The organism is Tautonia sp. JC769 (assembly GCF_040717455.1).
Classification (GTDB): Bacteria; Planctomycetota; Planctomycetia; order Isosphaerales; family Isosphaeraceae; genus Tautonia.
On sequence record NZ_JBFEFH010000001.1, the window covers coordinates 344,999 to 401,493 of the forward strand.

Below are 56,495 nucleotides of genomic sequence, written 5' to 3' on the forward strand. Positions count from 1 at the left end.
TTGAGGACAACCATTGCCTCGCGCTGAACAAGCCGAGCGGGATGCCCACGCAGGGGGACGAGTCGGGGGCGGAATCCCTGGTCGACTGGGCGCGGGAGGATCTGCGCGTCCGGTACCAGAAGCCGGGGAACGTGTTCGTCGGCCTGGTGCATCGGCTCGATCGGCCGGTGTCGGGGGTGGTCCTGCTCGGCAAGACGAGCAAGGGGGCGAGCCGCCTCTCGGCCCAGTTCCGCGAGGAGACGGTCGAGAAGGTGTACTGGGCGATCGTCGAGGGGAGCCCGGACGCGGAGGAGGGGACGTGGACCGATCGGCTCGTCAAGGACGAGTCAAGGAACGTCGTGCGGGTGGGGGCAGGCGGGAAGGAAGCGGTGCTGGCCTTCCGCGTGCTGGAGCGCTGGCGGGGTCGATCGTGGCTGGAAGTCAGGCCGGTCAGCGGCAGGAGCCATCAGATCCGGGTGCAACTGGCGTCTCGAAGGCTGCGGATCGTGGGGGATTTGAAGTACGGGGCTTCGGGCCGGATCCCGGCGAGCGACGGCGGGCACCGGATCGCCCTGCATGCGCGGTCGATCGGGTTCAGGCATCCGACGACGGCGGCAGAGACGCGGGTCGTCGCGCCGGTCCCGTCAGACTGGCCCGGACCTTCGTCCTGAAGCCGGTCGGCAGGTTCGAGGAGCCCCAGTAGGCCAGCGGGATGGCCAAAATCGTGAGGAAGAGCGCGGCGTACGGTCCCCAGCTCTTGGGGTCGACGGGGGCCGGCTCAGGCCTGGCGAACGGGTCCTCGAAGACCTCGGCGATCGAGGTCTCGGCGCCCTTGGGGGCGGCCGGTTCGGGTTCGATCGGTGGGTCGGCGGGGTCGGCGGCGGTGGCGATGGCGTGGGTCGAGGCGTCCGCGACGGCGGCGGGGAGGTCGGTTGCGGGAGCGGGATCGGCGATCGCGGGGGAGGGTTCGGTCGGTGACAGCTCGATCTCGACGTCGAAGCCGGTTTCGACCATCAAGGGGGGGATCTCGGGCTCGGGCTGGGCGACGGCGGCGACGGGCTGGCCGTTGAGGAAGGCCTGCGCGGCGATCATCAAGGAAGGGGAGATGGGGGCGATGCGTTCGGCGTCGCGTCGGGCCCGCTCGGAATCGGTGCGGTCGACCTTGATCCGGTGGATGTACCAGAGGGCCGCGGCGGCCGAGCCGTCGGCGTCGCAGAAGAAGAGCGGCCGGGCCGATTCGAGGGCGATTTCCTCCTCGAACCGGCCGACGAGCGTGGAATCGATGATCCCCGGGGTCATGGGCAGGAGGACGTGCCGCAGGCCGAGGCGGTTGCTGGCGGCGAAGTCGGCCGGCCGGATCTGGTCGACCGGACGCAGGTCGAGCACGGTCCGGTAGCCGTGGTCGGCCAGCCAGGCCCACCCCGAATCCTCCGGGATGGACCCGCCGGCGAGCAGCGGGGCGACGCTGTAAAACGCCCGAATCCCCGAGGCCGCGCCGGTGTCCGGCAGCGACTCGGGGATCACCTGGGCCGTCGGCTCGGAGACCGCCGGGGGGTCGGGGGGCGGCCCGATCGGGTCGGTCGGGGTCGGGAGATCCGGCTCGGCGACCGGTGGGGGGGCCGGGTCGGGCAGCGCCTCGGGCTCGGGCCCGTCGGGGACCGGCCCCTCGAACGGCGGGGGCATCGGCTCGACGACGGCCGGGGGCGAGACGTCGTGATCCGCCGGCAAGGGGTCGGCCTCGCCCGCCTCGGCCACGGCGGGAGGACTCTCCGGCTCGGGCTCGGCCGCCGGGACGACGGCCGGAGGGCTCGGATCGGGCATCGGCTCGACCGGGGCCGGCTCGGGCATCGGCTCGACGGCGGGGGCGACCGGGGCCGGCTCGGCGACGACCGCGGGGGGAGGGGGGGCGAGATCCTCCGCGGCCCCCCGATCGATGCTCTCGGGGGCCGGGAGGCGGTCGATCACCCGCAGACTCTCGCTGGAGTCGCCCGGGCGGGTAGTCGAGGGGGAGGGGGCCCGACCCGGCTCGGGAGCCGGGTCGAAGCCGAAGCGAGGCCGGGCCTCATCGCTGCTCCGTCTTGCCATGCGATCGGCGAACGAGTCGCCGGTCGAGGTCGGAGAGGAGGAGGAGGCCCGATCGATCGGACGGCCCCCGATCGTGCGATCCGCGCTGGCCCTCGGATTCGAGGAGCCCTGCGGGGCCCGCCCCGAGGGGGAGGGCTCGGGCAGGGGTTCCAGCTCCAGGGCGTCGTCGGGAGGGCGGACCGACGTGGGGGGTGTCGTCAATGCCGGGTCGGCCGGCACGAGGGTCGAGCCCAGCGGGGGGCTCGAATTGATGATGGCGGGTTCGCCGGGCAGGACCTCGACTCCGGGAGCCGAATCAAGGATGATCGGCGGCTCCTCGTAGACGACCCTCCCGCGATTGCGGTTGAACAGGCCACCGCCGCTGCCGATCCTGCTCAAGGGGCCGCAGCCGACGCAGTTCCGGAACGGGTTGATCGACTGGAGGGACTGGCATCCCTCCACGCTGATCGCCGCCAGGGCCATGAGGATCAGGGCGAGGCGAGGCGACGCCCGGCGGGCGGGCGGGCCCGTCGATGCGCTTCGCACGGTCTTCATCGGGGATTCCTCCAGGGAGTTCGGGACCCGGCCCGTCGCGTGCCCGGACGGCCGTCCCGGGCCGGGACGGCCGGGCGGAGATCCGGGGACCGATTCGGATGCCGGACGACCGGAGTCGTCGGGGTCGAGACGCCGACATCGAAGAGGGGAGTCTCCGGGGCCGACGGCCCCGGCTTGCCGTCGCGCCGCGCATCGAAGGCTCGGGTGGAGGAATGCTCAAGAGGAGGCATGAATTCGCTCGCGGCGGTCGGATCAACGACGGAAGGCGGCAAGAGCCCCGCCAATCGACGAGGCGGCGACGCCCTGCCGATCCCCACCGGGGCCGGGCGGTCGGACCGCCGGGCTCGGTGGCAAATCGGAGCGTCACGGAACCATATCCGATGGCCGCATGGTTGCCAGTCATCTGCACCGATTTCTAAAATGACCCCATCACTACCCCGGGCGCGATCGGTCCGACCGGCGCAATCCCCCTGACCCCATCCCCCGACGCCATGCCTGCCGACGGACCCGATCCCGAGCCGACTCCCCGCCGATCGTCCCGGACCCGCCTCGGATTCCTCGCCGTCGGGCTGTTCGCCCTGGCGAGCTTCGGGTACCGGCTGGCCGACGAGCCGAGCTTCATCGACGAGTGGGCGTATGTCTCCCAGGGCTACTTCGGGCCGCTCTGGTGGGAAGGACGCTGGGACGACCCGGCCTGGCTCGAATACCCGGCGATCGACCTCCCCCCGCTGCCGAAGTACCTGATCGGCGCCATGATCGGGCTGGGGGGCCGGCCGATGCCCGACCGGGCCGATGCCTTCGCCTGGTACAACAACACGGCGACGACGTTCGGCGGGATGGACCTGCTCGTCTGGACCCGGTGGCCGACCGTGGTGCTCGGGGCCGTCGGCTGCGTGGCGTTGGCGGCGATCGGGGCGATGGGCTTCGGCACTCGGGCGGGATTGCTGGCGGGGGTCGTGCTGGCGATCAACCCGCTCTACCGGATGCACGCCCGGCGGGCGATGTCGGACGTGCCCACCGAGGCCTTGATGCTGCTGGCCCTGGCGGTGGCGCTCTGGGCCTGGCGCGAGATGATGGCGGGGGATCGTCGTGGGCGGGCCTTTATAACGATGATCATCGGGGCCGGATGCCTGGCGGGGCTGGCCGCGCTGGCGAAGCTGAGCGGCGGCCTGGCGACGATGACCCTGGTGGCCTGGGCGGCGTTGGCGGTGGCGGTGCCGGGGGTGAGCGTCGGTCGCAAGGGGTTGGTGGTGGGGTCGATCCTCCTGGCGGGCCTGGTCGCCTACGGGACCTTCATCGTCGGCAACCCCGTGTTGACGGCCAGGCCGGAGGTGCCCCGGGGGACGCCCGAGGGGACGGCGAACCTGGCCGCGCGAGGTCTGGTCGGCCGGACCCTGGCGGTGATGGAGCATCGGTCGGACGTCTCGCGGGGGGCGAGGGAGCATCCAGTGTTCAAGGAGCAGGGGTATCCGGTGGACGGCCCCGGGGCGAAGCTCGCCGTGGTCGGCGTGCAGGGGTTCGGGCGCTTCGGGCCGCTCGGGCCGAGGGCGACCGACTCGATCGTGCGGTACGACTGGCGGCAGGACTGGGGGGCCTTGCTCTGGGGGCCCTTGGTCCTGGCGGGGGGATTGTGGTCGATCCGGGCCGGGCGTCGGCAGCTCCGCAAGGGAGACGCGCCGACGGCCTGGGCGGTTTTGGTCCAGTTTGCCGTTGCGTTGGCGACGGTGACGGCGTTCATCCCGATGGCCTGGGATCGCTATATGCTGCCGATCCAGTCGGGGGCGGCCCTGCTGGGGGCGGCGGCGGTGTCGGGGGGGCTGGGGCTGTTCTGGCGAGGCAACCGCTCGGGGGATGAGACGCGTGGCTGATCGCGGCGGATTCCCAGGCTGGTCGGCCCGGGATCGGGTCGTGACGCCGATCGGCGTGGCCCTGATCCTGTTCGCCAGCTTCGCCTTCTTCTGGCAGGCCCGCGACTGGAACAGCGCGAGCCGATTGATGCTGGCCTACGCCCTGGTCGATCAGGGGACGATCCGGCTCGACGACTACCGTGTGCAGACGAACGACATCGCCCGGATCGACGATCGTTACTATACCGACAAGCAGCCGGGTTACTCCCTGGTGGCGACGATCCCCTACGCGATCGCCAAGGTGGCGTTCGGCGTCCCCGACCACCCGATCGGCGGGCCTGCCCTGCGGCACTGGCCGGGGGATTACTGGGCGACCCTCGGCACGGCGGGCCTGGCGACGGCGATCGGCGCGGCGGTGCTGGTGCTGCTGGCCGGTCGGGTCGGGTGCGGCCCGAGGGCGTCGGCGCTGGTGGGGCTCTCCTACGGCCTGGCGACCCCGGCCTATGCGTATGCGACGATGAGCTACGGCCATCAACTGGCGGCGGCCTGCCTGCTGGGGGCGTTGGCCCTGATCGACCGCCCGGGAGCCCGGGGTCCGTCCTGGGGGATGCTCCTGGCGGGCTGCCTGGCGAGTTATGCGTCGGTGGTCGAGCTGTCGGTCGGGCCGATCTCGGCGATCCTCGCCGGGTTCGTGCTGGCGAAAGTGCTGAGCAAGGGCTTGCCGGTGAAGGGCCTCGGGATGTTCGCGGTCGGGGCGGCGGGGCCGACCCTGGTCCTGATGGGATACAACCTGTCGGCGTTCGGGTCCCCGTTCGACATCGGCTACGCCCACCACGCGACCGAGCAGTTCGCGCAGGTGCATTCGGAGGACAACCCGCTCGGCCTGCGGTCGCCCGACTGGAGCCGGGCGGTCCCGTTGCTCTGGGGGCGGTATCGAGGGCTTTTCTTCTACGCCCCCATCCTGCTGCTGGCCGTCCCGGGGTGGTTCGCCCTGATGGCCCGGAAGCGGTGGGGGCTGGGTCTGGTGGCGCTGCTGGCAAGCCTTGCGGTGTTCTTGATCAATGTGAGCTACCCGGAATGGACCGGCGGATGGTCGACCGGGCCGAGGCTGCTGGTGCCGCTCCTGCCGTTCGGGATGATCGGCGTGGCGGGGCTGCTGGCGGCCGGGGGCCGATGGGCCTCGATCCCCGCGGCGCTGCTGGCGACGGCGGGCGGGGTGGTGATCCTTTTGTTCCAGGGGGTCGGGGCGCAGTTGCCGCAGGACGTGACCGATCCGATCACGCAGATCGTCCTGCCGCACTGGCTTGGCGAGCCAGTTGCACCGTGGTGGATCGGCGGGCGCTTCACCCGTACGATCGTCTCGGAAGGGTGGCCGGATTGGGTCGGCCGCCTCGACTCGGGGCGCCAGTGGCTCCAGTTCGTGCCGCTGGTGCTCGGCCAGGTGGTCGCGATTGCGGCCCTGATGGCGGCCCTGGGGCGAGGTGCCCGACGCGGCCCGACGCCCTGAGATCCGCCCCGCAACGGCCGGGAGGGCGGCCGGGGCGATCCTTTCGTTCGCACCCGGCGCCTCCGGTGATCCTCAACCATGCGCTACATTGCCCTTGCCGCCGATTATGACGGGACCCTCGCCGCCCACGGCGCGATCGACGAGCAGACGGAGGCCGCCCTGGTGCGGCTCAAGTCCTCGGGCCGGCGACTGATCATGGTGACGGGCCGGGAGCTGGATGAGCTGCTCCAGGTCTGCCCGCAGGTCGGGCTGTTCGATTGCGTCGTGGCCGAGAACGGGGGGTTGATCTACGACCCGAAGATCCGCGAGATTTCGTTGCTCGCCGACCCGCCGCCGAGGGAATTCGTCGACCGGCTCACGGGGCGAGGCGTCCTGCCGCTGGGGGTCGGCCGGGTGATCGTGGCCACCTGGGAGCCGCATCAGCAGGCGGTCGTCGAGACGATTCGCGAGATGGGCCTGGAACTCCAGGTGATCTTCAACAAGCAGGCCGTGATGATCCTGCCGAGCGGCGTGAACAAGGCCAGCGGCCTGCGCGAGGCGCTCCGCAGGCTCGGCCTCTCGCCGCGCAACGTGGTGTCGGTTGGGGACGCGGAGAACGACCACGCGATGCTCCGCCTGACCGAGTGCGGGGTCGCCGTCGCGAATGCGATCGACTCGCTCAAGGAACATGCCGACTGGACCGCCTCTGCACCCCGGGGGGCGGGGGTCTGCCAGCTCGTCGACCGGCTGCTCGACGACGACCTGGCGAGCCTGGAGCCGATGTTGACGCGGCATCAGATCCCGCTCGGCCGCGACCGGGAGGACGAGGAGGAGACGGTCCGGTTCCCCCCGTTCGGGTTGAACATCCTGATCGCGGGGACCTCGGGCAGCGGCAAGTCGACGCTGGTCACCGGCGTCCTGGAACGCCTCGCCGAGCGGGGGTATCAGGCCTGCATCGTCGACCCGGAGGGGGACTACACCACCTTCCCGGGGGCGATCGTGCTCGGCGGCGCGGAGGCCCCCCCGCCGCTGGACGAGGTGGAGGACGTGCTCGATCACCCCGACGAGACGGTGGTGGTCAACCTGATCGGCCTCTCGATGCCCCATCGGCCGGAATTCTTCGAGGGGTTGATGCCGAGGCTCCAGGAGCTCCGGGCGCGGACGTGCCGGCCGCACTGGGTCGTGATCGACGAGGCGCATCACCTGCTGCCCCGGGAGCGGCACCCGACCACGCTGCCGCTCGACCTCCGGGGGGCCCTGTTCATCACCGTGCATCCGGAGAGTGTCGCCCCGGAGGTCCTGGCGACGGTCGAGGAGGTCTGGGCCGTCGGCGAGGCCCCGGGGGAGACGCTCGCCCGGTTCGCGGCGTCGATCGGGGCGCCCCCGCCGCGATGCGAGGGGGATGAGACGCTCGCCCCGGGCGAGTGCCTGGTCTGGTCGAGGCGTCCCGGGGCGGGGCCTCCTCGCGTCGTGCGGAGCCTGCCGGCGCGCTCCGAGCGTCGTCGCCATTCGCGGAAGTACGCGATCGGGGAGCTGGAACCCCGCCTATGCTTCTACTTCCGAGGCCCTGATGGTCGGCTCAACCTTCGAGCGCAGAACCTCTGGATGTTCCTTCAGATCGGCGAAGGGGTCGATGAGGAGACCTGGCTGCATCACCTGCGCAACGGCGACTATGCCTCCTGGTTCCGGGGCGCGTTGAAGGATCAGGGCCTGGCGGACGAGGCCCGGGCCATCGCCGATCGGGTCGGCTCGGATGCGGCCGAGGGCCGGGCGGCCCTGCGGGCGGCCGTCGCCCGGCATTACATGCTGCCGACCTGAGAGAGGGCCCCCTCGCGAGCCGCCTCGCTCCAGTCGTTCGACAGCAGGCCGAGCGCGACGAGATAGAGGTCCTCGGGGCAGGTGGGCTGGAATTCGAGCCGCAGGCGGAGCTGATCCGGCCGGTCGGGGATCGGCTCTCGGCCGACGACGCGGGCCCTGGCCCCGCCGGAGAGGCTCGGGCCGACGATGCAGAACCAGGCGTCCATCTGCTCGGACGGCCCGTCCGGGCAGATGATGGCGGCCCCGGTGCGGCTGATGTCGAGCAGCAGCGCGCCGAGCGTCTGGAAGACCTCGCCGTCCCACCAGCCGAGCCAGATCCGGTCCTCGACGGCCTCGAACCGCGTGGCCCGGCGCCGGTCCATGCCGCTGTATGGGGCCTCGGGCGTTGATCGGTCGGCGTCCTGGTTCGTCAGCAGGCGAATCCCCATCGTTTCCACCCTTTCTCCTCAGGTCGGTCCCGAGTCACACCATCGTGTCGTGCTCAAAAACAAAGGGGGGGACGCGAGCCGTCGTGTCGACCGGCAGTCCCTCCTGCACTCATCCCAACACTAGGTCGAGGCGGGGGGGACTGCCAGGAAACAACACGAGATATGCTCGCCCGAAGCAACAGCGCGACACGAACGCATGGGTGGGAGCGTAGGGACGTTTTCCGCGGTCAGGGCATGGCGAAGAGGTGGATCAGGCCGTCCGAGGCGGCCACGGCCAGGCGACGGCCGTCGGGGCTGAAGGCCAGGCCGGACGCCCGGGTGTTGGGGGCGACCTCCTGCCGGGACACGGGCCCCTCGGCCTCCGGATCCCAGATGAGAATCTGGCCGCTGTAGCCGACGGAAGCGAGCCGAGCGCCGTCGGGCGACCAGGCCAGCGCGTAGACGTCGTCGGAGTGGCCCTTGAGCACGCGGCGGGCCGATCCGTCCTCGACGTTCCAGAGGCGGATCGTCTTGTCGACCGAGCCGCTGGCCAGGGTCGAGCCGTCGGGGCTGAAGGCGATGCAGTAGACGGCGGCCTCGTGCCCTTCGGCCTTCAAGGGCTCGGCGGCCTCGTCGGAGGTCCAGAACTTGATCAGGTGGTCGTCCCCGGCCGAGGCGAGCAGGTCGGCCGTCGGGTGGAAGGCGACGGCATAGACGATCGCCGCGTGGGCCTCGGCGATGGTCCGGGTCGCCTCTCCCGATTCGACGTCCCAGAGCCGGACGGACTTGTCGGCCCCGGCCGAGGCGAGGCGACGGCCGTCGGGGGCGAAGGCGACGGCGTAGACCTGGCCTTCGTGCCCGGTCATCGTGGCCGAGGGCTCGGCCGGGGGCTCGGCGTCCGGTGCGGGCATCGGCCAGACCTTGGCGAGCTTGTCCTGGCCCCCGGTGGCGACCTTCGAGCCGTCGGGGCTGATGGCGACGCAGAGGACGAGGTCGTCGTGCGCGTCGACCAGCGAGCGTTGTTCGAAGGTTTCGGCGTCCCAGATCCGCAGGGTCTTGTCGAAGCCGACGGACAGCAGGCTCTTGCCGTCCGGGCTCCAGCAGACGGCGTAGGGTTGCTCCTCGTGGCCTTGCAGCGTGCCGGCCGGTTCGGCCTGGCGGCCGAGGGCGGGGCCGGCCGGCGCCAGGGCGATCAGGAGGGGGAGGAGACGGCGGAGGGGTCTCATCATCGTGAGGTTCCGGGATCGGTTCGGGGAGGATCGGTTCGGGGAGGGCCGATCGGGGGGCCGCGCCGGGGCTCCCCGGCCGGAGGGAAACGGGGGGCAGGCGAGGCGGATCGCGCCCGCCCCCGGCCGGTGACGATCGCCCCCGACCGGGTATCCGGACGGCTGTCCGCCCGGGCCGAACATAGACGGGCCGACGCGGCAACGCAACGGATCGCCCCGGCAAGTGGCCGGGAATCGTGGCCTCGCCGCTCGCCCCGGCCGGCGGGGCCGATCGAGATCGTGAAGAGGAATAAAAGGGGAGTCCCCGCAACACCCGGCGCGAACCCGGCTGACGAGGACGCGGCGAGGTGCTAAAATCGACCGTCAACGCAGGGTCTGCCCGGAGACCCTCCATGCCGGGGTTGCTCTCGATCTCCCATCGAACGGGTTCGCCGCTCATGCCCGATTGCGAATCGCTCGACCTGTCCCGCGGGACCCGTGACGCGGCCCATTGGCATCGAGGAGGCCCGGATCTTCCGGCCGAAGGCGCCCGATCGGGCAGGGGGGGCCTTCGGCGCGGCGAGCCGGGCCCCGATGCCGCGCGACCCCCCGAGGGGACGAAGGTGGCCCGGGCCCGAGGGGTGGCCGCATCGAGCTACGAGCCGCCCTTGTCGGCGATCGGGCCGCTTTTCCTGCGACGCCTGGAGCGGATCCACCCGCCTTCCGTCGATTTCGTGCTCGACATCAACCCGAGGGCGACGGCCAGGGTGCTCGGGGGCTATTACCGCCGCCGCCGCCTGATCCGGATCTACACGCATGACAGGGAGTCGGGGCGGCGATCCCTGGAGGAGTTGTTCGATACGTTCCTGCACGAGGTCGCCCACCACCTCGAATACACCGAGCCCCGGCGCTTCAACGCCTGGGCCTGCGAGCGCGTCCCCGGCACGATGCACAGCGACCTGTTCTGGCGGATCCTCGGCGAGCTGAAGACCCGATGGGCCGAGCTCCAGGCGCGATCGGCCGGGGCGATCTGAGCGAGGCGGCGGGAGATCGACGGGCGAGGCCCGGGGCTCAGCTCCCCGGCGCCGGCTCGATGAAGCAGTCGAGCGGCCCCTTGGAGATGCTCATGCGGGGGTCGGGGCCGTACGAGAGCACCTGATCGCGCTTCAGCTCGGCCAGTTCCTTGTGCGTGGTCAGGACGACCGCGCGGCCGGTCAGGTGGATCCGCCAGGTCAGTTCCTGGGCCCTGGCCAGGGAGTGGCGGAAGATCTTGCAGAGCAGCTCGATGACGTAGTCGAACGTGTGCTCCTCGTCGTTGAGGATGATCACGTTGTAGGGCGGCTGGCGCCGGGTCTCGGTCTCGCCCTCGGCGGCTTTCTGCGGCTTCGGAGCGGTCGTGGTCGTGACGATCGGCTCGGCCACGGACGTGTCGCCCGGGTGTTCGTGGTCGAATTCACTCATCCCTGACGGCTCCGGGAGCACCTGGAAAACACGGAAGGGCGTTTGGACGGATCGAACATGACCTGATTAGAATAGTCTCCGGCAACCGCCCCTGTGTAGCGCAAATTCGCCAACCCGGCCCGCCCGAGCACCTTTGATGGCCCAGAAGATCACCTCCGGCCTCGCCCTCCGACAGCTTCAGCAGGCGCAACAGGCCATGAAGAAGGTCCGCAAAGGACTGGTTCAGATTCGCGAGGCCGACCCGGCCGACCGCCCGCAACTGGCCGAGACCCTCTTGAAGGCCGGCTGGGAAACCCTGAACCGGACCTATCGCGACCTGGCCGCCATCCCTCTCGACGCCGCGACCGAGGAGGTCATGCTGCGGCAGATCGCCGTGCAGCGCTACGCCACCGCCCTGCTCGTCCGGCTGCGCCGCCTCGTCCGCAACGACCTGGAGGGGCTGGGAGGCCCGGACGACGACGAGGAGTGATGGGGCCCCTCGCCGGCCTGTCATGATCAGGATGGGGACCGACCCGGGCCCGCCGCTCGAGGCCGGTTGACGGGGCGGACGACCGAGACGCATTGATCTTCAACGGATGCGAGCGACGATGGCGGACGATCGGGTGAGCGTGGCGGACAATCGGAAACCGATCGCGGCGCCGTCGCGGGCCCTGGAGCCGGAGGCGAACCTGCCGACGGTCCGGGTCCGTTCCCCGGGCCTGCATACGTTCATTTTCAAGAAGATGGTCGTCGGGCCCGAGCCCGGACCGAAGCCGAACGACGGCGACCTCGTCCGGGTGATCGACCGGGACGGCGTCCCGCTCGGGTTCGGCCTCTGGAACGCCCGGTCGCAGATCCCGGTCCGCCTGATCGCCCGGGGGACCACCCCGCCGGATACCGGCTTCTGGGCGGCGAAGATCGCGGAGGCGGTCTCGCTCCGTCGCGACCTGCTCGGGATCGAGGCGATCAGCGATGCCTACCGGGTGGTCCATGCCGAGGGGGACGGGCTCTCGGGCCTGATCGTCGACCGGTTCGCCGACGTGCTCTCGGCCGAGGTCTTCAGCCTGGGGGTCTACCAGCGCATCGGCCCCTTGATGGAGCAACTGCGGTCGGCGACCGGGACGGCGCATTACCGCGTCCACGTCGATCAGCGGATCGCCCAGGCCGAGGCGTTCGCCGGGCGCCCGGTCATCAGCGAGGAGGCCCCGGAGAAGGTCGAGATCCGAGAGAACGGCATCCGCTATCGGGTCAAGTTCGAAGGGGGCCACAAGACCGGCTTCTTCTGCGACCAGCGCGACAACCGCCGCGACCTGACCCGGTTTTGCCGCGACCGGAACGTGCTGGACGTCTGTTGCTACTCGGGGGGCTTCGGCCTCTCGGCGTTGGTCCAGGGCGGGGCGAAAGAAGTGACGGGGGTCGACCTCGACGAGAAGGCCGTCGCGATGGCCCGCGAGAACGCGAACCTCAATCAGGTCCGCATGGGCCTCGTCCATGCCGACGCCTTCGGCTACATGCGGCAGATGGGGCTCAACGGCAAGGACTTCGGCGTGGTCGTGCTCGACCCGCCGAAGCTCATCGGCTCTCGACTCGAAATGGACGAGGGGCGGAAGAAGTACCTCGACCTGAACACCCTGGCCCTCGGGCTCGTCGAGCCGGGCGGCCTGCTGCTGACCTGTTCCTGCTCCGGATTGCTGCCGGCCGAGGAATTCCTGGGCATCCTGCGCTCGGCCGGCCGTCGGGCGGGTCGATCGGCGCGCATTCTGGCCGTGACCGGGGCGTCGGCCGATCATCCGGTCGGGCTGGAGGCGCCGGAAGGGGCGTATCTGAAGGCCGCCTGGCTGCTCGTCGGCGATCGCGCCGAGGAACCGCCCCCGACGCCGACCGAGTCGGCCCCGCCGGGGGACTGAGCCGCGACCGTCGCGGGTTCCGGGCCGCACGGCCTTCACGGATCTCCGGGGGAGAGGGTCGAGTTCGATCCTCGACTCGTGTACGCTTGGGGATCGTCCGGGGATCGAGGGAACACAGGCCGTCGGAAAGGGGCCGGTCGCGTGGCGAGTCTGACCGTCGAGAATTACGTCAAGACGATCTATCTGATCGCCTCCCGGGAGGTCCCCGATCGGATCGTGGCCACGGGAGAGCTGGCGCAGGCGCTCAACGTCTCGCCGGGCACCGTGACGGGCATGCTCAAGACCCTCTCCGAGGCGGGCCTGGCCTCGTACACCCCTTACGAAGGGGTCCGGCTCTCGCCGCAGGGGGAGCGCCTGGCCTTGAAGGTCTTGCGACGCCATCGGTTGCTCGAACTCTTCCTCGTCCAGACCCTGAACATGCACTGGGACGAGGTGCATGAGGAGGCCGAGCACATGGAGCACGCCGTCTCGGAGTCCTTGATCGACCGCATCGACGCCTACCTGAACCACCCCTCCGTCGACCCGCACGGCGACCCGATCCCGAGGGCCGACGGCTCGCTCGACCTGCCGAGCGGCCGGCCGTTGAACGACCTCGACGCCTCGGAGCGGTTCCGGGTCGCCCGGGTGGTCGACCAGGACCCGACCTTCCTCCGCTACCTGACGGATTGCGGCCTCGACCTCGGGGCCGAGGGCGAGGTGGCCGAGAACCGGAGCGAGTCGGGGGCGATGGTCGTGCGGGTCGGGGATCATCGCGTCGCCCTGGGGCGAGACGCGGCGGGGAAGGTGATCGTGACCGGCATCTCATGACATCGGCCGACCCGGCCGGTGGATGCCTGGTCTGGTCGAATGCCGATCGAATTCCCTTTTCAACGACGGAGTGCGGGCGCCATGGCGATGACCGATTGGAGCGGGGCCGAGTCTCGTCAATTCCGTGTCATGCAAGCGGACAAGGTGGTGAGGTCGACCGCGACCACGGCGGGGGTCTTGCCCAGGGCCATCGCCCTGGCGATCGATTACGTCATCCTGCTCGCCGCCTGCGCCGGCCTGAACGGCCTGCTCGAATTGACCCGATGGGAGCCGGTCACGGTCCGGACGGTGGGGGCCTTGCTCTCGTTCGCCCTGATCGTCCTCTACTTCGCGACCCTGGAGAGCGGCAGCCGACAGGCGACGCTGGGGAAGCTCGCCCTGGGCCTGAAGGTGACGACCGATGACGACCGGCGCCTCTCGTTCCCCCGGGCACTCGGGCGATTCTTCGCCAGGCTGCTCTCGCTGCTCCCGTTCGGCGTGGGGTTCGTCATGGCCGCGTTCACCGAGCAACACCGGGCGTTGCACGACCTGATCGCCGGGACGCTCGTGGTCCGATCGCGCTGATCACCGCCGCACCCTCGCCCCCCGCCTTCAGACGCAGGCGGCCAGGCGGCGCTCCGATCGGAAGCTCATGCCGTACTGCCCGCGTCGGGCCGCCCCCACGATCTCCGGGGCACCGACCCACGAGGCGGTATCCTGCGGCCGGGGCCCGGGGACGATCAGCATGGGCAGCCCGATCGCGTTGCGCTGCACCTGCGAGCCGCGGGGGACGTGGACCTCGTACAGCGTCTTGCCGTGCCGGAGCTGGAGGATCATCGTCGACTCCGAGCTGGAAAAGGGCGGGGGGCCGGCCTGCTCCCAGGCCGGCCGAGGGGCTACAATGGGACCGTCGGGTCGAGCGGACCAACGTCGTCCCTCCCGAACCGACCCGAGGCGAACGATCGCGGGCCGGCGGGAGGGCGGACTTCCTCGCCGCCAGGCCCTTGATTCGTTGCATCCATGACAGCTACGCCGGATGCCTTTGGAGCGTGACACCGTGCAGTCGATCACCGCTCGTCGGGAGTACCGGCTCGGATCCTTGACCGAGTCCGAGGTCGATCCCGACCCGATCCGCCAGTTCGCTTCCTGGTTCGGCGACGCCGAGCGCGCCGAGCTGGACGAGCCGTACGCGATGACCCTGGCCACCGCCTCGGCCGAGGGGAGGCCCTCGGCCCGGATCGTGCTGCTCCGGGGGGTCGATGCGCGAGGGTTTCGCTTCTTCACCAACTACCGGAGCCGCAAGGGGCGCGACCTGGAGGCCAATCCGTTCGGGTCGTTGCTCTTCGATTGGCACGAGATCGAGCGGCAGGTCCGGATCGAGGGGCGGGTGGAGCGGCTCGCGGACGAGGAGTCCGACGCCTACTTCCGGCAGCGGCCGACCGAGACGAAGCTCGGGGCCTGGGCCTCGGATCAGAGCGCGGTCGTCAGCGACCGCCGCATCCTCGAGGCGAGGTTCCAGGAGGCCGCCGATCGCTTCGGCGAGGACGTGCCCCGGCCTCCCCACTGGGGGGGGTATCTCCTGGTGCCCGACGAGTTCGAGTTCTGGCAGGGGCGGCCCGGCCGCCTGCACGACCGCATCCGGTACGTCCCGGGCGCACGCGGCTGGACGATCGAGCGGCTCTCTCCCTGAGTCGACCGCCGGGCGGGCCCGATCGCAGGGCCGGGACGGACCGACGGTGATCGGGTCGCGGTGGCGGGTCCCGACGGATCGTCCCCGCGACCCGGACCGGATCAATTCGAGGGAGGAACGATCATGACTTGCCGATGTTCCCCCGCGTCAAGTGGCGGTGGCGGCCCGGCGCAGGGCGACGACCTGAGGGTGGAGTTGGCCGAGCTGGGCGTGAGGGTCAAGGAGCTGAACGAGGAGCTTCGCGAGCTCGTCCTGTCCTTCGAGAAGCTGCGGCATCGGGTCGAGGCCGTTGAACACCGGATCGCCAACCCGGAATGAGCCAGGAGAGGACGCGCCGCCACGGCCAAGGGCCCTGCGAGACGACCGATGGGATCGGTTCGTCCCGCAGGGCCATCGTCGTCGTCCGCGATGAGGGGACCGGGGCCGCGATCGGCCGATGATCGCCGCCGAATCAGCGCACCCGAGCCTTGAACGAGACCGACCCCTCTTCGCCGGGCATGACCGGCTCGGGGAGATCCCAGCGCAGTTCGACCGAGCCGGTCTGGTTCTCGGCGGCCGTGAAGATGGCGCCGTCCGGCCCCCGGGCGCTGTCGGGTTCGTACTCGAAGCGGGGCAGCAGGCTGTCGACGATCGAGACGGAATGGATCGGGACGTTGCCCATGTTCCGCCATCGGATCGTGAAGGTGACGACCTGGCCGGGCTCGGCCACGTCGGTGTCGGTCTCCTTGTTGACCGCCAGGCCGGGCAGGTCGGGCGGGGTCTCGACGCCGGCCAGCTCGCCCGGGCCTCGGGAGACGATCGTCTGGCTGGCCCCCTGGATGACCCCCGTGATGACCGGCCCCTCGGCGGTCTTGATGCCCAGGGGAGGGGTGGCCCGCCGGCTGATCCTCGGCCCCTGCTCGTTCACGGAGACCTGGGGGCCCTGGACCAGTTCCTCCTGGTCGAGGGCCACCACGTCGGTCAGGCCGTTGAGGACCCGGACCTCGATGTGCGTGATCGGAGGGGTCCGGCCTTCCATGGCCGAGGCGCGGCGCCGGTCTCGGACCGCGTTGGCCGACAGGTTCTGGGTCATCCGCGAGGGGGGGCGGACGGTCGCCTCCTGCATCTGGCGGGTCAGGGCCTCGGCCCCCCTCGGCACGGTGATCAGGCGATTCTCGTTGACGCCGATGCTCGTGCGGACCGCGGCGAAGCGGGGGGCGTAGATGCAGACCGTGTTGGTCGGCAGGACGCGGGGCTTCGACCCGGCATTGAACCGGATCATCGCGTCCCTCGGCTCGACGCCGACGACCTGGCCGTCGGCCCCGATCCCGGCCTTGTTCTGGTGGTCGCCGCCGTCGCAGAGGTATTCGTCGCCCGGGAACACGGGATTGGGCGCGAGGCCGAACGAGGCGGGGGGGCAGGTCGGCACGCCGCAGCAGACGCCTTCGGTCGCCTCGAACGGGCAGGGGCCGACGCCCAGGTGGGCCGCGCCGAAGCCGCCGAGCGGCTCTCCCGAGACCGGGGTCCGGCCGCCGAGGCGGACGATCGCCATGACCCGCCCGAGCGCACCGGCGACCCGGAGCGGCTCCTCGCCGGGGCCGAGGGTGGTGACGGGGATCTGATCCTTGGGGATCGACAGGGGGAGGGCCTGGTCGGGGGATTCGAGGTAGACGATCTGCGTGACCAGGCGGCCCGATTCGGCCACGTCGATCAGGTCTTCCTGGCTGAAGATCACCCGGATCGGGAACCGGGTCGGGTCGATGTCGGCCGGGCGGTGCAGGTGGCCGACGACCTCGACGACCGGGAAGACCTCGGCCCCGGGCTGGTTCGGCAGGTTCGTCAGGCGGAGTCGGTAGCCGACGCCGACCTGGAGGCCGACGGTCAGGCCGTGGATGGCGGGGTCGTCGTTCGGGTCGGACAGGACCATCGGCGCGGGTTCGAGCACCTCGATCCCCATGCCCAATGGGCCCGAGAGGCGGACGACCTGGATCTGTGGGGGCAACGTCGGCCCGCCCGGCGCCGGAGCCTCTCCCACGACGGCAACCCCGGCGGTCGGGTCGTCTGGCACGACCTGCCGGGCCTGGGCCGCTCCGACGGCCAGTCCCACCGAGATGGACAGCAGCAGGGCCGCCGTCAACGCCCAGCCGGTCCGTCCTGCTCGCGACATGGGTCTGTCCCTCCCTCATCCTTTTGGGTACGTGAAGCGAAGCGGCGGTGGAGCACTTCGGAAACGGTCATGAGCCTGGTCGGATCGGGAATCGGACCTGAGGCTCACGGGGCCCGACCCGTCCGCAGCGATGCCCTCGCATGGCCGGGCGAACCGGGTGCGACGAGAGTTCAGCCGCATCGGCGAGCGGCCCCCGGGACGCGCCATCACCCCGGCGGGGCCGGACGGCGGCTCCCGCGGGGCTCTGGCGACGGTTGACGACCCGGACGGCTGGTCGACCAGGTCGGCCGGATCGGGTCACCCGATCACGGGAGCTCGGGCAGGCTCCCGGTGAACGGGGACGGCGAGGCCGGCTGCGGCAGGGGAGGGACCGGCATCGAGGCCGGCGACACCGAGGGCTCGGCCACCGGCGGGATGAAGGTCGACGGCGAGGTGCCCTCGATGGGCACTTCCTCGACCGGCGGGGCGATCGCATCCAACGCCGGCGACGGGGGGGCCGGCGGCGGGGTCATCGTGCCGGGCTCCCCGTAGATCACCTCGCCCGGGGCGTACCCGTCGGCGGCCGGGGCCGCGACGCCGCCGGAGCCGCCGGGGGGCATCTCCAGGTCGATCGCCCCGACGCGGATGACCATGAGGATGGTCCCGCGCTTGTCGGCCTCGAGGACCGGATTGACGCCGGGCTCGAGCCGTGTCGAGACGAGGGTCTCGGCACCGTAGAGCCCGGAAATGGCCAGTTCCTGGAACTTCGGATCGGGCAGGTAGACCACCTTGGTCACGAAGTTGCCGGCCCGGACCTGGTCGAAGTCCTCCTGGGTGAACTGGACCGGGATCGGGTTGTGGGTCAGGTAGTCGTCGGTCTGCGGCGACGAGGGGGCGACCTCGATCGTCGGATAGAGCGTCAGGCCGGGGTTGTCGGCAATGTTGGTGAGCTTCAACCGATAGATGAAGCCCTGCCGGAAGTTGTAGCGCGCCGGCACGGTCAGTTGCGGCGGCAGGTAGACCGGCGAGCCGTCCGGCCCGGCGGTCTGCCAGCTGATCTCCATGTTCGCCGGATCGACGAAGAAGACCTGGCTGGTCGTATTGGCGAACATCCGATTGGCCCCGAACCCGGCACCCGAGAGGGCCGGGTCGGCCGGCGGGGCCATGATCGGTCCAGAAGCGGGCGGCGGCCCATGACGGACCACGTGGGGCCGGAACAGGCTCGTCAGGGCGTGCGGTTTCCCGGGCCCGTCGAACATCCCGCCGGTCCCGGTCGCTGCCGCCGCCAACATCAGCACTCCGAGCGTCTTCATCCTGAATTGACCTCCCGCCCCCTCGACGCGATGATACCCTGGGGTCGATCGCCGGCCCGCCCGAACCACGAGGGGGCGGGGCGGTTGATCGGGGTCATCGGACGACGGGGGTGAATGCCTTCCTCCTCGGGCTGACCGCAGACCGACTCGGCCTTTGTTAAGGCCAGGTCGCTCGCCGGTCGCGGCGCGGCCGACGGCCAGGGGACCGCGAGCCAACCGGCCTCGGGCATCCCTGCCTTCGACCGATCGGCCGATACCCGAGCATCGGGCGATCGGCGATCGCCCAATCCTCGAAGTCCCGCGCACGGCCGTCTCCGTCCCTGGAAACGAACCGAGTCGGGGCGATCCCGCCGGACTTGCCGCGTCCGGCGCCTGGCGATAAGATCGGACAGTCCTTTCCTGCCCTTGAGTAAAGAACGGCACGACCCGGCCATGTCCAACTTTCGTCTGCTGCTCCCCCTGCTCCTGGCTGCCCTCTTGCCGCTCCTGAGCCTGGCGCAGGATCCGACGTTCGCCCCGCCCCCGGTGCCTCCGGAACCGCCGACCGAGGCGGAACTGACGCTCGATGAGGCGCTGGCCAAGATCCATTCGCTCGAGAACGTCCGCGCCTCCGTCCGCCAGGAGGTCGACATGCTCGGCCAGGTGTTCACCATCGAGGGGGAATATGCCCGGTCGGGCCCCTACACGTTCAGCCTCGACCTGCAGGTCCAGGGGCTTCCCCAGGCCCAGGGGCGCATGCGGCAGGTGAGCGACGGGAACGTCCTCTGGGACGTCTCCCAGATCCTCGATCAGACCTATTACTACCGCCTCGCGCTGCCGACGATCCTGGAGCGGATCAACCAGGAGCCGTACGAGGCACTCCACCGGAACCACTTCATTCAGCAGCGTTTGGGGCTCTCCGGCCCTCACTGGCTGCTGGATGGATTGCGGCAGTCGGTCCGCTTCGACCGCCGCCTGGAAGGGGAGTGGGACGGCCGGCCCGTCTGGATCCTGCGCGGCAACTGGAAGGATATGAACGCCATGGGCCTGGCCCCCATGGCCTCGGTTCCGGCCTACATCCCGAGTGTCGTGGAACTGCAAATCGACAAGGAAACGGGCTGGCCGTATCAGGTCTTGATGCTCGGCAAGAAGCGGGCGATCGTCCGAGGGGCCAACACCCCGAAGGTCGATCCGGCCACCGGCCGTCCCCTCGGCAACGTGGCGGCGGACGACGAACCGCCGAGCCGTTTCCTGCTCACCTATACCGACGTCGATTTCGACCCGGAGTTCCAGACCGGCGAATTCTCGTTCAACGTGCCCGAGATGGCCCGAGACCGGGTGAGCGACCGCACCGAAGCCCTGATCGCCGAGGCCGAACAGTTCGCCCGGTTGATCGAGGCCGCCAACCTGCAGGCCGGTGGTGAAGGGGCGAGCGACCCGGGGGCGGTGCTGAAGGACGTCTTGCAAATTCCCCCGATCGGGAGCGAGCTGCCGCCCAGCCCTCCCGGTCAGCTCAATCGGCCGACCCCGCCGGGCAACTGAGCTGGGGGCCCCTCGCCTCTCCGAACCCCCAAGGCGACGGGATTCCGGCCTACCGGACTCGGCCCGGGCGTTCAGTCCGGGTCGAGGGGCCGACCGTCGGGCAGGAATGGCTGCAGCGGGCAGCGATCGCATCGGGGTTTCGACGCCTTGCAGAAGCGGGCGAGCGACTCGAACCAGGAGGCGAGCCGGGACATCTCGTCCGGGTCGTCCGACTGGGCCGCCCCTTCGATCACCTCTCGGGCCTCGGTCTCGTCGGCACCGGGGTCGATCCAGCCGTGCCGGATGAGGACCCGGTAGTCGGATCGGCTGATCGGAAAGGTCGGCCGGCGAAAGACTTCGAGCAAGACCTGGTTGGCCGTGGTCGGGCCGATCCCCCGGATCGACCGCAATTCCTCGCGAAGCGACTCGGTGTCGATCGCCGCGAGCGCCTCCATGCCACCGAGCCGGTCGACCCACGCGGCGACCCGGAGGATCAAGGGGACGACCCCGGCCGGCACCGCCCCGCGGGCGTCGCGGAGGAGGTCGGTCATCTCTTGGGGATCGACGGCTGCGAGCGCGGCGGGGTCGTCCGCCCAGCCTTCGCGGTCGATCGCCTCGATCGCCTGGTCGACGCGGAGGCCGCGTTGCGTCAGCAGAACCTGCCGAAGCAATGCGCGGAACGACTCGGCCGGGGGGCCCGCGGGCGAGTGCGCGCCCGTTGGCTCACCCCCGAAGGCGCGGAGGAGCGTCTGGGAGATGGCGTCGAACTCGGAGCGGAGCGAGGCCATCGGGCGGGCCTCCCTGGGCGTTGAGAAGCGGCCGAAGCAACGCAAAACGACCCGATCCGGTGCCGGATCAGGTCGTTCGGGATGGCAGGCAGGCTATCGGAAATCCTGAGAGACTCAGGACTTCGGGGCGTTCTTCAGCGCGTTGTATTCGCGCGTCAATCGGCTTTTGCGGCGGGCGGCCGTGTTCGGGTGCAGGACCCGTCGCACGCCGGCCCGGTCAAGCTTGGCGATGGTGAAGCGGAAATCGGCCTCGGCAGCCTCAAGATTCCCTTCGGAGGCGGCCGTCAGGGTCCGCTTCGTGTAGGTCTTGATGATCTTCTTGGCGATCCGGTTGCGCATCCGGCGCTTTTCGTTCTGGCGGAGGCGCTTCTTGGCGGATTCGGTATTGGGCATTGCTCGATCGGGTCCCGTCAGGCGGGGGGAGGAAATCGTCCGAATGGCCGGGGGCGGAGGTCGCCGAACGGGCGAGCCGTCACGCCGACCGGCAAAGCGTCGATTGTATCACGAAGACATCCGCTGGTTCAAGCTCCGGAGCCGCTGGGCCACGTCGAGATAGCCGAAGTTGTTGGCGGCGACCTCGTTGTAGTGGGTCTCGGCGTCGTCGAGGTTGCCCATCTGCTCGGCCACCCGGCCGAGGCGATAGTGCAGGTCGTTCAGGATCTCCTGATCCTCGGGGTCGGCGGCCTTCAGGGCCTCGGTGTAGCTGCGTTCGGCGAGCTTGGGGACGCCGGTGGCCTCGAACGAGGCCCCCGCCCCCATCAGGGCCTTGACCTTCAAGGCGGGGGAGGACCGGGCGGCCTGGAATTCGGCGATGGCCGCGTCGTGCTGGCCGGCCGCGGCGAGCCGGCGGGCCAGCTCGAAGCGGAGATGCAGGTCGTCGGGCCGGGTCTCGGCCCGGCGGCGGTACTCGGCCAGCTCGTAATCGGAGAGCTTGGCGTTGAATTTCCCGAGCTTCGACTGCGCCTCGGCATCGTCGGGATGGTCGCGGAGGCGGGCCTTGATCGCCTCGATGGCCTTGCGGAGCCGGGCGATCTGGATTTCGGCGTACGTGTCGCGGAGCAAGGGGTCGTCGGGCAGGGCCTTCAGGCCCCGGGCCAGCACGTCTCGCGCCTCGTCCAGGCGTTGCTGGAGCCGGTACTGGGAGGCCAGTTCGAGGTAGGGAGCGGGGCGGGACGGGTTCTCCTTGATGTCCCGCTCCATCCGCTCTTCGGGGCTCATGGCCTGCTTGCCGCGCAGGGCCTCGGCCTCCTCATCATCCTCGGGAGGGGTGGCGGCGGCGGGAGCGTTCTGGCGTCGACCCTGCTGGTTTAAGCTGCCTCCGTGGATGGTCTGGCTGGCGGAGAGGGCGTTGATCTGCCGGGCGGCCTCCTCGTCGCCGGGGGCCAGTTTCTTGATGCGTTCCCAGCAGAGGATGGCGCGGGGGAAGTCCTCGGCGAAGGCGTAGACGTGGGCCATGTGCTTCCAGAAGCCCACGTCGTCGGCCGCCTGGGTCTGGACCGATTCCAGGGCCCAGCGGGCCAGGGGGGGCGAGCCGAGCTGCTCGGCGGCCTCGGCCAGGTCGCGGCTGACGCCGACGTCCCAGGGGTTGTAGACGAACGCCTCCTCGCAGTGCTCGATCGCCTCGAGCCAGTGGCCACGCCCCTTGGAGGCCTTGATTCGGAGCCGGATCGGCTGGAGCTTGGCGCCGGCGAGCATCCCGACCTTCGACGGGTCGTTCTGGAATTTCTTCCGCATGGCGTTGCGCATCGCCTGGCGGAACTTCAGCTCCAGCGGGGCGATCTTCAGCGCGTTCTTGTACATGTCCATCGCGTATGGGAAGTTGCCACGGGCGGTGGCGTCATTCCCATAATTGAAGAACGACTCGGCCCGCTGGAGGTCCTTCTGATCGGGTTGCGGCGCGGATTCCATGGGAAACGCGACCCCCTGAGAGGGTGGGGCAGTCACTCGAATCGGTGCCGGACGCCACTGCGCGTCCGGATTCTCGGTCTGGTCGATCATACACGCTATCACAATGCCTTCGGCGGTCAACCATCGGCCCCCGGCATCAGACCTGCAGCCGGATCGCCCGGCTGAACCTTCAGAGAAGACGACGAGGGAGACTCCCGACCATGTCCACCGCCTCGATCCTGCGAGACGCGGGGTTAAGCGAATTGATTGCCGGTCCCCTTGAGACGCTCGCCCAGGGCTTCCAGTTCACCGAAGGCCCCCTCTGGCTGCCCGATGAAAGCTTGCTCTGGCAGGACATCGCGGCCGAGCGGACCTACCGACTCCCGCCGGGGGGAGGCCCTGCCGAGGTGCTCCGCGATCGGACCGGGGCCGCCAACGGGCAGACGTTCGGGCCCGACGGCCGCGTTTATTTCTGCGAGCAAAACGGGCGGCGGGTCTCTCGGATGAACCCGGACGGCTCGGGCGTGGAGACCGTCGTCGAGCGGTTCGAGGGCAATCGCCTCAACAGCCCGAACGACATCGTCTGCCGCGGCGACGGCCTGATGGTCTTCACCGACCCCCCCTACGGCGTTCCCAGCCCCGACCAGAAGGAATTGCCCTATCAAGCCGTCTTCTCCCTGACGACCGGGGGAGCCCTTCGGCCGATCGTTCACGAAGGCTTCGAGAAGCCGAACGGGCTGGCCTTCTCGCCCGACGAGCAGACGCTCTATGTCTGCGATACGGCGAAGTACCACATCCGCGCCTTCCGGATGACCGATTCCGGCCAGGTCGACCCGGCAAGCGACCGGGTCTTCGCCGCGATGGACCCCGAGGAGCAGGGGGGGCCCGACGGCCTGAAGGTCGACCGCGACGGCCGTCTCTACGTCGCCGTGGCTCAGGGGATCTGGGTCTATCGGCCCGATGGGGCCCTGCTGGGGATCCTCAGGACCCCGAAACGCCCCTCGAACCTGAACTGGTGGGGCCGCGAGGGAAACGCGCTGGCCATCACGGCGGTCGACTCGATCCACCGCGTCCGGCTGAATGTGAGGGGCGTGACCCCGCCGTTCTTACCGGCCTGATCGCGGGAATTCCCGGGCGATTCGAAGGGCTGGGGCCCCCGAGATGCCCCTCTGGCGCGCGACTCCGGAAAAAAACCGGCTGGTTTGCCGGCCGGCTTCGGATAAAATGACTGTTGACTCGGGACCAGATCGTCGCGCAACCGTCAGACGACCTCTCGATCGATCGGGCCGACCCGGCGGCCCGACTCTCCCCAACGACCCCCCGGTTTTGCACCGCCGGCGCCGGGATCGGCTGACCCTGGAGGGCCTTGTGGCCAAAGAGGAACCGTTACGGACCGAAGGGCGCATCGTCGAGGCGCTGCCCAACACGCAGTTCATGGTCGAGCTGGAGAACGGCCACCGTGTGCTGGCTCACATTGCAGGGAAGATGCGCAAGAACTTCATCCGCATCGTCCCCGGCGACCGGGTGACCGTCGAGATCACCCCGTACGACATCACCAAGGGTCGCATCGTCTATCGAGAGCGCTGATCCCCTCCTCGCCTTGCCGTGCAAGCGCGCCGGGCCCGCTCCGAACTTCCCGGATCGACTCCCACCGCTTGCCACCCCTCCAACCCGCGAACCCGACGCAACGGGCGCCCTCCCCCGACGCCCGCCGGGGACGCATTGTCGGCCCGCATCCAGGTCCACTGGGCCGGTGGTGGTGGACGACGGCCTTATCTTCGAAGTCGAGGCTGGTCAGGCGTCGTCCCAGCTCCCGAGCAGCCGCCTCAGAGAGACGAGCTGGCCGAGATGATAGGCGTTGTGGTCGGCCAGGAGCATGGCCTCCCGGGCGATCGACTGCCCGGTGCCCCAGGGAAGGGGGCGGAGCAGGTCGGTCTGCGGGTCGGCGACGAGGCCCCGCATGGCCTGAGCATCGGCCCGGAACGCCGAGGCCGAGCGGTCCCAGGCGAGGTCGTCCGGCGGGGCCGCCCGGCCGGGCCAGTAGTCGTCGGGCCACCGGAGCCGGGCGTGATCGGCCGATCGGCAGAAGTCGAGGATGTCTCGCTGGCAAATCCGGAGATGTTCCAGGAGTTCCCAGGGAGAATGGGGCAGGCCCTCGGCCCGAATGCCCCGGAGGGCCGGCTCGAGCCCGGCGATCGCCGATTCGAAGTCGAGGTGCGCCGCCCCGGCGTCGAGCAGTTCGAGCACGTGGGCACGCAGGATCGCGTCTCGGTCGTGCGGTTCCAAAGGGGAGTCGCTCCTCGAAGGGATCGGCGGGTCAGTACGGAACCCCCTTGTCCCGGGCGTCCTTCAGGGCCCGGGCGTACCACTCCAGCTCGCCCAGGAATTTCGAGGCCCTACGCGGCCAGGCCTCGTCCATCGGGGAGCCGTCCTCCGCGAAGGCATCCTGCACCTTCGGGATGGGCAGTAGTGAGGGGATGCTCGGCGTGCCCAGCTCGCAGAGCATCGCCCGGAGCTGCATGGCCGCCCGGACGCCGCCGAAGGGCCCGGCGGAGTAGCAGACGATCGCGGACGGGCGCCAGAACCATTCCTCCAGGAAGTGGTCCATCAGATTCGAGAGCGCCGGCGGGATCGAATGGTTGTATTCCCCGGAGACGACGATGAAGGCGTCGGCCGCCTTGATCTGGGTGGCGAGGCGTTCGAGCGCCTCGGGGGCCTCGCCGGCCGGATATTCCTTGTACATCCGGTCGAGCAGGGGGAGATCGACCACCTTCGGGTCGATCAGGGTGGACCGGTGGCCCCGGATCTGGCACATCGCGTCGATGAACCGGGCGGCCTTGATCCCCTGGCGATCGGACCGGACGGAACCGTACAGGACGAGCAGGTCGAGGCTCATGGATGGGTCCCTTCGGGCCGGTATTACGCGCCGAGATACTTGCGGAGCAGGGCCGTCGTCGAGGGATTGAACCCCTCGACCTGGGCCGATTCCTTGCGGGAGGCCGAGAGCTGGGAGCGCACTTGCTTGGCCAGGACCTTGCCCAGCTCGACCCCCCACTGGTCGAACGAGTTGATGCCCCAGAGGAACCCCTGGACGGCGGTCCGGTGCTCGTAGAGCGCCAGCAGCTTGCCGCAGGCCTCGGGGGTCAGCCAGCCATCGAGGAGCAGGACGTTCGACGGCCGGTTGCCTGGGAAGACCTTGTGCGGGACGAGCTCGGCGGGGACCCCCTCGGCCTCCACCTCCTCGGCCGTCTTGCCGACGGCCAGGGCGTCGGGTTGGGCGAAGAAGTTGGCCATCAATTCGTCATGATTGGAGACGGCTTCCCCCTCGACGCTCACCGGCGTCTGGCTCCGGGTGAAGCCGATGAAGTCGGCCGGGACGACACGCCCCTGGTGCAGGAGCTGATAGAAGCTGTGCTGCCCGTTCGTGCCCGGTTCGCCGAAGTCGACCTCGCCGGTCGGGTACGGTAACGCATGGCCGTCGAGCCCGACGCGCTTGCCGTTCGATTCCATGTCCACTTGCTGGATATGCGGGGCCAATTTCAGGAGCGCCTGGCAGTAGGGGAGCAGGGCGCGATCCGGGCGTTGCAGGAAGGTCGAGTTCCAGACGCCGAACAGCCCGAGCAAGGCCGGCAGGTTTCGCTCGAACGGGGTTTCGAGGAAATGCCGGTCGATCGCATGAGCACCCTCCAGGAACGGCTCGACGCGATCCATGCCGTATTGGAGCGCCAGCGGCACGACCCCGACGGCGCTGCAGACGCTGTAGCGGCCGCCGACCCAGTCCCAGAAGCCGAAGGCGTTCGCCGGGTCGATGCCGAAGTCCCTCACGCCGTCGAGATTGGTGCTGACGGCGACCATGTGTTTGGCCACGCTCTCGGGGCCGAGCGAGCCGACGAGCCATTGCCGGAGCGTCTTGGCGTTGAGCATCGTCTCGGCGGTCGTGAAGGTCTTGGAGACGATGACGACGAGGGTCGTCTCGGGATTCAGGCCTTCGAGGTTGCGGGCCACGTCGATCGGATCGACATTAGCCAGGAACCGGAGTCGGCGTCCCTGGGCGGCCTGGGCACAGTAGGGGTCGGTGCGGAGGGCCTCGTGGACGAACTCGGGGCCGAGGTAGCTGCCGCCGATGCCGATCGAGACGACGTCGGTCAGGGGTTTGCCGGTCGCCCCCTTCCACTCGCCCGATCGGACGCGGTCGCTGAACCCCCGGATCTTCTCCAGGACGGTGTGGACCTCGTCGACGACGTTCACGCCGTCCACGGTGATCGAGGCGCCTTGCGGCGCCCGCAGGGCGACGTGGAGGACCGCCCGATCCTCGGTCGTGTTGATCCGATCCCCGCGGAACATGGCCTCGATCTTTGCCCGAAGCTTCGCCTCCTCGGCCAGGTCGAGGAGCAATTTGACCGTCTCGGCCGTGGCGTTCTGCCGAGAAAAATCGAGGGTGATCCCCTCGGCCTCGGCGACCATCGCCCGGCAACGCCCTGGGTCGTTGAGCAGGTCGCGGAGGTGGTGCGAGGCGATCGCTTCGGCGTGCGAGGACAGGGTCTTCCAGGCGGTCGAGGCGGCGATGGACATGGTCGCATGGCTCCCGGGAGCCGATCGCCTGGCTCGGGCGATGGCGTTGCGGTGTCATTCGGATCGATTTGCCCAGCAAGGCTACGTCATCGACCGCCCGATTGCGATGGTGAAGCGGGAACAGGCCAGATGGCGGTTCAGGCCGGGCGAGGTGAGGTGACGATCGCGTTCGCCCAGGCCGCGTCCGGCTCCGAGAGGGGAGGGTAGGGGGACTTCTCGTAGTCGAGCCTTCGGAAAAACCGGGCGCGATCGATCAGGTCGTGCAGGGTGGTGTTGAGCGGGAGGGTCGGCTCGGCGTCGCCGGGGAGCAGGGGGATGGGGATGTCCGGCAGCGGGGCCCTGAGATTCCAGGCGAAGACCTGAGCCCGGGGGCGACCGACGCTTCGGCTGACGAGCACGCGGTAATGGCTCCGGATCAAGGGGGTCGTGGGGGTGGCCTCGCCGTCCCGGAGCAGGTCGATCTCGACGAGGTTCGTCTGCGTCTCCAGCACCTCGTCTCGCTTGGCGAGGTACGCCTCGCGCCCCCGCCCCCGTGACTTATTGCTCGGGGAGAGAACCTCCAGGACCGTCACCAGCAAATGCGACCTCGTGTCCCGGATCTCCAGGTAGGTTTCCTCGATCGCCTCCTCCCGGACGGGCAGATCAACCTCGACGACCTCCACCCCCGCCTCGACCGCCTGTGCCACCGCGACCCCTCCCCCACCTTCGGGAGGAGGCATCGGCGCATCGATTTGCCCCCGAGTGATCGCCAGGTCGGGCCGGGCTCCCCTCGGATCGTCGGCGGATGGGTAGAGGACCATTCGGCTCTCGACCCCGACGAAATATCGGGGGTCGACCATCGGCACCACCACATCGGCGATCGCGGCGATCAACCGATTATGCACGTCCGGCCAGATGGTCGGGTGTTCGAGCCAGGGGTCCATGCCGGGGAAGGGTGGCCTCATGAGATCGAGTGTACCAGGGATGACCGGGCGATCGCCACGAGAGGATTACGGTAGGGGGGACGAGTTGCCGTCGGACATCGAATGATGATGATGTTCGGCGAGTCGTCGCTCGCGATCGCGTTTCCTCCGTCGTTCGAGTGGACCAAGGACCAGGATCGTCAGTGCCAAAAGGGCCCCGGCCCCGATTACTTTCGCCGTTTCCAGGTCCGCGAACCGAGGGGCAAGTTGATGCAACGCGAGCAAGGCGCCGAGGCTCGCGACGACGACCAGGATGGGGATGAGCAGGATCAAGCCCACGCCGACGAGCATCAGCTTCGCCAGCATCGCGAAGCAGCCGATCGCCTCGCGGCGGTGGTCCTCGGGCATCGATCGCAGCCATCGGAGGGTTCCCGAGGGCGGGAACGACGCCGGGGCGGGCCAGACGGCCACGACGCCGACCGGCACGAAGGCCAGGATCATCCACGAGGACGACGGGGGGATGACATCGACGGCGATGACCTGGAACGAGGCCCCGGTGGCCGCGACGACGGGGAACAGGCGATCCCATCGGGATTGATTGTCGATCGCATCGGGAGAGGGGATCGGCTCGGGGCCGGTCTCGGTTCGAGGGAGCGGGAGTCCCCGGTCATCCAGCCCGGCGAGCGCCGCGAACCGGTCCCAGTCGCGCTGGATCGACGGGTCGAGTTCGCGCCGGAAGGCCGCGACGATGCGATCCGCCCGGGAGTAGGAATACGGGCTGAGGTCGATCGAGAGCTTCGCCCGTTCGGACCGCAGGCGCACGCTCGGGTACTTCCCGCCGCGCCAGGCGGCCTCTCGGATGTCGACCCACGGGAGAAATCGGGTGCGGAAGACACCCCGGACGGTGAGCCCGGCGCGATCGAAGACGAGGGCATGCCTCCGGAAGTGGGCGAGCATGCCCATGCCCATCAGGGTGAACCCGACGAGGAAGGAGATCAGGAAGCCGATGACCCAGACGCCATCCGGCCGCGCGGCCTGGACGGCGAACCCCTCGTTGGGATCGGTCAGGAGCCCGAAGGTCAGGAGGAGCATCATGAGGATCGTGGCCGACCCGAGGTTCCGGGAGACCCGGTTCGCGTGGAAGGCCTGGGAAGGCTGCTCGGGCGGCATGGGTCGGCTCTCGATCGGCCCCGGGAGTCCCCATCCTCAATGGTCGAGGAACGGGGCCGACGGGACAAGGGCCGGTCGGCGTCCGCGAGTGATCGAGGGTCTCAACCTCGGAAGGGTCGCGGACGCCACGAACGGCCCGAGGCGCCGTGCCGGTCGATCGCTCGTCAGGAGAACCTCGGGCGGTGGGGCGGGGCGCCGGGGAAGGTGGGCGGGGCGGGGCGAGGGAACGTGGCCTGGCGAGCCTCGGCGGCGCGCTGGAGTTGCCTGGCTTGCTGTTGCTGGAGTTGCTGGAACTGTCGGCGAGCCTGGGCGAGATTGGCCGAGTACTCGCGATGCGGCCGGTGGGCCGGGAGGGGAGTCGGCCGGTGGGCCGGGGCCGGCGTGGGCGCAGGCCGTCGCGAGGCGAGCGTCGGGCGAGCCTGCGCGGGGGCGGCGCCGCCGATCTGGACGGTCCGGGGCGGGGATTCGACGCGGTCGATCACGCCTCGGATCTCGACCGGTCCGGTCACGGGCCGGCCGTCTCGCCCGCGGCCGTTCCAGGTGGTCGTCACCTGGCGCGACTCGCCCGGTTGCAAGGTGACGAGGACGTGGGAGGTGGCGAGCGGGCCGCGCTGGTCGCTCAACCGCCAGAGTTCCCGCCCGCGCTGGGAGACGATCACGTCGTAGTTGCCCAAGGGGCCGGTATTGACCGGGGTGCTGCCGGCGACGGATTGAGTCAGGGTGAATGTGACCGGATCGCCCGGGGCGTAGCTGGGCCGGTCGGTCGCGATCGCGACGCGGGTCGTGGCCGGGCTGGGGGACTGGGGGGCGGGCCGGGCATTCTGGAACGACTGGTGGACGACCTCGGCCGCCTTGCCCGGCGGCAAGGGGTTCGCCACGCTGAGCATCTGGCGGGCTTCGAGCGATTCAAGCGCAGGGTGCGTCTTCGTCCGTCGGGCTCGGTGATGGGGGCGATTCATGATCGGCGCGACTCCTCGATGGGGGGAGGTCGGCGTCGAGCCTTCGGCCCGATCCCGACCGATTGAGAGGGAGGAGATCGAACGGCCGATTGTCCGGATCGGATCGGTCGTTCCTGTTGTCCTGGAATCGACCGGAAACCGGGAGGACTTGAACGTCCTGGGAGAAATGACGACGGGGGCCGCGATGCGCCTGGCATCACGACCCCCGGGGCAGGAATCCGGCGAGCGAACATTGCGTCCCGACTTGCAAGCGATCGGGACGCCGACGATCAGTGACGGAAGAGGAATTCCTTGGAGTTGATCAGGACCCAGCCGAGATCCTCGATCGCCTGGCGACGGTCCTCGGCCCCCTCGATGTGGGCGATGGCGGCGGTCTGCTCCGTCTCGGTCGGGGACCGTGAGAGGGCGACGGCGTAGAGTTCGTCGATGATCTCCTTCGCCGGCTTGTCCGACTGGGAGAGCAGGTGCATCCGGCCGCCGTCGGCTCGGAGCTTGTCGTGGACGGTGGATCCGCCGATCAATTGGAGGGCCTGCGAGAGGTTCGAGTCGCTCTCGCGTTCGCACTCGCAGGCGAGCTCGCGGGCCGGCCGGCCGAAGGTCTTGAGGAACGGGTGGTCCATCTGGCCGTCGGGGATCGAGATGGCCCGGGAATTCGCGGGCAGGCCGTTGAACGCCGTCGGCACGTCCGCCACGGTCGAGATGGCGTCGAGCAGGACCTCGGCCGAGAGGAGCTTGGTGACGGCGTGCGAGAAATAGACCTCGTCGTCGGCGTTCAGCTCGTTGCTCCGGGCGCTGAGGCGGTAGGTCCGGCTGTTGAGGATCGTGCGGGCCAGGTGCCGCAGGTCGAACCCGCTGGCGGCGAATTCGGCGGCCAGGCCGTCGAGCAGCTCGACGTTGGAGGCGGGATTCGAGTCGCGGAAATCATCGACCGGGTCGACGATCCCCTTGCCCATCAGGTGATACCAGATGCGGTTGGTCATGCTGCGGGCGAAGAAGTCATTCTCCTCGCTCGTGAGCCACTCGGCCAGCCGCTGCTGGCGGTCGGCGGAGGTCTGGGCCTGGTCGTAGACCGGGCCGCCGAGGGCCTTCGGGGGCATGACCTGGTTGGTCCGGGGCTGCCGGACGTCGCCGCCGTCGGCCGCGAAGATGACCTCCTCGTCCGGCTTCATGCCGGGCTTCTGCTTGACCCGGGCGAAGAAGGCGGCGAAGCCGTAATAGTCGTCCTGGGTCCAGCGCTCGAACGGGTGGTTGTGGCACTTGGCGCAGGAGATCCGGACGCCGAGGAAGAGCTGCGCGGTGGTCTCGACGGCCTCCTCCGGGGTCCGGCTGATCCGGTAGTAGTTGGCCGGCGGGTTGTCGAAGGTCGAGCCGTCGGCGGTCAACAGGTCGCGGACGAACCGGTCGATCGGGGCGTTCTGCTCCAGTTGCGACCGGATCCAGCGATGGAAGGCATAGGCCCCCTTCGACTTGATCAGCCGGGAATTCGACCGGAGGATGTCGGCGAACTTCAGGGCCCAGAACTCGTTGAATTCGGGGCGTTCGAGGAGCTCGTCGATCAGGGTCTCGTAGCGCGTCGGCGAGGGGTCTTCGAGGAAGGCGCGGGCTTCTTCGGGGGTCGGCATGACGCCGATCGTGTCGAGGTAGACGCGGCGGACGAATTCCTCGTCGGTGCAGGGCTCCGAGGGGGCGATCCGCATCCGGTTGAGCTTGGCGAAGACGGCGGCGTCGACCGGGTTATCCTGGGGCACATCCACCTCGGCGAAGCCGGGGACCTCGATCAGGTGGGTCAGGCGGACGACGGCGACCAGGTCGAGGTAGTGGGCGATGACGGCGACCTCGCCCCGCTTCTTGAACGAGACGAAGCCGGACGGGTCGACCTCGGCGATGTCGGTGTTCGACGAGTCGTAGTAGCAGATCGGGGTGACGTCGCGGACCGTGCCGTCGTCGTACCGGACCCGGGCGACGATCTGCTGGGACCGGGCGGGCTCGTTCAGGACGCGGTCGCCGGGGACGATCTCCAGGGCGACGGCCTTGGCACTCTGCGGGTCGTCCTTCACCCCCTCGGCGATCCAGTCGCGCAGGAACTCGAAGGTCTTGGTGTCGCGGAAGAGGCGGACCCCGCCCTCGTGGGCCAGTTCGCCGAGCGGCTTGCGGAGCAACATGCTGTTGTCCGGGTCGAACGGATCGACGCGGCGTCCGGCGATCTCACGGCTGAGGGTCTGGTAGTCCTCGTCGGGCAGGTAGCCGCGGAGGCTGAGGCGGAAGCCTCCCTTGCCGGTCGGCGTGCCGTGGCAGGCCCCCATGTTGCAACTGGCCTGGCTGAGGGCCGGCATCACGTCCTGCCGGAAGCTGACCGGGTGCGGTTCCGCCATCCGCTCGACGCGGACGGCCGTCTGGGCCTCGACGCTCCCGCCGGAGGCGACGATCCGGGCCTCGCCGTCGCCGACCGGCGTCACGCGCCCCCGGGCGTCGATGGTCGCGACCTCGGGATCGAGGCTGGTCCACCGGACGAGCCGCGTCAGGTCGCGGAGCGAGCCGTCGGGGTCGGTCGCCGTGGCGATCAACTGGGCCGAGGCGCGACGGCCGGAGAGCAGGACGTCGCCCGGGGCGATCTCCAGGCCCGAGGGAGAGCCGATCACGTCGGCCGGCGGAGCCTCGTCGGCCCGGGCGGCGAGCGGGCCGATCAGGGCCAGGGCGGCGACCATGGCAGGCGAAAGCCCCAGCAGAATCCGTCCCGGGTGGTGTCGTCGCAGCATAGATGGCTCCCGAAGTCTGCTATCGAACGTCGAGGCGGGACCACCCGGCGGGTCGGCGGGGGATCGAGGCCAGAACGGTCGTGGCCTCGATCGCGCTCGGGCGGCGAGACGCGCGTGGTCTCGGGAAGAAAGCGAGTTCAACGTACCTCAATCCCAGTGGCGGATTCAAGCAAAGTTCCAACAATTTTTTCCCGAGGCCGGGGAACGTGCCCCCGGCGACGGTCGTCGAAGGGGTGCGACGGCCGGGCGGACTTGCAGTCTCGGACGAGATCCCTACAATCGGAACGTGGAGCATTACCGACACACGTCGCCCCGATTGGCCGGTCCTGGCCGCCGCGCTTCTGGGGACGCATCCCCTGGATCGTCTCGCGGTGTGATAGACTGGTCTCGCAAGCGTCGTCGTGACACGCCGTCACCGAACGGTCGGCCCTCGGCCATGCCCGGATCCGGGCCCTCCTCGATCGCGACCCTCGCCGGTGGCGATCAGGGATCCCGGATCAATTCGAACGAAGGAGATCGGGTCGGATCGAGACAAGGAGGAGAGCGATGGGACCGATCGGGACGACGTCGGAGCAGAGGATCGGTCGGATGCTGGGCTATGGCCTCCCCGGCGCCTTTCTGGGCCTGGCCCTGGCCTGGATGCTGGGGGGCAACCCGGCTCGGGGGGTGCACGCGGAGACGGGATCGGCCTCCTCGGCCAACGGGCTGATGAGCCTCACCATCTCGGCCCCCGGGGATCCGGGCACCACCCGCCTGGTCCTGATTGATCCGCGAACTCAGGCGATGGCCGTGTACAAGATCGATGGCTTCAAAGGGGGTTCGATCAAGCTGGAGGCCGCTCGACAGTTCGGGTCCGATTTGAAGCTTTCGGAGTACAACAACCTGCCCCCGGAGGTTGCGGCGGTCGAGGCCATGGTCGCCGGCCCTCGTCCTCGGGGAAATTCCGGGCAATAATTCCAGGGGCTCGCGGCCGGGAACCGCCGACGCGACGCTCCTCCCCTCGGATCTCGGCACCGCCGACCACTACCGAATCGATTCGAAACGGCCGACCGGCCGAATGCGAAGCGAGGAGCACGTCCCAATGGCTCAGTTTTACACCCTGGAAGAGGCCGCCCAGGCCCTCGGCATGAATGCCGAGGAATTGAAGCAGAAGGCCCAGCATCGCGAGGTGCGGGCCTTCCTCGACAGCGGCTCGTGGCGCTTCCGCGTCTCGGACATCGACGAACTGGCCCGCCGGCGAGGGATGGGCAGCGACCCCGAGCTGTCCCTCTCGGATCTCGAACTGCCGACCGATCAGACCGGCGATCAGACGAACGAGTCGGACGTGGCCGATGACTCGGTCTTCCAGCTCGGCGTGGCGCGGTCGGACCTCGACCCGGCCTCGATGGAGTCCGTCCCGTCCCAGGAGTCGGGGTCGGACGCCGACATCCTGCTGGACGACACCTCGCTGCCGATGGGCGGCGGCTCCAGCTCTCACATCCTGGGGATGGACACGCCCGGCAAGCAACCGAGCGATTCCGACGTCCGCCTGGTCCCCGAAGGGCCCAAGGGGGCGAGCGATTCCGACGTCCAGCTCTCGGGCGAGATCAATGTCGTCCCCCCGCTGACCCCCGGCGATTCCGACGTGACCCTGGTCCACGAGAACACCCAGGAGTCGTTCGAGCCGTTCGGCGCGTCCGACTTCGCCGACGATGACGACTCTGGGGGGTTCGACGCCGTGGCCGAAGGCGGATCCAGCGACGAGACGACCCTGCGTCCCAGCCCGATCGGGTCGTCCGGCGAGATCCGAGCCGAAGGCGAAGGGGACCGTGTCAACGAGGAAGATGACAGCGATTTCGAGCTGACCCCCTCGAGCGTCATCAACGCCCTCGAGCCGGAATCGGGCAGCGATTTCGAGCTGACGGCCCTCGACGCCAGCGACGAGTTCGAATCGGCCGCCCCCCGGCCGAGCGACTCGGACGTGACCGGGGCCGAACCCTCCTCCTCCGGCGTCAACCTCGGCCGGCCGAGCGACTCGGGGATCAACCTGCAGCAGGTCGGCGGCCTCTCCGGGGATGCCGAATCGATCGAGCTGGCCCCGATCGAGGACGAGGACGCGCAGCAGAAGCGGCCCGCCGCGTCGAAGCCCGCCCCTCGGCCCGCCGCCGAGCGTCCCGACCCGGGCGCGACGGCCATGCCCGGCCTCGGGGCCGCCGGCGACCCCTCGGCCACGGCCTTGCCGATCCGCGACCAGGGGCAGAAGGACATCTTCGAGGACACCGACTTCGAGGTCGATGCCCTCGACAGCGGCGAAGACGCGACCATGCAGATCGACGCCAACAGCGACTTCGACCTCGACGAGAGCGATTCGGCCTCCGAGGTCTTCGCGCTCGATGAGGAGGATGTCGACCAGAGTGCCGCCACCGCCCTCGGGCCGGCCATCGCCGCCGAGGACGCCCTGAGCGGCTCGATGGATGCCGAGGTGTCCGACTCCGAGGAGATGGAAGGCGTCGGCTGGGACGAGGAGCTTGAGCCCGCCGGCGCCGCCGCGGCGGCCACCGCCGCCCCCGCCGCCGGCCGCAAGGCGGGCGGGAGCGCCCTGCTGACCGACGCCGGCGGCCCCCCCTGGGGCGGCATCTGGGTCGGCGTCCTCGGCGTGACCACCGTCCTGATGATGCTGCTGGCCTTCATCACGATGGACGTCGTCCGGAACCTCAACAGCTACCAGAGCGACACCCCCGTCGCCTCTGGCCTGGTCAACGTCATCGTCGGAGAGAACTGACCCTCTCCCCCCGCGATGGGGGGATGTTTCCGGGGCACGCCGTTGCTGGCCAGGCCCTCCGGCCCCATTTTCGGGCCGGAGGGCCTGTTGCTCGAACCCGAAGACCTTTGCTTGACGCAACCTCCGGAAACGCATCATAATCGACCGTTCGGAGAGCGGTTCGATTTCTCTCGCCGTTTCGACTCGATCCGAGCCAAGGAGTTTCACACCTATGCGCACGATCTTCTCCGCACTCTGCGGCGTCTTGATCTGTTCCGCCTCATTCGCGAACGAGGCGGTGCAGGTGCGCGGCAATTACCTCGAAGCCCGAACCGCCGACGTCTTCACCGGCCCTTGCTTCTCGAACGCCGAAGTGTTCATCGTCGGGGATCGAGCCGTCATGGCCTGGAAGGTGACGGAAGGCTCCTGGGAGGGGGTTGACCTGACCGGCCTGACCGTCGCCGCCGCGGTCCGGGGGACCTCGACCTTCTCCGAGGACCGTCCGGAGCAGGCGCTCGCCGTCATGATCGTCGACGAGCGGGCCGACGAGCGGCAGCGCGCCGCCCTGGTCCAGATGGCCCAGCGCCTGGGGGGCACCCGACTGGGCCAGGTGGTCGACGTGAAGGCCTCGGCGATCGACCTGGACGTGGACGAGCATTGCCACACGGAAGCCCACGGCCCCGAGCACAAGAACCACCTGATGCCGATCGCCCCCCCGGCCCGCTTCGCGGCCGAGGGCCTGGCCGAGATCTCGACCCGGCCGCTGGGCGGCGATGATTGCGTCTGCGGCAACGAGGTGATCGCCTATCAGCCCCTGTCCGAAGGGGTCGAGGTGCAGCCGGCCTACACCCTCGCCCACTCCTTCCGCGGCAAGGGCCTGGGGAGCACCTGGGCGGCCCCCAATGCCCGGAGCAGCTTCGTCGGGCACTTCGCCTACTGATTCGATCCGCTCACGCAGATGCGGATTGGTATCCTTGCGCATTGCGTCCCGGGCCTCGGGCATGACCGGCCTTTGCGATCGGCCGGCGGGCCCCGGATCGGGACGCGAGGCAAGGGGCCTCGACCGCGAGGCCGGTTTGGCCGACGGGCCGGGCCTGGCTGCGGTCGGGGATCGCCCGTCAACCCGCCCGAGCGTCCTTCCCCCGCCCAATCAGACTCGATTGAACCGAATCGAAAGGGATGAAACGGCCCATGCGTACGATGTCGATCATCGTCGCCTCGGCGATTCTCGCGGCCCTGTTCGGGCCGCCCGCCTCGGCGCAGGACTCCTATTCCACCGAGGTCCTTTCCGAGGCACCTCCCGAAGATCTGGCTGCTCCCGTCCGCGAGGCGCTCGCGGAGCAGGGAATCCGGGTCCTCGACGCCGACGGCAAGCCGTACCTCGACCTCTGGCTCCGCAAGGGGTTGCCGACCCAGGGGGACATTACCGGGCCGACCGGTTCGGTGATCTTCCCTTACCTGCAGGTCGGCGAGCTGGTCGGCGCGGTCCGCCTGGCCGAGGACACGGGCGATTACAAAGACCAGGTCATCTTGCCCGGTGTCTACACCATGCGGTATGGCCAGCAGCCGGTCGATGGCAACCACCTGGGTGTCAGCAAGTTTCGCGATTACGTCCTGCTCTCGCTGCCCGACGAGGACATCGAGCTTGAGCCGATTCCTCAGGACGATCTGAACGCGGTCAGCACCGGGCCTTCCGCGACCAACCACCCCTCGATCTTCCTCCTGTTGCCGGCCGGGGCGGATGCGACCGTCCCCTCGATCGTCAACGACGAGGGGGAGAAGCGCACCTCGGTCGTGCTGCAAATCCCCCTGGAAACCGGTGGGGATGGCTCGAAGGCCCTGACGACGCAACTGGTCTTCGTCGGTGCCGGACCCCATTGATCGGTGCCGAAGCAGCCGGACCGAGCCGGCTCGACCCCCGTCGAGCCGGTCGGACCGCCTGGGCGATCGGTCGGCCTTTCCGCCAGGCCCCGATCGATCCGCCGCGATCGCGGGGCGTCGACGCGTGAGGTCGGTCGTGGTCCGGACCGAGTGCCGGGGCACGGGGCGTCTGGCCGGATCGAGCCTCCTGCACAAGGCCTCAACGGGCCTTGAACACTCCATGGGACAGGCAGACATGATGTCCGCATCGCCGGCCGTTCGCGAGCTGTCCGTTCGGTCCCCTCGGCGTTGAGAGGTCCGAAGGATGCCCCTTCTCGTCTTGGTCGCGCTCTTCGTTGCGTTCTGGTCGCCGATCGTCCCGGGCAACCCGGGCCTGACCGGTTTCGAGCCGAGCCTCTCGAAGAGCCTGGCGGTGGTGACCGCATCGGTGCTGGGGCTCGGGCTGATCTCGGCGCTGGTCGGCAGAAGGTTGGTCCGCAAGGCGGCCCTGACGGGGCAAACAGTCCGTCAGCGCTATCAACTGCTGCGGGCGTCGCAGGCGTTGCAGGTCGCGGCCTTGCTGGCCTTCTCGGCCTTGATTTACGTGCTGGAATGGCCATACGTCGTCGCGGACCGCCTGCGGCTCCGGGACTGGCTCCTGGTCGAGGAAACGGTCATCCTGCTGCCGTTCCTGCTGATGATCCTGGCGATCTGGAGCGGCCTTTTCCCCGCGGAACGGTCCTTGAAGGCGACCCGGGCCCGCCTGACGGAGCCGGTCCGCCTGGGCGGCCACCTGATCGTGAAGGCGCGACACGCCTTCGGGCTGGTGCTGCCGGTCGCCGTGCTCTTCGCCCTGGTGATGGAGGTCGATCAACGCATCGAATCGAGGTTCGGGGTCGGGGCGTGGGTACACCTGGTGGTCTACGCCGTCCTGGGGGGGCTGATCCTGGTCCTCTCGCCGGCCTTCGTGCGGTTGAGTTGGCCGTCGAGGCCGCTGCCCGAGGGCCCGCTCCGGAGCCGCCTGGAGCAACTCGCCCGTCGCTTCGGCTTCCGCTACACCGACATCCTCGTCTGGGATACCGGCGGGACCCTCGTGAACGCCGGGGTGACGGGGGCGTTACCCTGGTTCCGCTACGTCCTGCTGACGGACGCCATGCTCGAGAACCTCTCGCCTCGCCAGGTCGAAGCGGTCTTCGGGCATGAAGTGGGGCACATCGCCCACCGCCATCTGACCTACTTCGGCCTCTTCTTCCTGGGGACGATGGGGGTGATGGCCCTGCTCAGCGCCGGGATCGATCAGGCCCTCAGCCTCGACTCCCCGCTCTGGTTCTGGGGGAGGAGCCGCTGGATCGAGTTGCTGATGCAGGCCGCGGTGGCCCTGGGGCTGGCCCTGGCCTACTTCTTCGTCATCTTCGGCTTCCTCTCGCGATGGTTCGAGCGTCAGGCGGATGTCTTCGGGTGCCGGGTCGTCTCGTGCGACCTGGCCGATTGCCCCCCGCATCGCGACATCAACGCCGATCCGACGACCGCCCCGGGCAGCGTGCCCGAGGCGCTCTGCCCGGTCGGGATCGGGATCTTCATCGAGGCATTGAGCAGCGTGGCGACGCTCAACGGCCTGGAGCCGCGGGCAGCCTCGTGGCGCCACGGCAGCATCGCGCGTCGGATCGATTTCCTGAGGCAGTTGGAAGGCCGCCCCGAGGTCGAGCGCCGCTTCCAGTCCCATCTGCGGCGGGTGCGGCTGGGGCTGGGGCTGGCCCTGGCGGCGGCGGTGCTGCTCGCCGTGACGACCGGGGCGATTGATTCCTTCCGATGAGCCGCCCCCCGTCGACCGGACCGACGATCGACTTGAGGAAAAAAGGGCGCGCTCCGGCTTCTCAGTCGGAACGCTTTGTGTTAGGTTCCGCGCCCCCGGCTCATGGAGTTGCCGGGGACGCGGCGGCCCCCGGGGACGCCGAGCATCCGACTGGTACGGTCCGACACGGAGGTCGCCCCATGCCCCGCTGGCCGATTCGGCTCAAGCTGATCGTCGGCCTGAGTCTGGTTGTCGCCATGATGATGACGCTGCTGACCGGCGCCGTCGTGGGCCTTCGGGCCTTCCATCGCAGCAACCTGACGCTGACCGATCAGCTTCGAGAGTTGGGGGCGTCGAAGGATCTCCTGCAGGCGGTCATGCAACTCGATCTCGACGATCGAGAGCTGGAGCATTTCCTCTCGGACCAGTCCGAGCTCCCCGCGGTCCTGGAATCGGAGGCGGCGGGGCCCGCCGCCTCGGGCTCCTGGAGGTGGTCGGGCCTCCTGCTGGTCGGCCTGGCCGGCGCCGAGTCGGACCGCCTGGGGAGGCCGCCGATCGACGACCAGGTCGAGCGCACGTCGGGCCCGTTCATCACCATCCTCGACCGCGAGGCCCGGCGTCGGGAATTGCTCGATCGGCTCCTCAACCGGCTCCAGACGGCCCGGCGGGCCTTGCTCCGGTATTACTCCGAGCTGGAGCGCAACAGCCTGCGGGGCAACCGTTCCGACGGTCGGGATGAGTTCACCCTGGCCTTCTTGATCGATGACGACCTGACGGGGGTCCTCCGTCAACTCCAGCCGGACCTGACGGTCGACCACCTGATCGATCGGACCTCGATCTACCTGGCCCGGCATCCCGAGGCGAACCTGCTCAACGCCGGGCCCTGGGAACCGTTCGCCCTGACCCGGGCGAGGCTCGATCGGCTGACCTCCTCCGCCATCGCCCTCCCGGACAAGCTTCACAGCGACTTCTTCCTGGTGCTCGAAGCCTCGAAGCGTCACTACCAGTCGAGCCGGGTCCTGATCTGGACCGTGGCGCTCGCCGTGCTGGCGATGCTCTGCGGCCTGACGAAGCTGGTCCACCGATGGCTGTTCACCCCCATCCGGCTCCTGCACCGCGGGGTCCGTCACGTCGCGAGAGGGTCGTTCGACTACCAGATCGAGCTGCAGACCGGCGACGAGATGCAGGCCCTGGCCGAGGCCTTCAACGACATGACGACACGGCTCGGCGCCACCTATGCCGACCTCGAGCAGCAGGTCGCCGAGCGGAGCCGACAACTGGTCCGCTCCGAGCGGCTCGCGGGGGTCGGCTTCCTGGCGGCCGGCGTCGCCCACGAGATCAACAACCCGCTGGCCTCGATCGCCTTCTGCGCCGAGGCGCTGGAAGGGCGTTTGGAGCCGGTCCTCCGGACCGCCGATCCCGAGGGGACCGGCGACTCCCGGGTCGTCCGCGACTACTTGCGGATGATCCAGGAAGAATCGTTCCGGTGTAAGCGGATCACCGAGAAACTGCTCGACTTCTCGCGCTGCGGCGAGATCCAGAGCCAGCGGACGAACCTCGTCGAGCTGATCGAAGGGGTCGTCGAGATGATGCGTCACATGGGGAAATATCGGGACAAGACGATCATCTTCCAGCCCCGAGAGGCCGTGGTCGCGTTCGTCGATCCCCAGGAGATCAAGCAGGTCATCCTGAACCTGGTGGTCAATGCGCTCGACAGCATGGACGCGGGCAAGACGCTCCGGATCGAGGCCCGCGTCAGCGGGGGGCGGGCCGAGCTGACCTTCCGGGACGAAGGCTGCGGGATGGCCCCGGAGGTGCTCGAGAACATCTTCGAGCCGTTCTTCACCCGCCGCAAGGCGGGCAAGGGCACGGGGCTCGGCCTCTCGATCTCCCACCGGATCATCAATCAGCACCACGGGGAGATCATGGCCATGAGCCCGGGAGAGGGGTGCGGCTCGACCTTCCTCGTCCGGCTCCCGACGCAGACCCAGACGCCGCGGCGTGACCGGGGGGCGGCCGAGCCCGCCCGCGGTCGGCACCCGCTTTGCAAGCCTGGCATGGCGACAGGGGAGGACGACGCCCAGACCTCCCCGAACCTTTCGATTCAAGGATAAACAGCCATGCGCATGATTTCGATTTCGAGCCTCGCGGTCGCCCTGCTGGTGGCACTCTGCCCGGCCTCCTCCACCCGGGCCGACGACGGCCAGGCGCTCGGGGATAAGCCGGTCCAGGATCCGTCTTCCCCGAAGACGTATGCCGGCTTCTACAAGATTGTCTCGGCGGAGCGCGACGGCGACCCGATCCCCCAGGAACGGATCGCGTCCCACGTGGTCCGGATCACCCAGGATATGATCGTCGTGCTCGATGCCGAGGAGAACGAGCTGTATTCCTGCACCTATACCCTCGATCTCGACGCCAGGCCGCACCGGATCGACATGAAATCGACCGGCGGCCCCTCGGATGCCGTGGGGCAGACCTCCAGGGGGATCATGACGCGCGGGACCAACGAGAATGATGAGCCGTTCGTCATGCTTTGTTACAACCTGATCGGCGACGAGTACCCCGAGGAATTCCGGACACGCGCCCAGTCCGAGACGAACCTCTTCGTGCTCCACCCGATCCCCGATCCGACCGAAGGCAAGGACGACCCGAGCCGCTGATTCGACGCACCCCGGCCGGGCCGATGGGGTTCGTCCCGTCGGCCCGACCCTGCCCGGGTCGACTTCGCGTCGGCGAGGGCGCCGAAGACCGCTCAAGGAGGAGACTCGATCATGGAGAAGACACAGCATGGCGGCCTGCGAATCCTCTTCGCCGACGACGAGGACTATCTCCGCGACCTGATGGAACGCGAGCTGCCGCGGCTCGGTCATGAGGTGACGACCTGCCCCGACGGGCAGGCGGCCATCCGGGCGTTGGAGCGCGGCCGGTTCGACGCGGCCCTGCTCGACATCCAGATGCCCGGCCTGACGGGCATCGAGGTGCTCGAGAAGTTCCGCCAGCTCAGCCCCGAGACCCAGGTCATCCTGATGACCGGCCACGCCACGGTCGACACCGCGGTCCAGGCCCTCCGGCTCGGCGCGTTCGACTACCTGACGAAGCCCTGCAAGTGGGCCGAGCTGGAGGTCGTCCTCAACCGGATCGCGGAGCGGCGATCGTTGACCAACAAGGCCGCGGCCCTGGAGACGCGCCTGAAGGCCGCCGAGGGGGGAACGCCCATGCTCGTCGGCGAGACGCCGGTGATGCAGGACGTGATGCACCTGATCGACACCGTCGCCCCCACCGAGGCCACGGTCCTGATCCTGGGAGAGACCGGCACGGGGAAGGACCTGATCGCCCGGACGATGCACGAGCGGAGCCTCCGGGCCGATCAGGCATTCGTGCCCGTGAACTGCGGCGCTTTGCCCGAGAACCTGATCGAGAGCGAGCTGTTCGGCCACCGCAAGGGGGCCTTCACCGGGGCCGAGACGAACCGCAAGGGGCTGTTCGAGGTCGCCAACGGGGGGACCCTCTTCCTCGACGAGGTCGGCGAGCTGAGCAAGGGGCTCCAGGTCAAGCTGCTCCGCTTCCTCGAATCGGGCGAGATCCGACGGGTCGGCGAGAACGAGCCCTTCCGGGCCGATGTCCGGGTCCTCTGCGCCACCAACCGGGACCTGCGCGAGATGGTCGCCGAGGACCAGTTCCGCGAGGACCTCTTCTTCCGCATCAACACCTTCGAGATCTACTCACCCCCGCTCCGGGAGCGGAAGGAAGACATCCCCCTGCTCGCCCGGCACATGCTCAAGCGATACGCCGGGCGTCGCCATGGCCCGATCCCGGAGCTGGCCGAGGACGCCGTCGAGGCCCTGATCGCCCACGACTGGCCGGGGAACGTCCGCGAGCTGGCCAACGCGATCGAGCGGGCCACGATCCTCGCACGGGGGGGGGCGATCCATGCCGAACACCTCCCGACCCAGGGGATGGGCCGGCGGTCTCCCGCCCCTTCGCTCGTGGCCACCCCGGCGGCCAGCGGCGGCCCGCACATCGCCATCCCGGAAGGCACGCCGACCCTCCGCGACCTGGAGCTGCACTACATCCAGGTCGTCCTGGAGAAGCACAAGGGGAACAAGCCCGCCGCCAGCAAGGAGCTGGGGGTGAGCCTCAAGACGCTCTACAACAAGATCAATCAGCTTCAACGATCATAATGTGAGTTGACTGCGATCGGACCATCGGAGGGCGGCGGGGCCTCGTCCCGTGACGGCCCTCCGATGGCGTGATCGTTCGGGGTCAGGCGGGGCCTTGCTGACGCTTCAATTCCTCGTCGGCGTGTCGCTTCCGGTGTTCCTCGTACTCGACGAGCCATTTCTCGGCCCGAGGCAGGTCGCCTTGCCGGACGTAGACCCGGGGATTGCCCTCCCAGGCCCCGAGGAAGTCCTGCATGTCCTGCCCGTCGGACACGGCCTTGATGCCCTCGGCGTTGAGCTGGTCGGCGATGAATTTGGCTTCCATCAGGCTCAGGGCCTGGTAGCAGGGGGTCAGTTCGTCTTGGTCCATGATGAGCCTCGCGCGTTTGATCGACCGGGTCGCGGGTAAGGGAACGGGGGTCGCCCGGGCATCCCGACCGACGCCTGGCAGTCGGGCGACTTGAGCTGCCTGACATGACTCGACACTCGACACTGACAGGCTTGCGATGCCGCGATTCATCACAGGCGGACCGCCTCGAGCAGCTCCGCGGGTGGTACGATGAAGCCGAAGTAGAAGGCCCCGAAGAGGGCATAGCGGGCCGAGCTTTCGTCGAACCGCATCGTATAAACGATGTCCTTCAGGTACGCCGGATTGCGGGCCCAGAGGGTCACGCCCCATTCCCAGTCATCGAGGCCGGTTGAGGCGGTGATGACCTGGGACACCTTCCCAGCGAACTTCATGCCGCTCCGGCCGTGCTCGGCCATCATCTGGGAGCGCGGTTCGAACGGCAGCAGGTACCAGTTCTGCTCCCCCTGGCGCATCTTGCTCATCGGGTAGAAGCAGAAGCAGGGCCAGTCGGGGAACTCCGGATAGAGCCGCTGACGGTTCATCGGTTCCAGCCGATTGGCGTAGGCGTTGACCTTGGCCTTGTAGGCCGAGCTCTCGGGGTCCATCCCCTCGCGATCCCGGAGGATCGCGCCGTATTGCTCCGCGTCGGGGACGTACTCGGAAACCTCGGTGATCGAATAGAAGGAATAAGTCGGCACCAACGCCGGCCCGATCGCCGACGCCTGGAGTGCCGTCTGCACCCGGTGGATGGCCCTCAGGTCGGGGCCGGCCATCATGACGCCGAAGTCGCTCTTGTGGCCGGGGGTCACGAAGCACTGCCGCTGCTCGATCCCCGGGGCCGGGTCGGTCGAGAGGGCGGCCAGGACGTCCGATCGGCCCTGTTCTCGGGCCTCGGGGCCGAGGCGGGCCAGCACCTCGCGGTCGATCCGGTAGAACAGGTGCAGGAAATGCCAGCCGGTTTCCGGGACCAAGGTGGCCGGCACCTGTTCCGCCGCGGCCGGTCGGTGGCCGTGTTGCATCGGTTGCGTCCGGAGCCCGGTGCCCGATGGCCGTTGCGTCCCCTCGTCCATCGACGGTGTCCTTCCTGAAACGGTCGCTCGTCCGATCCCGGTTGAATGGTTCTGTTCGAGGATTTGTCCCTCATTCTAAGGGGCATCGCCCCCCCCCGACAAGCAAACGACCGCCCGCCGGGGCGGATTGCCTCCCACTCTCGGCCCGGTTCGCGCGGTCTTCCGAGTGATCCGCTTCGGACGAATTTTGCCTGCGACAACGATGCTGCTCAAGTTAGCGGCCTGGTTCGTCGATCCGAACTTAAAAGTGACGTGCCGGCGGACTGCTATGGCACTCTTAGGCGTTCAAAGAGGAGGGGGGCCAATGAGACGACCAATCGGAGCGCGGCCAATCCTTGGCCTTGGCCCGACCGGGCGCGTCGTCGTCCTGACCTTCCTGCTGACGACGGGGGCCGAGGGCCTCGCCCGCGATTCGACCGGCGAACCTCCCGTGCCGGCGCCGCTTCCGGAGGACGTCATCCGGCCGGTCCCGGAGGCGTCGGCGCCGGTCGTCTCGGCCCGGGCCGAGGTGGAGGGGGAGGTCTCTCCCGGCCTCCGGATCCGGCTCCGAGGGGACGGATCCACGGGGGAGGCGCTCCGGTACCGCTGGCAACAGGCCTGGGGGCCGCCCGCCGATCTGGACGACCCGACCTCCAGCTCGCCGACCCTGATCGTGCCGAGGGCCGTCGGCTCGATGGCCTTCGTCCTGGTCGTCCGCAACGCCGAGGGGGTCGATCTGACCACCCTGCACGTCCCGATCCGCTGGGGAGGGCAAGACTCGGCCCCTCCCGACCTGATCGCCGACGCCGGCGACGATCAGCCGGCCATCGTCGGCCGGCAGGTCACGCTCAACGGCATCCGGAGCACGCCGAAGGGTGAAATCGGCTACCGATGGCTCCAGGTCGACGGGCCTCCGGTCGCCCTGGCGATCGAGGACCGCTACATCTACACGTTCGTCCCCGAGGCCCCGGGGCGATACCGCTTCGCCCTGGTCGTCGCCTCGGGCAACGCCATCTCGTCGCCGGCCTTCGTGGCGGTCGACGTGCGATCGGGCGAGTCGACGCGGCCCGCCCCGATGGCGGCGACCCCCGCCGATCCCGCGAGATCGACCATCTCCGCGATCGCCGCGGCGGCCCTCCGGGACGTCTCGGGGGGCCCCGAGCGGGCCGGCAATGTGGCCGAGGTCTTCGACGGGGTGGCCGGCCGGATCGACCTGTATGCCTCGGCCGCCGAGGCCTTCCGCGAGATCGCGCTCCGGCTCGACGCCGCCTTGCCGGAGGACCCGGGGGCGAGAGAAGGCTGGAATAGCCGGGTGTTCGAGCCGATCAGCGCCGCGGTCTTGGCCGAGCTGGGCGGCCGGGGGATCGACCTGGCCCGGCCCGAGGCGATGGCCGCCCCCCTCTCCCCGCAGGCCCGCTCGGTCCTGGCCGAGCAGTTCCGCAGGATCGCCGACGGCTTCCGATCCGTCGCGTCGTCGGATCGCCTCGGAGCGATTCCGGGGGGCGACTCACCTCAACCTCACATCGACCAGGCCTCCGCAACCACGGAGCAGGGCAGGGGGATGCGATGATCACGTCGAGCAGGCAGTCGCGGGTTCGGTGGGCATTGGGCCTGTTGTTCCTCGCCTCGCCGGTGCTCTCGGCCTCGCAGGCCGAGGCCCGGGGCCCGGCCGGCCCCTCGGCCGGATTCGAGGACTGCGCCCAGGCGCTCAACGAGACGATCCGGTCGGGCCGGCCGACGGTGGTGGTCGTCACCTCCCGGGCGTTCCCCGCGTCGGTCGCCTTGCGAGACGCCCTGGCCAGGGACCTGCTGGGAAGCTCCATCGGTCGCCGGGCCATGTTCGCCGAGATGCCCGTGGAACTGTTCGCCGACCGGGTCGAGCGGCTCGGGATCCGGTCATTCCCGACCCTGCTCGCCTACGGGAGCCGGGACGGGGCCCTCGTCCGACTCGGGTCGCTCGACGGTCCGACCGACTCGGCCCAGGTCGCCGGCTGGATCGGCTCGATGGGATTGCTCGGCGACGGGGGTGGCGCCGCCCGGACCGATTCGGCGGTCAGCCCGGCCGGACTCCTGCATCGCGACCGGCAAGAGACCGTTGCGGTCCCCGTGCCGTCTCCCCAGCAGCCGGCCCAGGCCCCTCCCCCGCCCGGCAAGCCGCAGCCGCCCGCCCTGGGGATGATCCCGGTCGGGCAGTCGGCCCCCTCGTCGCTGTCCCCGGTCGTGGTGCAGGAGTCGGGTCCGCCGATCGTCGTGCAGCAGCAGTCGCCGTCGATCTACATCCAGCCGCAGGCCCCTCGGATCATGCTCGGGCAGATGCCCCCCCCCGAGATCACGATCGTCCAGGGGCCTCAGGCGGCCCCGACGGTCAACTACGCGGTCGTCGGCGGGCAACAGACGCAGGCGGCCCCCAACCTGTTCGCGGTCCCTCAAACCTCGGTGCCGAGCCACGGGCTACCCTCTCCGCAAAGCCCGCCGGCGATGGCTCCCGAAATTTCCTATGCCTACGCCCCCGCTCATCCCGGGGCGAGTCTCGTGTCGGCCGCCCCGATGACGGGCCTGGCCGTCGCCCCGCAGCAGTCGGTCGTGGGCACGACCGCCGTGGCGTTGCTCCTCCAGAATCCCGACGTGGTCAATGCGATGATCGGGGCGCTCGGCAAGGGCTTCTTGAAGGTCGGCGAGGCCCTGGAACGACACGGGCACCCCCGGGTCCGGCTCCCCCGACCCGAGCCGACCCCGCAGCCGGCCGGAGCATTGGCCCTGGTCCCCGCCTCGGCGATCCCGGCTGCGGCGACGGTCCCCCTGACGGCCCTGCCGGTCCAGGCGTCCCCCGCCCCGACCTTGGTCCCGGCGGCCCCTGCCTATCCCGCCGCGGTGCCCTCGCCCCAGTCGGAGCCCGCCGGAGGACACCTCGGCCACCCCTTCAACGGCCATCAGGCCAAGAAACGCCCCTGGTGGAGGCGTTGAGCCGGGCGATTTGCCCAATCTCGCGATGTCAGGGCAGTGATTCTTGCTGCCCTCATCACGTCCTGAGCGGACCAGGTGCCCGCGATTACCCCCACTTCGGCCGGTCCTTCGGCCGAATCTTGAGCCGAACCGCGCAATCTTTCGAGATTTTGTGACTAAGCCTCGCCATTTCTCAGATGATTTCTAGAGAACGAGGTCTGCCGATCCGCTAGCTCCCGTCGTGGACGCCCCACCCCGATTTCCCGACGAGCACTCCCGGCCCCGCTCCCCGCCAGGCAGGCACAACGGGGAGAGGGCCGGGGTGAGGGGGGCGGGCGGGTTTCGTCACGCCAGACGCAGCGTCCCCCTGCCTCCATCTCCGCGGCGCACCCCATTGTCACTACCTCATTGATTTGGAATTCGCACCATGGCCCACGATCACGAAACCATGCTCCCGGTCCCTTGCACGGCCGAGCAGCCGATCGAACAGATGAGCGCCCACGGCCAGCTCCGCGCCGGGGCACTCACCAGCACCCTCTGGGACCGCCCCAGGCGAGGGCCCTTGCAACTGAACGTCGTCTTCCTCGACGGCCACCCGTCGGTCCAGGCCCTGGTCAAGTCTCACGTGCGCGACTGGGAAGCCGCGGCGAACCTGAAGTTCAACTTCCTCGGCCGCGATCGCTTCGTCGATGCCCACATCCGGGTCACGATGCCGCCGACCCGGATCTTCCAGTCGTACATCGGCACCGGCTCGGTCCTGATCGATCGGCGGCTGCCGTCGATGACGCTCGGCTTCACGGACGACGTCCTGGCCAATCCGAACGAGGTCAAACGCCTGGTCCTGCACGAGTTCGGGCACGCGCTCGGCCTGATCCACGAGCACCAGAACCCCCGGGGAGGGCTGGTCTTCAAGGTCCCCGAGGTCTACGACTACTTCTGGCAGCATCACCGCTGGGACCAGCAGACCGTCCGCGAGCAGGTCATCCAGCCGACCCGGATCGAGCTGCTGCACAACGCCACGCAGTTCGACCCGAAGTCGATCATGCTCTACGCCTTCCCCGCCTCGATCATCGCCGGGGGGCCCGTCACGGCGACCCGGCTCAATTACGAGCTCTCGGAGGGGGACCGATGCTATATTGCCTCGCTCTACCCGAGGGACGCGACGCAGCCGCCCCCCTCGGTCCCGACCGAGCCGACCGGCTACCTGCCGCTGACCCTGGGGGAACCCCTCACCGGAATCCTGCCGATCCGGGGGGCGGAGATCCCGTTCGGCTTCCAGGTCGCGGCGCCCGGGCGCTACGTCATGGAGACCTTCACCCCCTCCGGCAGCCGGGAGGAATACTGGGTCCTCACGCTCCGAGACGCCAACCAGCAGATCCTGGCCGACGACCACCACGGCAGCAGCCCGAACGGCCTGAACGCCCTGATCGAACGCGATCTGGCCCCGGGCCACTATCGCCTGCACCTCCGCCACCGACTCCGGACCGGCCTCGGGTCGTACGGGCTCCTGGTGCGCAAGGCGGGCTGACGCGCCAGACCTCCCCGCGACGCCCGATTTCGCCTCGGCTCAATTTGGCTGCTATACTTGCGTGGTTTGGCTGGCCGACGGCTCTCCCCCCGCGTCCCCGGACGTGCCGCGGGAGAGGCCGTCCGGGCCGGCGAGGGGCGGCATCTGCATCTCGAACGGGAGGGGGAACCCCGTGAATCGACCCGGCGCGACGACCTTCCGGATCGTCCTGCTGTTCCTGGGCGGGCTGGCCTCGATGGGGCGGGTCGAGGCCCAGGAGCCAGGTCGATCGGCCGATCGGCAGGCGGAGTCGCTGACCCCCGACCGGTTCGACCTGCTCCGCCGGACGCTCGAAGGCGTCCACGAGGAGCTGCTCGCGGCGGATCCCGACCTCGCCGCCGACGCCCTGAGGGGCCGTCTGCTCATCGAGGCCTATCAGCTCATCGACAACGTGATGCGGACCGGGCTCCCCGAGGATCAGCTCCTGCTCCTCCCCGACCCCTTGAAGCAGGAGGCCGGCCGGCTCGTGTCGATCGTCCTCGACGACCCGCAGCCGCCGGAGCCATCCGAACCCGATCGGGGCCCTTCGCCCAGCGCCTTGTCTTCGGCCCCGGTCCGGCTGCGACCGTTCGAGTCGATCCTCTCGGAGACCCTCGCCGATCGCTTCGAGCAATTGAAGGCCACCAACATCGACCAGGCCAATCTGCGGGAGACGCTCGATCGAGAGGCGATCGCGATGGCGGCCAGGGCGGTCTCGCCGGCGAACGATCCCCGGGAGCTCTTGGACGTCGAGCGGGCGTTCATCCTCGCGATGGCCCGCCGGGTCGCCTCGGGGGACCGGCCGGCGGCCGATGACGCGGGCCCGGCCGCCGACACCTTGCTCCAGGACGAGCTCGATGGGATCGCCGAGCTGATCCGGCGCAAGAATGCCGAGTGGAAGATCTCGGGCGAGTGGCCCGGGATCAACGATCGCGTCGACCAGCTCGAACACTTCGGGGTCGCTCGGCTGGAAGAAACCCTGGGTCGTCGCAACCCCGGGGGATCCCCCCCCCGACAGGCCCGGGAGCAAATCCGGGCGATGGCGGAACTCACCGCCCGCGGGATCCCCGTGGCCCTTCCCCCGGAGACGCCCACCACCTCCTCCCCCGACGGCGACGGTGACGGTGACGGTGACCCGACCGATCCCGACGGCGAGCCTTCCGAGCCCGAGGAGCCCGCCCCCGTCGAACCGTTCGAACTGGCCCCGGAACAGCTCCAGCGGCTGGCGAGGCTGGCAAGGGCCGTCGATCAGGGGTTGATCGTCGCCGGGATCGACCTGCCGACGCGCCGGGCGACCCTCCGGAAGTTCTTCCGAGAACACGCCGCGCGACTCTCGGGTCGGACCGTGGAGACGCTCCCTCGGGACTTCCTCGACGCGGTCGATGACGAGGTCGAGCAGATCCTCGCCGAGCACGGTCCGCTCATCGGCCCCAGGCAGCCCCCCGTCATCGTCCAGCCGCCCGTGGTGACGGTCCCCCCCGTCATCACGGTGCCGACATCGCCCCGGCCGACCTGGGTCGAGGTCCCCGACCGCTCCCCTCGGTGGTGCTTCCCCTGGAATTAAACGGGCGTCCCGCCGGGTCGCCCATCTCTCGAATCCGGTGGTTCGCGACCGCGCCCGTTCTTGATTGATCGATCGAATCGACCAGGACACGACAAGTCAGGTTGCGTGATCCCTTGCCGGGACACGACACGAAACAGGAGCGAACGACCATGACGTTGCCCTCGAACCGAATCCGGTGCCTGGCCTTGCTCGGGGTCGTCTTCCTGGCGTCCGGGCCCGGGGAAGGCTCCGCCGTCGCCGGCGACTTCTTCCGCAAGAAAGGGCAGTTGATCGCCGTGCCGGTGGCCCAGCCCGCGGCGGCCCCGGCCGCGGTCCTCTACGCCCTCCCCGCGCAGCCGGCCCAGGTGAGCGTCGTGCAGGTGCCGGCGCAGCAGGCTCTGGTCGCGGTGCCGACCTTCGGCGGCCTGGCGAAGTCGGTGGTCCAGCTCCAGCAGCAGGTCCCCCCCGAGCGACCCGAGGCACCGCCGTCCATCCAGATCACGGTGATCGAGGCCGAGCAGGGCCGGTCTACCCCCTCGGCCCAGGCGGCCGCCCCCTCGGCCCAGGCGTCGGGGCAGTTGCAGTTGCAGGCGGTCGCTCAGCCGAGGGTCCAGATGGTCACGGTGCAGCCGCAGGCGGTCACCTATCTCGCGCCGGTCGTCTCGCAGTCGGTCGCGGCGCCCCAGGCCAGCCCGGTGCAGCTCTACTACGTGCCCGCGGCCCCCAGGCGATCCTGGTTCAAGCCGCACTGACCCGGGCGGCGTTTCGAGGGATTTGCGGTGTGATTCCGACGCGATCGGGGCGAGGCCCGGATGCCTGGGGCCTCGCCCCGATCGCGTCGTTTGGTGGGGTCCGCAGCCCGACGCCGGGCAGAAGGACCGGGCCCGGCGGACGGGCTGGATTGACAGGCCGAAAGCCGAATTTCTATAATCCGCGCCATAACGTCGAAACGAAGTCGCTTACGAAACGACGACTTGCGACCTTCGCCTCCACGACTTGCACGCTCGATTTGACGGGTTCCTTAACGACTCGGGGATTCTCTCCATGGCTGTTCGTGTTGGTATCAACGGTTTCGGTCGGATCGGCCGCCTGGTCTTCCGCGTCCTGGCGGAGCGGTCCAACGACTTCGAGATCGTCGCGGTCAACGACCTGTCCGACGCCAAGAAGCTGGCGACCTTGCTGAAGTACGACTCCGTCCACGGCCGGTTCAACGGCACGGTCGAGGCCGCCGAGAAGGCCATCATCGTCAACGGCAAGGAGATCCCGATCCTGGCGGAGAAGGATCCGGCCAACCTGCCCTGGAAGTCGCTCAACTGCCAGATCGCCCTGGAATCGACCGGTTTCTTCACCAACCGGGCGGGCCTGCAGAAGCACATCGACGCCGGCGCCGAGCGGGTCGTCCTCAGCGCCCCGGCCAAGGACGCCCTCGACCTGACCGTCGTGCTCGGCGTCAACGACGAGCAGCTCAAGGCCGACCACCGGATCATCTCCAACGCCTCGTGCACGACCAACTGCCTCGCCCCGCTCGCCAAGGTGCTCAACGACACCTTCGGCATCGAGAAGGGCCTGATGACGACCGTGCACGCCTACACCAACGACCAGCGCGTGTCGGACCAGATCCACAGCGACCCCTACCGCGCCCGGGCCGCCGCGATCAACACGATCCCGACCACGACCGGCGCCGCCAAGGCCGTCGGCGAGGTGATCCCGGAGCTGAAGGGGAAGCTCACCGGCATCTCCCTCCGCGTCCCGGTCCCGACCGGCAGCATCGTCGACCTGACGACGGTCATGAAGCGCGACGTGACCGCCGACGAGGTCAACAACGCCCTGAAGGAGGCCGCGTCGAAGGCCCCGTTCAAGGGGATCATCTCCTACGTCACCGACCCGATCGTCTCCAGCGACGTGATCTCCGACCCCCACTCCTGCGTGTTCGTCCCCGACTGGACCCAGGTCATGCAGGGCAACCTGCTGAAGACCTGCGCATGGTACGATAACGAGTGGGGCTACTCCTGCCGGACCGCCGAGCTGATCGCGAAGATGGCGGCCCTCTAAGCCAGGACCCCACGTCACGATCTTGCCAACGCGTTCCCAAGCCACGACGCCCGGCCGATCCCTCGTTCACGACCGGGGAGGCCGGGCGTCGTCTCGATCTGCATCCGCATTTGCACCCGCCTCCGCCTCCGCCTCTTCAGGGCTCGACCGACGAGCCGACGGCCCGATTCACGATTCAAACGGGGATCGATCGGCCCGACGACCTGTTGATCCCGCACCGAGCGGATAAAAGGACCACTACCTTGGCCAAGCAGACGATCAAGGACCTGGATTTCAAGGGCAAGAAGGCGCTGGTCCGGGTCGACTTCAACGTCCCCCAGACCAAGGACGGCGAGGTCTCCGACGATCGCCGGATCCGATCGGCCCTGCCGACCCTCACCCACATCCTCGACCAGGGGGGCTCGCTGATCCTCGTCAGCCACCTCGGCCGCCCCAAGGGGGACCCCGAGGCCGACGCCCCCTTCCGCATGGACAAGGTCGCCGCCCGGCTCCAGGAGCTGATCGGCCGCCCCGTGCAGAAGGCCGACGACACGGTCGGGCCCGACGCCCAGGCCAGGTGCGCCGCCCTGAAGCCCGGCGAGATCGTCGTCCTGGAGAATGTCCGCTTCAACAAGGGGGAGAAGAAGGGGGACCCCGAGTTCGCCAGGCAGCTCGCCGGCCTGGCCGACTGCTACGTCAACGACGCCTTCGGCACCTGCCACCGCGACGAGGCGTCGATGCTCGCCGTCCCCGAGCAATTCCCGGAAGACCGCCGGGCCATCGGCCTCCTGGTCGAGAAGGAGTTGCAGATCCTCGACCAGCTGCTCGGCCAGCCGAAGCCCCCGATGGTCGCCGTCATGGGGGGGGCCAAGGTCTCCGACAAGATCGGCGTGATCGAGAGCCTCCTGAAGAAGGTCGACACGCTGCTCATCGGCGGCGCGATGACCTACACCTTCCTCAAGGCCCAGGGGCATGCCATCGGCAAGAGCCGTTGCGAGGAAGACCGCCTCGACGTCGCCCGGCACCTGCTGGAGCTCGGCGGCGACAAGATCGTCCTGCCGAGCGACCACCTGGTCACCACCTCGCTCGATCCAAACGAAGCCAAGACGTCCGTCGTCGAGGGTTCCGACCTCCCCGACGACCAGATCGGCATCGACATCGGCCCGAAGACCGCCGAGGCCTACGCCGAGATCATCCGGAACGCCGGCACAGTCGTCTGGAACGGCCCGATGGGCAAGTTCGAGGACGAGCCGTTCCGCAAGGGGACCCTCACCGTCGCCGAGGCGATGGCCGCCTCCCCCGCGGTGACGGCGGTCGGCGGCGGCGAGACGGCCGAGGCCGTCGAGCAGTTCGGCTTTTCCGACAAGGTCTCCCACGTCTCCACCGGCGGCGGCGCCTTCCTCGAATCGCTGGAAGGCAAGACCTTCAACTCGCTCCGGGTCATCCCGGATCGTTCCTGATCCCTGGCCGAGACTCGGACCCACTCGGGGAAGGGGGGCCGCGAGGCGACTCGCCTCCCCGAGCGTCCCGGACCGGCCCTCCCCGGATGCCCCGAGGGCCTCGCCGCGTGTTCGCATCCCGAACCGGCCGGCCTGCGCGAGGAAGGGGCACGCCCGGTCGCCGCCAGAGTCCTGGCCCTTGCCCAGGGTCCTCACCGCCCGAAACCGCTGGGACGCGAACCCCTTGCGGATTTCGAGCGATCCGAGCACCGTGAATGTCCGATGGAACGTAACGGCCCCGGGCGAATCCTCCGATCGGCTTCCTCTGCCCTCCGACCCATGGCATCAGGAATGCAAAAGAAGCGGGATGGGTAAATTGGGTTCGTCTGTGCGTCCGTTCGAGGGCCCCTCGATCCCGGGGATCGGCGGGAGGATCGAGCGGAGAAGGCCGGCGGATTCTCTGGACCTTCGCGATTGGCAGTGGTATAGAGAGACGATCGATCCCTGGTGCTCAAATGGGATGGGGCATGTGGGGTCGGTCATCGGACCGGGGCGGAGCGGCCCTGTCAACGCTCCGAAGCCCGAGGTCACCCGAGGTGATCCGATGCCGAGCGATCGAACCGAGCGACTGAAGGTCTGGGATGGCGCCGAGGCGCCCTTGGTCACGCCGTCGCTCCTGGATTGCGATTTCGCCAGGGTGGGCCGGGAGATCGCCGCCCTCGAGGCGGCCGGGGTGGTCGCGCTCCACCTGGACGTGATGGACGGGCATTTCGTGCCGAACCTGAGCTACGGGCCCCCCGTCGTGGCCGACTGGCGCAAGGTGACCGAGCTGCCGTTCGATGCCCACCTGATGATGAGCAATCCGGCCGACTACCTCGACGCCTTCGCCGAGGCCGGGGCCGACAGCATCCTGATCCATGCCGAGGCGGTGCCGGCCCCGGCCGATCTGCTCCGGAAGATCCGCGACCTCGGCTGCCGGGCGGGCCTGGTCATCAACCCCCCGACCCCCTGGTCGGCGGTCGAGCCGTTCCTTGAGCGGCTGGACTCGGTCCTGGTCATGAGCGTCATGCCCGGCTTCGGGGGCCAGTCGTTCCAGGAGCAAGTCCTGGAAAAAGTGCGGGCAATCCGCCGGGCTCGGCCGAGCCTGCGGATCGCCATCGACGGCGGCATCAATGCCTCGACGGCCGATCGGGCGACGGAAGCCGGCGCGACCCAGCTGGTCGTCGGCTCGGCCACCTATCGCCCCGATGGCAATTACGCGGCGGCGCTGGGCGAGGTGGCCGAGGCGGCTCGCCGCGGGCTCGAACGAGGCGGGGGCGTCCCGGGCGGGACGGCGAACCCGTCACTCGAATGACCCAGGTGCTCCTGATCCGACCCGGTGCCACGGTCTACGACGAGCAGAACCGGGTCCAAGGCATCCTCGACGTCCCGCTGAGCGACCGGGGCCGGGCCGAGGTCGCCGAGCTGGCCGACCGCCTCTCGGGCAATGGCGTGGCGATCTCCGCGCTCTATTGCGGGCCCGGCGAGAGCGTCGTTCGGACGGCCGAGACCGTCGGCCGTGCCCTCGGCCTGCGGGTCCGCCGGATCGAGGAACTGCGGAACCTCGACCAGGGACTCTGGCAGGGGTTGCAGATCGACGAGATCCGGCGCCGGAACCTCAAGCTCTTTCGCCAGTGGCAGGAAAACCCCCGGACGGTCTGCCCCCCCCAGGGCGAGCCGGTCGAGACCGCGCTGGCCCGGATCACCGCGGCCCTCCGGCCGATCCTCCGCAGGCACCGCGACGAGGCGATCGGCCTCGTCGTGGCCGAGCCGATCGCCCGGCTCGTCTCCTGCTTCCTGAAGCGCGACGACTCCGTCCTGCTGCTCGAACCGGTTCCGACCGGCGAC

50 protein-coding genes (2 of these 50 running past the window's edge) are annotated in these 56,495 nt (G+C 69.3%); 31 read left to right on the forward strand and 19 right to left on the reverse strand.

Translation table 11 applies throughout. From position 1 onward, the window contains the following. Positions 1-650, forward strand: the 3' portion of a protein-coding gene (locus AB1L88_RS01400; protein WP_367094833.1) for an RluA family pseudouridine synthase. Its footprint begins 19 nt before the window's first position; 650 of the gene's 669 nt are visible here — the last part of the coding sequence; its start codon lies beyond the left edge, outside the window; its stop codon occupies positions 648-650. On the opposite strand, the gene AB1L88_RS01405 is transcribed toward AB1L88_RS01400, so the two are convergent. Then, the gene (locus tag AB1L88_RS01405; protein WP_367094834.1) at positions 574-2,598 is read right to left on the reverse strand and encodes a hypothetical protein; all 2,025 of its coding nucleotides are present in this window, start codon (positions 2,596-2,598) and stop codon (positions 574-576) included. The two genes, AB1L88_RS01400 and AB1L88_RS01405, sit on opposite strands and share 77 nt — an antisense overlap. Positions 2,599-3,089: 491 nt before the next feature. On the opposite strand from AB1L88_RS01405, the gene AB1L88_RS01410 reads away from it, so the two are divergent. From AB1L88_RS01410 to AB1L88_RS01420, 3 genes are all read left to right on the forward strand, one after another. Further along, a complete protein-coding gene (locus AB1L88_RS01410; protein ID WP_367094835.1) occupies positions 3,090-4,466 on the forward strand; it encodes a phospholipid carrier-dependent glycosyltransferase in 1,377 nt (458 codons plus the stop codon). Then, on the forward strand, positions 4,459-5,952 hold the full coding sequence (locus AB1L88_RS01415; RefSeq protein WP_367094836.1) for a hypothetical protein: 1,494 nt from the start codon (positions 4,459-4,461) through the stop codon (positions 5,950-5,952). The genes AB1L88_RS01410 and AB1L88_RS01415 overlap by 8 nt, the downstream gene beginning before the upstream one ends. A 78-nt stretch (positions 5,953-6,030) precedes the next feature. Then, on the forward strand, positions 6,031-7,749 hold the full coding sequence (locus AB1L88_RS01420; protein WP_367094837.1) for an HAD family hydrolase: 1,719 nt from the start codon (positions 6,031-6,033) through the stop codon (positions 7,747-7,749). Here the strand turns inward: AB1L88_RS01420 and AB1L88_RS01425 are convergent. Both AB1L88_RS01425 and AB1L88_RS01430 read right to left on the reverse strand, forming a co-directional pair. Next, complete coding sequence (locus AB1L88_RS01425; RefSeq protein ID WP_367094838.1) at positions 7,731-8,177, reverse strand: PilZ domain-containing protein; 447 nt, start codon at positions 8,175-8,177, stop codon at positions 7,731-7,733. The genes AB1L88_RS01420 and AB1L88_RS01425 overlap by 19 nt on opposite strands. Before the next feature lie 227 nt (positions 8,178-8,404). Then, on the reverse strand, positions 8,405-9,385 hold the full coding sequence (locus AB1L88_RS01430) for a WD40 repeat domain-containing protein (protein ID WP_367094839.1): 981 nt from the start codon (positions 9,383-9,385) through the stop codon (positions 8,405-8,407). A 599-nt stretch (positions 9,386-9,984) separates the two neighbouring features. Between AB1L88_RS01430 and AB1L88_RS01435 the strand changes: the two genes are divergently transcribed. Continuing rightward, positions 9,985-10,395 carry a hypothetical protein gene (locus AB1L88_RS01435; protein WP_367094840.1) on the forward strand — a complete coding sequence of 137 codons (411 nt, stop codon included), beginning with the start codon at positions 9,985-9,987 and terminating at the stop codon, positions 10,393-10,395. A gap of 37 nt (positions 10,396-10,432) precedes the next feature. Here the strand turns inward: AB1L88_RS01435 and AB1L88_RS01440 are convergent, their stop codons facing one another. After that, positions 10,433-10,822, reverse strand: a complete 390-nt coding sequence (locus tag AB1L88_RS01440) for an ATP-dependent Clp protease adaptor ClpS (RefSeq protein WP_367094841.1) — start codon at positions 10,820-10,822, stop codon at positions 10,433-10,435. Positions 10,823-10,958: 136 nt separating this feature from the next. Here AB1L88_RS01440 and AB1L88_RS01445 point away from each other — a divergent pair, with 136 nt between their 5' ends. The 4 genes from AB1L88_RS01445 (at position 10,959) to AB1L88_RS01460 (ending at position 14,079) form a co-directional block, all read left to right on the forward strand. Further along, positions 10,959-11,291, forward strand: coding sequence for a hypothetical protein (locus AB1L88_RS01445; RefSeq protein WP_367094842.1), 333 nt, complete (start codon positions 10,959-10,961; stop codon positions 11,289-11,291). A 118-nt stretch (positions 11,292-11,409) separates the two neighbouring features. Further along, complete coding sequence (locus AB1L88_RS01450; RefSeq protein ID WP_367094843.1) at positions 11,410-12,708, forward strand: class I SAM-dependent rRNA methyltransferase; 1,299 nt, start codon at positions 11,410-11,412, stop codon at positions 12,706-12,708. A 141-nt stretch (positions 12,709-12,849) separates the two neighbouring features. Next, complete coding sequence (locus AB1L88_RS01455) at positions 12,850-13,515, forward strand: metal-dependent transcriptional regulator (RefSeq protein ID WP_367094844.1); 666 nt, start codon at positions 12,850-12,852, stop codon at positions 13,513-13,515. 81 nt (positions 13,516-13,596) lie between these two features. Beyond that, positions 13,597-14,079 (forward strand): RDD family protein, encoded by a 483-nt coding sequence (locus tag AB1L88_RS01460; RefSeq protein WP_367094845.1) that lies wholly within the window; start codon positions 13,597-13,599, stop codon positions 14,077-14,079. 27 nt (positions 14,080-14,106) lie between these two features. Here the strand turns inward: AB1L88_RS01460 and AB1L88_RS01465 are convergent, their stop codons facing one another. Continuing rightward, a complete protein-coding gene (locus tag AB1L88_RS01465) occupies positions 14,107-14,331 on the reverse strand; it encodes a hypothetical protein (protein ID WP_367094846.1) in 225 nt (74 codons plus the stop codon). 199 nt (positions 14,332-14,530) lie between these two features. Here AB1L88_RS01465 and pdxH point away from each other — a divergent pair, with 199 nt between their 5' ends. Both pdxH and AB1L88_RS01475 read left to right on the forward strand, forming a co-directional pair. After that, positions 14,531-15,184, forward strand: coding sequence for a pyridoxamine 5'-phosphate oxidase (gene pdxH, locus AB1L88_RS01470; protein WP_367094847.1), 654 nt, complete (start codon positions 14,531-14,533; stop codon positions 15,182-15,184). A 123-nt stretch (positions 15,185-15,307) separates the two neighbouring features. Continuing rightward, positions 15,308-15,502, forward strand: coding sequence for a hypothetical protein (locus tag AB1L88_RS01475; protein ID WP_367094848.1), 195 nt, complete (start codon positions 15,308-15,310; stop codon positions 15,500-15,502). A 133-nt stretch (positions 15,503-15,635) separates the two neighbouring features. Here AB1L88_RS01475 and AB1L88_RS01480 read toward each other — a convergent pair whose 3' ends face one another. Further along, positions 15,636-17,330 (reverse strand): DUF11 domain-containing protein, encoded by a 1,695-nt coding sequence (locus tag AB1L88_RS01480; protein ID WP_367094849.1) that lies wholly within the window; start codon positions 17,328-17,330, stop codon positions 15,636-15,638. 305 nt (positions 17,331-17,635) lie between these two features. Further along, the gene (locus AB1L88_RS01485) at positions 17,636-18,622 is read right to left on the reverse strand and encodes a hypothetical protein (RefSeq protein ID WP_367094850.1); all 987 of its coding nucleotides are present in this window, start codon (positions 18,620-18,622) and stop codon (positions 17,636-17,638) included. Positions 18,623-19,054: 432 nt separating this feature from the next. On the opposite strand from AB1L88_RS01485, the gene AB1L88_RS01490 reads away from it, so the two are divergent. Beyond that, positions 19,055-20,143: a hypothetical protein gene (locus AB1L88_RS01490; protein ID WP_367094851.1), complete on the forward strand. Its 1,089-nt coding sequence runs from the start codon at positions 19,055-19,057 to the stop codon at positions 20,141-20,143. Positions 20,144-20,214: 71 nt separating this feature from the next. Here the strand turns inward: AB1L88_RS01490 and AB1L88_RS01495 are convergent, their stop codons facing one another. The 3 genes from AB1L88_RS01495 to AB1L88_RS01505 all read right to left on the reverse strand — a co-directional run bounded on the left by AB1L88_RS01495 (position 20,215) and on the right by AB1L88_RS01505 (position 22,818). After that, complete coding sequence (locus AB1L88_RS01495; RefSeq protein WP_367094852.1) at positions 20,215-20,910, reverse strand: hypothetical protein; 696 nt, start codon at positions 20,908-20,910, stop codon at positions 20,215-20,217. Between the two features lie 114 nt (positions 20,911-21,024). After that, positions 21,025-21,303: a 30S ribosomal protein S20 gene (gene rpsT / locus AB1L88_RS01500; RefSeq protein ID WP_367094853.1), complete on the reverse strand. Its 279-nt coding sequence runs from the start codon at positions 21,301-21,303 to the stop codon at positions 21,025-21,027. A gap of 108 nt (positions 21,304-21,411) precedes the next feature. Beyond that, positions 21,412-22,818: a tetratricopeptide repeat protein gene (locus AB1L88_RS01505; protein WP_367094854.1), complete on the reverse strand. Its 1,407-nt coding sequence runs from the start codon at positions 22,816-22,818 to the stop codon at positions 21,412-21,414. A 200-nt stretch (positions 22,819-23,018) separates the two neighbouring features. Here AB1L88_RS01505 and AB1L88_RS01510 point away from each other — a divergent pair, with 200 nt between their 5' ends. Together AB1L88_RS01510 and infA are read left to right on the forward strand one after the other, a co-directional pair. Then, on the forward strand, positions 23,019-23,915 hold the full coding sequence (locus AB1L88_RS01510; RefSeq protein WP_367094855.1) for an SMP-30/gluconolactonase/LRE family protein: 897 nt from the start codon (positions 23,019-23,021) through the stop codon (positions 23,913-23,915). A gap of 250 nt (positions 23,916-24,165) precedes the next feature. Next, complete coding sequence (gene infA / locus AB1L88_RS01515) at positions 24,166-24,384, forward strand: translation initiation factor IF-1 (protein WP_126723684.1); 219 nt, start codon at positions 24,166-24,168, stop codon at positions 24,382-24,384. A gap of 207 nt (positions 24,385-24,591) precedes the next feature. Here infA and AB1L88_RS01520 read toward each other — a convergent pair whose 3' ends face one another. The 7 genes from AB1L88_RS01520 to AB1L88_RS01550 form a co-directional block, all read right to left on the reverse strand. After that, positions 24,592-25,083, reverse strand: coding sequence for a DinB family protein (locus AB1L88_RS01520; RefSeq protein WP_367094856.1), 492 nt, complete (start codon positions 25,081-25,083; stop codon positions 24,592-24,594). A gap of 31 nt (positions 25,084-25,114) precedes the next feature. Next, positions 25,115-25,693, reverse strand: a complete 579-nt coding sequence (locus AB1L88_RS01525; RefSeq protein WP_367094857.1) for an NAD(P)H-dependent oxidoreductase — start codon at positions 25,691-25,693, stop codon at positions 25,115-25,117. Between the two features lie 23 nt (positions 25,694-25,716). After that, the gene (pgi, locus tag AB1L88_RS01530) at positions 25,717-27,369 is read right to left on the reverse strand and encodes a glucose-6-phosphate isomerase (RefSeq protein ID WP_367094858.1); all 1,653 of its coding nucleotides are present in this window, start codon (positions 27,367-27,369) and stop codon (positions 25,717-25,719) included. A 137-nt stretch (positions 27,370-27,506) separates the two neighbouring features. Next, on the reverse strand, positions 27,507-28,313 hold the full coding sequence (locus AB1L88_RS01535; RefSeq protein ID WP_367094859.1) for a DUF4058 family protein: 807 nt from the start codon (positions 28,311-28,313) through the stop codon (positions 27,507-27,509). Positions 28,314-28,358: 45 nt separating this feature from the next. Then, a complete protein-coding gene (locus tag AB1L88_RS01540) occupies positions 28,359-29,441 on the reverse strand; it encodes a PH domain-containing protein (protein ID WP_367094860.1) in 1,083 nt (360 codons plus the stop codon). 164 nt (positions 29,442-29,605) lie between these two features. Continuing rightward, entirely contained in the window at positions 29,606-30,400 is a 795-nt protein-coding gene (locus AB1L88_RS01545; RefSeq protein ID WP_367094861.1) for a hypothetical protein, read from the reverse strand. Between the two features lie 269 nt (positions 30,401-30,669). After that, on the reverse strand, positions 30,670-33,156 hold the full coding sequence (locus AB1L88_RS01550) for a DUF1549 domain-containing protein (RefSeq protein ID WP_367094862.1): 2,487 nt from the start codon (positions 33,154-33,156) through the stop codon (positions 30,670-30,672). 546 nt (positions 33,157-33,702) lie between these two features. Here AB1L88_RS01550 and AB1L88_RS01555 point away from each other — a divergent pair. The 8 genes from AB1L88_RS01555 to AB1L88_RS01590 all read left to right on the forward strand — a co-directional run bounded on the left by AB1L88_RS01555 (position 33,703) and on the right by AB1L88_RS01590 (position 43,729). After that, positions 33,703-34,110, forward strand: a complete 408-nt coding sequence (locus AB1L88_RS01555; protein WP_367094863.1) for a hypothetical protein — start codon at positions 33,703-33,705, stop codon at positions 34,108-34,110. A gap of 127 nt (positions 34,111-34,237) precedes the next feature. Continuing rightward, positions 34,238-35,917, forward strand: a complete 1,680-nt coding sequence (locus tag AB1L88_RS01560) for a DNA-binding protein (protein WP_367094864.1) — start codon at positions 34,238-34,240, stop codon at positions 35,915-35,917. Between the two features lie 211 nt (positions 35,918-36,128). Beyond that, positions 36,129-36,836 carry a DUF1326 domain-containing protein gene (locus AB1L88_RS01565; RefSeq protein ID WP_367094865.1) on the forward strand — a complete coding sequence of 236 codons (708 nt, stop codon included), beginning with the start codon at positions 36,129-36,131 and terminating at the stop codon, positions 36,834-36,836. Positions 36,837-37,087: 251 nt separating this feature from the next. After that, complete coding sequence (locus tag AB1L88_RS01570; protein ID WP_367094866.1) at positions 37,088-37,777, forward strand: hypothetical protein; 690 nt, start codon at positions 37,088-37,090, stop codon at positions 37,775-37,777. Between the two features lie 304 nt (positions 37,778-38,081). Further along, a complete protein-coding gene (locus tag AB1L88_RS01575) occupies positions 38,082-39,569 on the forward strand; it encodes a M48 family metallopeptidase (RefSeq protein ID WP_367094867.1) in 1,488 nt (495 codons plus the stop codon). A 179-nt stretch (positions 39,570-39,748) separates the two neighbouring features. Continuing rightward, positions 39,749-41,662 carry an ATP-binding protein gene (locus AB1L88_RS01580; protein WP_367094868.1) on the forward strand — a complete coding sequence of 638 codons (1,914 nt, stop codon included), beginning with the start codon at positions 39,749-39,751 and terminating at the stop codon, positions 41,660-41,662. A 6-nt stretch (positions 41,663-41,668) separates the two neighbouring features. After that, positions 41,669-42,208: a hypothetical protein gene (locus AB1L88_RS01585; protein WP_367094869.1), complete on the forward strand. Its 540-nt coding sequence runs from the start codon at positions 41,669-41,671 to the stop codon at positions 42,206-42,208. A gap of 111 nt (positions 42,209-42,319) precedes the next feature. Next, complete coding sequence (locus AB1L88_RS01590) at positions 42,320-43,729, forward strand: sigma-54 dependent transcriptional regulator (RefSeq protein ID WP_367094870.1); 1,410 nt, start codon at positions 42,320-42,322, stop codon at positions 43,727-43,729. A gap of 82 nt (positions 43,730-43,811) precedes the next feature. Here AB1L88_RS01590 and AB1L88_RS01595 read toward each other — a convergent pair whose 3' ends face one another. Together AB1L88_RS01595 and hemQ are read right to left on the reverse strand one after the other, a co-directional pair. Beyond that, on the reverse strand, positions 43,812-44,078 hold the full coding sequence (locus AB1L88_RS01595; RefSeq protein ID WP_367094871.1) for a DUF2007 domain-containing protein: 267 nt from the start codon (positions 44,076-44,078) through the stop codon (positions 43,812-43,814). A gap of 149 nt (positions 44,079-44,227) precedes the next feature. Beyond that, entirely contained in the window at positions 44,228-45,076 is an 849-nt protein-coding gene (gene hemQ, locus AB1L88_RS01600) for a hydrogen peroxide-dependent heme synthase (protein ID WP_367094872.1), read from the reverse strand. 355 nt (positions 45,077-45,431) lie between these two features. Here hemQ and AB1L88_RS01605 point away from each other — a divergent pair, with 355 nt between their 5' ends. From AB1L88_RS01605 to AB1L88_RS01645, 9 genes are all read left to right on the forward strand, one after another. Beyond that, entirely contained in the window at positions 45,432-46,676 is a 1,245-nt protein-coding gene (locus AB1L88_RS01605; RefSeq protein ID WP_367094873.1) for a hypothetical protein, read from the forward strand. Beyond that, complete coding sequence (locus tag AB1L88_RS01610) at positions 46,673-48,070, forward strand: hypothetical protein (protein ID WP_367094874.1); 1,398 nt, start codon at positions 46,673-46,675, stop codon at positions 48,068-48,070. The genes AB1L88_RS01605 and AB1L88_RS01610 overlap by 4 nt, the downstream gene beginning before the upstream one ends. A gap of 406 nt (positions 48,071-48,476) precedes the next feature. Continuing rightward, on the forward strand, positions 48,477-49,577 hold the full coding sequence (locus tag AB1L88_RS01615) for a hypothetical protein (protein WP_367094875.1): 1,101 nt from the start codon (positions 48,477-48,479) through the stop codon (positions 49,575-49,577). A 172-nt stretch (positions 49,578-49,749) separates the two neighbouring features. Further along, positions 49,750-51,159 (forward strand): hypothetical protein, encoded by a 1,410-nt coding sequence (locus AB1L88_RS01620; RefSeq protein ID WP_367094876.1) that lies wholly within the window; start codon positions 49,750-49,752, stop codon positions 51,157-51,159. A gap of 149 nt (positions 51,160-51,308) precedes the next feature. Continuing rightward, positions 51,309-51,890, forward strand: coding sequence for a hypothetical protein (locus AB1L88_RS01625; RefSeq protein ID WP_367094877.1), 582 nt, complete (start codon positions 51,309-51,311; stop codon positions 51,888-51,890). 292 nt (positions 51,891-52,182) lie between these two features. Continuing rightward, positions 52,183-53,190 carry a type I glyceraldehyde-3-phosphate dehydrogenase gene (gene gap, locus AB1L88_RS01630; protein ID WP_367094878.1) on the forward strand — a complete coding sequence of 336 codons (1,008 nt, stop codon included), beginning with the start codon at positions 52,183-52,185 and terminating at the stop codon, positions 53,188-53,190. Between the two features lie 242 nt (positions 53,191-53,432). Next, on the forward strand, positions 53,433-54,629 hold the full coding sequence (locus tag AB1L88_RS01635) for a phosphoglycerate kinase (RefSeq protein ID WP_367094879.1): 1,197 nt from the start codon (positions 53,433-53,435) through the stop codon (positions 54,627-54,629). 583 nt (positions 54,630-55,212) lie between these two features. Further along, a complete protein-coding gene (rpe, locus tag AB1L88_RS01640; RefSeq protein ID WP_367094880.1) occupies positions 55,213-55,962 on the forward strand; it encodes a ribulose-phosphate 3-epimerase in 750 nt (249 codons plus the stop codon). Beyond that, positions 55,959-56,495: the 5' portion of a histidine phosphatase family protein gene (locus AB1L88_RS01645; protein ID WP_367094881.1), read on the forward strand. Its footprint extends 54 nt past the window's final position; 537 of the gene's 591 nt are visible here — the first part of the coding sequence; it begins with the start codon at positions 55,959-55,961; the stop codon falls past the right edge of the window. Before rpe ends, AB1L88_RS01645 begins: the two co-directional genes overlap by 4 nt.

What these genes read in the sequence shown, in the direction of transcription:
- AB1L88_RS01445 (WP_367094842.1), top strand. Translation starts at nt 10,959, where the DNA reads ATGGCCCAGAAGATCACCTCCGGCCTCGCCCTCCGACAGCTTCAGCAG.
- hemQ (WP_367094872.1), bottom strand. Translation starts at nt 45,076, where the DNA reads ATGCAACACGGCCACCGACCGGCCGCGGCGGAACAGGTGCCGGCCACC.
- AB1L88_RS01525 (WP_367094857.1), bottom strand. Translation starts at nt 25,693, where the DNA reads ATGAGCCTCGACCTGCTCGTCCTGTACGGTTCCGTCCGGTCCGATCGC.
- AB1L88_RS01485 (WP_367094850.1), bottom strand. Translation starts at nt 18,622, where the DNA reads ATGAAGACGCTCGGAGTGCTGATGTTGGCGGCGGCAGCGACCGGGACC.
- pgi (WP_367094858.1), bottom strand. Translation starts at nt 27,369, where the DNA reads ATGTCCATCGCCGCCTCGACCGCCTGGAAGACCCTGTCCTCGCACGCC.
- gap (WP_367094878.1), top strand. Translation starts at nt 52,183, where the DNA reads ATGGCTGTTCGTGTTGGTATCAACGGTTTCGGTCGGATCGGCCGCCTG.
- AB1L88_RS01535 (WP_367094859.1), bottom strand. Translation starts at nt 28,313, where the DNA reads ATGAGGCCACCCTTCCCCGGCATGGACCCCTGGCTCGAACACCCGACC.
- AB1L88_RS01490 (WP_367094851.1), top strand. Translation starts at nt 19,055, where the DNA reads ATGTCCAACTTTCGTCTGCTGCTCCCCCTGCTCCTGGCTGCCCTCTTG.
- AB1L88_RS01560 (WP_367094864.1), top strand. Translation starts at nt 34,238, where the DNA reads ATGGCTCAGTTTTACACCCTGGAAGAGGCCGCCCAGGCCCTCGGCATG.
- pdxH (WP_367094847.1), top strand. Translation starts at nt 14,531, where the DNA reads ATGCCTTTGGAGCGTGACACCGTGCAGTCGATCACCGCTCGTCGGGAG.
- AB1L88_RS01580 (WP_367094868.1), top strand. Translation starts at nt 39,749, where the DNA reads ATGCCCCGCTGGCCGATTCGGCTCAAGCTGATCGTCGGCCTGAGTCTG.
- AB1L88_RS01460 (WP_367094845.1), top strand. Translation starts at nt 13,597, where the DNA reads ATGGCGATGACCGATTGGAGCGGGGCCGAGTCTCGTCAATTCCGTGTC.
- rpe (WP_367094880.1), top strand. Translation starts at nt 55,213, where the DNA reads ATGCCGAGCGATCGAACCGAGCGACTGAAGGTCTGGGATGGCGCCGAG.
- AB1L88_RS01625 (WP_367094877.1), top strand. Translation starts at nt 51,309, where the DNA reads ATGACGTTGCCCTCGAACCGAATCCGGTGCCTGGCCTTGCTCGGGGTC.
- AB1L88_RS01585 (WP_367094869.1), top strand. Translation starts at nt 41,669, where the DNA reads ATGCGCATGATTTCGATTTCGAGCCTCGCGGTCGCCCTGCTGGTGGCA.
- AB1L88_RS01440 (WP_367094841.1), bottom strand. Translation starts at nt 10,822, where the DNA reads ATGAGTGAATTCGACCACGAACACCCGGGCGACACGTCCGTGGCCGAG.
- AB1L88_RS01590 (WP_367094870.1), top strand. Translation starts at nt 42,320, where the DNA reads ATGGAGAAGACACAGCATGGCGGCCTGCGAATCCTCTTCGCCGACGAC.
- AB1L88_RS01480 (WP_367094849.1), bottom strand. Translation starts at nt 17,330, where the DNA reads ATGTCGCGAGCAGGACGGACCGGCTGGGCGTTGACGGCGGCCCTGCTG.
- AB1L88_RS01570 (WP_367094866.1), top strand. Translation starts at nt 37,088, where the DNA reads ATGCGTACGATGTCGATCATCGTCGCCTCGGCGATTCTCGCGGCCCTG.
- AB1L88_RS01615 (WP_367094875.1), top strand. Translation starts at nt 48,477, where the DNA reads ATGGCCCACGATCACGAAACCATGCTCCCGGTCCCTTGCACGGCCGAG.
- AB1L88_RS01425 (WP_367094838.1), bottom strand. Translation starts at nt 8,177, where the DNA reads ATGGGGATTCGCCTGCTGACGAACCAGGACGCCGACCGATCAACGCCC.
- AB1L88_RS01550 (WP_367094862.1), bottom strand. Translation starts at nt 33,156, where the DNA reads ATGCTGCGACGACACCACCCGGGACGGATTCTGCTGGGGCTTTCGCCT.
- AB1L88_RS01610 (WP_367094874.1), top strand. Translation starts at nt 46,673, where the DNA reads ATGATCACGTCGAGCAGGCAGTCGCGGGTTCGGTGGGCATTGGGCCTG.
- AB1L88_RS01510 (WP_367094855.1), top strand. Translation starts at nt 23,019, where the DNA reads ATGTCCACCGCCTCGATCCTGCGAGACGCGGGGTTAAGCGAATTGATT.
- AB1L88_RS01420 (WP_367094837.1), top strand. Translation starts at nt 6,031, where the DNA reads ATGCGCTACATTGCCCTTGCCGCCGATTATGACGGGACCCTCGCCGCC.
- AB1L88_RS01565 (WP_367094865.1), top strand. Translation starts at nt 36,129, where the DNA reads ATGCGCACGATCTTCTCCGCACTCTGCGGCGTCTTGATCTGTTCCGCC.
- AB1L88_RS01505 (WP_367094854.1), bottom strand. Translation starts at nt 22,818, where the DNA reads ATGGAATCCGCGCCGCAACCCGATCAGAAGGACCTCCAGCGGGCCGAG.
- AB1L88_RS01605 (WP_367094873.1), top strand. Translation starts at nt 45,432, where the DNA reads ATGAGACGACCAATCGGAGCGCGGCCAATCCTTGGCCTTGGCCCGACC.
- AB1L88_RS01595 (WP_367094871.1), bottom strand. Translation starts at nt 44,078, where the DNA reads ATGGACCAAGACGAACTGACCCCCTGCTACCAGGCCCTGAGCCTGATG.
- AB1L88_RS01540 (WP_367094860.1), bottom strand. Translation starts at nt 29,441, where the DNA reads ATGCCGCCCGAGCAGCCTTCCCAGGCCTTCCACGCGAACCGGGTCTCC.
- AB1L88_RS01555 (WP_367094863.1), top strand. Translation starts at nt 33,703, where the DNA reads ATGGGACCGATCGGGACGACGTCGGAGCAGAGGATCGGTCGGATGCTG.
- AB1L88_RS01575 (WP_367094867.1), top strand. Translation starts at nt 38,082, where the DNA reads ATGCCCCTTCTCGTCTTGGTCGCGCTCTTCGTTGCGTTCTGGTCGCCG.
- AB1L88_RS01465 (WP_367094846.1), bottom strand. Translation starts at nt 14,331, where the DNA reads ATGATCCTCCAGCTCCGGCACGGCAAGACGCTGTACGAGGTCCACGTC.
- AB1L88_RS01545 (WP_367094861.1), bottom strand. Translation starts at nt 30,400, where the DNA reads ATGAATCGCCCCCATCACCGAGCCCGACGGACGAAGACGCACCCTGCG.
- AB1L88_RS01475 (WP_367094848.1), top strand. Translation starts at nt 15,308, where the DNA reads ATGACTTGCCGATGTTCCCCCGCGTCAAGTGGCGGTGGCGGCCCGGCG.
- AB1L88_RS01405 (WP_367094834.1), bottom strand. Translation starts at nt 2,598, where the DNA reads ATGAAGACCGTGCGAAGCGCATCGACGGGCCCGCCCGCCCGCCGGGCG.
- AB1L88_RS01430 (WP_367094839.1), bottom strand. Translation starts at nt 9,385, where the DNA reads ATGATGAGACCCCTCCGCCGTCTCCTCCCCCTCCTGATCGCCCTGGCG.
- rpsT (WP_367094853.1), bottom strand. Translation starts at nt 21,303, where the DNA reads ATGCCCAATACCGAATCCGCCAAGAAGCGCCTCCGCCAGAACGAAAAG.
- AB1L88_RS01410 (WP_367094835.1), top strand. Translation starts at nt 3,090, where the DNA reads ATGCCTGCCGACGGACCCGATCCCGAGCCGACTCCCCGCCGATCGTCC.
- AB1L88_RS01495 (WP_367094852.1), bottom strand. Translation starts at nt 20,910, where the DNA reads ATGGCCTCGCTCCGCTCCGAGTTCGACGCCATCTCCCAGACGCTCCTC.
- AB1L88_RS01450 (WP_367094843.1), top strand. Translation starts at nt 11,410, where the DNA reads ATGGCGGACGATCGGGTGAGCGTGGCGGACAATCGGAAACCGATCGCG.